The following is a 56917-nucleotide window of genomic DNA, read 5'->3' as shown; positions in this document are numbered from 1 at the left end:
TCGCTTGGTACGGTGGCGCGTTGGCTCCGATAAGGAATGCCGTGACCAGGCTCGACAGACGCGAATTTCTCCTCGGCAGCGCCGCAGCACTCGCGGCAGCCGCATCGGCGTCCGCAGCGCCGGCGTCGAAACTCGCCCAGCGCTATCAGGGATTTGGTGCCGCGGCCACGCTCTGGGATCTGCAAGCGGATCCCAGGCTCGGCGAAGCCATCAGCACCTACTGCACACAAGTCGTGCCGGTGCTCGAGCTGAAATGGCCGATGCTGCGTCCGGACGCGCACACCTTTGCCTTCGAACGCGCCGACGCGATCCTGGATTTCGCCCGGCAGAACGACCTGACGATGCGCGGCCACGCGCTCGCCTGGTATCACGACATTCCGGACTGGACCAAGCAGATCAAGGATACCAAGGGCGTCGAGCGCGCCTATGTCGACCACATCGGCACCGTCGTCTCCTATTACAAGGACAAGCTGACGTCGTGGGACGTCGTCAACGAGCCGATCCCGGACAATCCGCACAGCCCGAAAGACCGACGCGAGTCGTTCTGGACGCAGCATCTGGGCAACCGCTGGATTCCGCTGGCGTTCCGCACGGCGGCCGCGGCCGATCCCTTCGTCAAGCTCGCGATCAACGAATACGACATCGAGTCGGCCAAGGACACGTTCGTCGCGAAGCGCGCTGCCTACCGCCATCTCATCATGGAGCTGCTCGACCAGGGCGTGCCGTTGCACGCCGTGGGACTGCAAGCGCATCTGCATGCCGAGCTCGAGATCGACACCCATGGGCTTGCCGAATTCGTCACCGAGCTGCGCGCCTGGGGCCTCGAGGTGCTCGTCACCGAGCTCGATGTCGACGACCAGAAGCTGACGGGGACGCCGGCGGAGCGCGATGCCATCGTCGCCAAGCGCGTCGATGATCTCTTGACCGCGATCTCGACCAGCGGACCGGTGCGCTCGATCCTGACCTGGGGCCTCTCGGACCGCTACAGCTGGATCAACGGCACCTTTGCCCGCGCCGACAAGCAGCCGAACCGTCCTTTGCCGCTCGACGGCGAGTTCAAGCCGAAGCCGTTCATGAACGTGATCAGCAAGTTCACGAGAGACGTGTAAGGTCTAGCGAGCTTTCGGCACTTCGAACTGAGCCTCGTCGCCCATGTGCTCGGGCGAAAGACTCGGACCGCGACGGTCGCGCGAGCTGAGGCGGAACACGTCGCGGATGTCGTCGATCGAGGTCGACGAATAGGACTGGATGCACAGCGCGACCTGGTCGGGCGAAGCGGCGCGCATCATCGCTTCGATGGCGGGACGGTCGAGGCGGGTGTCGTCCCAATGCGAGACCGCGATGCTGTCCTCGGTGACCCGATGAGTGGCCAGATGCGCGGGCGCGTTCGCGACGAAATGGCCGTACATGAGATATTCCGAGAACTTCTTCTTCCGGCACAGTGCCAGAACCCAGTTCAATCCCGTTGCCGACTTGATCGAATCGGTCATCGCGCGCGCGGTGTCCTTGTCCCAGACCAGCGCGTTGCCGACATAGTCGTCCGCGGGGAAGGACCGGTCCTTGATGCCAAGGAGCTGATCGACGGTGCGGAGCCACAGGACATGCAAGGGGTGGGCGGCGTCGATCCCGTTGCGCGTGACGAACAGCGGGGTCTTCTCGGCGCCGGCATACTCACCGACGTCGAATTCGCGGAAGAACAGATTGTCCGAATCCAGGATGCAAACGCGCTGCTCTGGCGCGTTGAGGACGCCGGCGATCTTGAGGATCTGCTGAATGTGCCAGCCATGAACAGGTGACGACAGCAGCGACAGCCAGACGCGCCGTTTGCTGATGAACTGCAGAGCCGGCGGCAACGCCCACAGCCATTTCGGCAAATAGCGCGAGGCCGGAACGATGACGCGTTTGTCGGAAGCGAACCGCGCGAACAGCGGCAGATCCTCATCGTTAACGAGAACATAATGCCGTGTGTAGCCCGTCAACCAGGTGTCGATGCTCTCGCTGAGCAGCGAAAAGCGCTCGATATCCTTGGCGTAGCTGGCGGTCAGCAGGGCAACGGAATGCATGGCGCGCGCTCGTATGGCGATCAGGCCGCAGTCATAGCGGCGCCGAGACGCGTTGGATACTTACATTCCCAATCAAGGTAAAATGAAACGAAGCATTAGCCATCCGACGGCAACCCCTGCGCGATGCCGCGAAAGCGCAGCGGCGCCAGCGCGGAGGCGCGCTGCCACCAGTCGGCGACGCGGTCGTCGAGCGCGGTCAGACCGCGGCCTTGGCCGGGAAATATCCGGATCTGCTGCACCGCCTCGGCTTCGAACCCCCTGCCCTTGCGGGTGATCTTGAGGGCGGCGCCTTCGCGGTCCCGCTGGGTCAGCGGCACCAGAAGCCGGCCGCGCGGACGAAGCGACCGAAGCCAGAGCGGATGCGGCTGCGAGAAGCCGGCATGAACGATGATCACGTCGGCGGGTTCGCCGATGTCCTCGCATCCGTCGCCATGGACGACCGCGACGTTGCGATAGGCGCCAAGATAGGTTGCGGCGCGCGCCGCAAGCCGCTCGTCGCATTCGATTGCCTGCACCCTGCCCTTGGGCCCCACGATCTTCGACAGCACGGCTGAGAAATAGCCGAGCCCGCAGCCGATCTGGACCACACGGTCTTTTTCCCCGACGTCGAGCAAATCGATGAAATGCGCCCACAGGCTCGGAAGTCCGGTATCAAGCTTGCGGCGCGCATCGATCGCGACCAGCACATTGTCCTGGAGATGAACGGGATCAGCATCCGGCGTCAGCCGATAGTTGCGCGCCGCCTCGGTCTTGATGCGCCACGGCCCCTTCGCCAGAAACTTTTCGCGCGGAACAGTGCCGAGGGCTTCGAGCAGGCGCGTTGAAGAGATCCGCTCGCGTTTTGAGATCAGCTCCACGTAACGCGCACGCGCGGCGGCAAGATCGCTCATCTCACGGAATCGGCCTGTTTACGAACAAGCGCGTCCACGCCGAGCTCGTCGATCAGTTGCATCGCCTGTTTCAGGTCCGGCGTGGAAAAGCCCTCGCTGAACTTGGCCACAATCGGTACGAGCAGGAGACGAGCGTGCTCGCGCTTGCCGGCTTGGTGCGACAGGCGCGCGAGGCTGACGGCGGTGCGAAGCTCCCAGGACAGAGCGCCCTGCTTACGCGCGATCTCCAGCGACAGGTTGAACAGGTCCTCGGCCTCCTGCACCGAGGCCGGATTCTCATCCGACAGGGTGATCTCGCCTTGCAGGCGGTAGACTTCGGCGAGGTAGGAGTGGTCGCCGGTCCGTCTTGCGGTCGCGAGCGCACCGTCCAGCGCGCGCAAGGCGGCATCGCGCATTCCGACCTTGGCGTAGGCCTCCGCGAGCAGGCAGCGGAACCAGCAGCCGGCGAGCCAGGAATCCATCGCTTCGTATTCGTCGAGGCCGAACCGCATCTGGCTGAGGCCTTCGTCGGCCTCGCCGAGCTGCGCCAGCGCCCAGCCGCGCAGGATCGCCGCCTGCTGCTTCCAGTGCAGGAAATTGTGCTCCGTGGCGATGATCATGGCGCGGTTGGCATGGTCGCGCGTGCCCTCAACATCGCGCAAATGCTGGCAGAGATAGGCGCCGAACACGAGCGCGAAGGCGAGCGTGAATGGGTGGCGGATCTTCTCGGCGTTCGCGATCGCCTGTTCGCTGTGCTGGCGCGCCGCGTCGGGCCGGCCGAGGAACCACAGGAGGTAGCCGAGATAGGACAGCGAGACGACACCGGGATCGGTGCCGTGCCGCTCCATCAGATCGGAGTGCAGGTCGGGGCTGTAGAGGTTGATGCAGCGGTGCAGATGATGCTGGGACGCGGCAAAGCGCCCGCGATAGAGCATAGTCATCGCGATCGAGCGATGCGCCTCGATCAGATAGCCGGTCTGCTGCGCCGGTTGCGTCCCCTCGTTCAGCCGCTCGCGCTTGGCGAACTTCAACAGCTCGACGCTGAGATCGTGCGCGCGGGTCAGATCGGCGCGGATGAAATGACAGACCCAGAGCCCGCGCGTGGCGGCGAAGGCCTTTTCGTCGTCGTCGAGCTGCTGGCCGAGTTCGAGGGCGCGGACGTAGTTCTCCTCGACCTCCTGCACGGCATAGCCCTTGGCGGCGATCAGCGCGTTGCCGAGCGCGATGCGCAATTCGAGCTCCATCTCATCGGCGCCCTGCATGCGCGCATTGGCCTGCACGACGCCGAGGCCGCGGCCCAGATGCCCGATCGCCTCTAGATTGGCGCCACTCTTGGCCGCCTGCTTACCGGCCTTAAGCCAGAAGCTGGCGGCGCTCTCGCTCTGGCCGGATTCGGTCATATGATGGGCGAGCAGTTCCGGTTCGCGCTCGGTCTTCTCGGGATACATCTCGGCCAGCACCTGGGCGATCCGGGAATGCAGCTTGCGCCGCTCGCTGTGCAGCAAGCTCGCATGCGCGGCGTTCTGAATCATCACGTGCTTGAAGGAGTAGAGCGCGTCGGGCGGATGGCCGCGGCGCATGATCAGTCCGGCCTCCTCCAAATGATTGAGCGCGGCCTCGATCTGTTCGGCGGGTGTGTTGGCGACCGCGTGCAGAGTCTCGTAGGAGAATTCGCGGCCGATGGTGGCACCGATTTGCGCGATCCGCTTGAACGGCCCCATCCGGTCCAGCCGCGCCATCAGCGAGTCCGTCAGCGTCGCCGGGATCGCAAGCTGCCGCCACGGACCCGACAGCACGTAGCGCCCGTGCCGTTCGGTCAGGAGGTTGGATTCGAGAACCGTCTTGGTCAGCTCCTCCAGGAACAGCGGCACGCCGTCGGTCTTGACGATGATCTCCTCGATGACCTCCTTGGGAAGCTCGCGTCCCGCCACGCGCTCGACCAGCGTCGCGCGCAACTGCCGGCTCAACCGGTTCAGCACCAGGGTCGTGATATGCGAATGGGCGTTCCAGCTCGGCTGGAATTCGGTGCGCGCGGTGATGATGACCAGGATTGCCCGGTTCTGTGCCCGGTCGACCAGGAGATCGATCACCTCACGGGACGTCGGGTCGATCCAGTGCAGATCCTCGAATGCGATCACCAGCGGCTGCTCGCGCGCAAGGCCGAGGAAATGATTGACCAGCGCAGCGACGGTCGCATCCTTTTGCTGCTGCGGCGACAGCTCGAGCGGCGGATAGCGGTCGCCGGTCGGAATGGACAACAGCACGGCAAACAGCGGCGCAACCTGCTCGATGTCGCCATGAGCGGCGGCGATCGCGGTCTCCAGGCTCGCCAGCGACTGAACGGACGCATCCTCGCGATCGAGACCGAGAGAGAATTTGAGCTGCTCGGCGAACGGATAGAACGCCGTGGAGGTGTAATAGGGCGAGCACTGGAACGAGACCTGTCCATGGCGATCGCCCGCGATCCGGTCGAAGATCTCCTGGATGATGCGCGACTTGCCGATGCCGGGCTCGCCGAACTTGACCACGACCTGGCCCTCGCCCTCCTTGGCCTGCTGCCAGCGCCCCATCAGCAGCGCAATCTCCTCCTCCCGGTTGACGAGCGGGGTCAGCCGCGTGCCCATGGCGGCGGCGAAGCGGGTCTCCACCCGCGAGGCGCGCATCACGTGCCAGGCCTGGGCTTTCTCCGAGATTCCCTTGAGCACGTGGACGCCGAGATCGCGGTAGTCGAACTTCCCCTTCAGCAGCGACTGGGTCGACGTGGAAATCACCACACCGTTGGGCGGCGCCAGGCCCTGCAGGCGCGCGGCGAGATTGACGGTTTCTCCGACCGCGGAGTCGCGCTCTTCGGTGCCCTGTCCGACTAGGTCGCCAACCACGACGAGACCGGTTGCGATGCCGATGCGGACGGCGGGTGAGTGGCTGAGCGCGCCACGCGGCTCGATCGCGCGAGCGGTCGACAGCACCCGGACGATTTCCAGCCCCGCACGCACGGCGCGCTCGGCGTCGTCCTCATGTGCGGTCGGATAGCCGAAATAGACCAAAATACCGTCTCCGACGAAGCGGGCAGCAAAACCTTCGTAATGCTTCACGACGCGGACACAGGTTTCGCGGAAGCTCGCGATCATGTCGCGCACGTCTTCCGGATCGAACTGCACCGAGAGCGAGGTGGAATCCACCATGTCGCAGAACATGGTGGTGAGCTGACGCCGCTCGGCGCCGACCTCCGTCCGGATTTGCGGGCGCGCCGTCGCGTCGGCCTTCTCCGCGGTTTCGGCCCGGAATAACGCGGTCATGGCGCGCTGGAGCCGCTTCCGATCGCCGAGCGGCAATCCGAGCTCGACCAGATCGGATTCGGTCAGGTCCGGCATGACGTCGAGATCGAGACGGTGCTGCGCGAAGAGATCGGTATAGTGGCTAAGACCGATACCCTCGAGCCAGCGCTTCAGCCCGCCTTCCGCTCCCGTGCCCGGCTCATTCTCCAGCATGGTGATTCCGCCCGACCAATCACTCCGTCGAAGGGCTTAGGGCCCCGCAACCACAGATTTTGGGGCCAAAACTTCACCTCAGACTGGACGCGTTTCCTAACTTCTTGGAAGAATAGCCCAATCGGATCAAAAGGGAACGGAATTGTCGGACGCCACACGCCCAGCCCCGCGGGAAGCGAGTACGACGGCCGAAGCGAAGATATTCGAGGATATCGGCGGTCTTCTCGATTTCCATGCCCGCAAGATGCCGGTGGCCCCCGCCCTCCTCGCCCCCGGCCGGCCGGTCCTCAACTACGGCGGGATTGGCGTGCGGACGCAGGATCTCGTCCGCACGCTGCGCGGGCTTGGCATCGCTTCTACCGACCGCATCGCGGTTGCGCTGCCGCGCGGTGCCGACAGCGCACTGGCCCTGATCGCGGTAGCCTCGAGCTGCGCTTGCGTTCCCGTCAATCCCGATCTGACGGCGGACGAGCTGCAACGCTATTTCAGCGAATTGAAGCTGACGGCGCTCGTCACCCGGGCCGACACGAACTCGGCGGCCCGCGATGTCGCCAAGGCGCTCGATATTGCGGTGATCGATTTCGTGCCGGGGCCGCAAGACGATCTCGGCGGCTGCGCGTTGGTCGGGCCGGCGGTCGGACCGGCGAGCAGCAGCGGCGCCTCGCGCGGCGACGACGACGCGTTCATCCTGCTGACCTCGGGCACGGCGGCGCGACCGAAGATGGTGCCGCTGACGCATCGCAATGTGTGCCTCTCCGCCTACAATGCCGGCCGCGTGCTCTCGCTCGCGTCCCACGATCGTCTGCTCAACGTCCTGCCGCTGTTTCACGCCCATGGTTTGATTTCCGGCCTGCTGACGGCGCTGGCCGCGGGCTCCAGCGTAGTCTGTACCGAGGGTTTCGACGCAGCCTCCTTCTTCGGCTGGATGCGGCAGCTGCGACCGACCTGGTACACGGCAGTGCCGACCATCCATCGCGCGCTGCTGACGGCGGCGGAAGCCAACCCGGATCTTGCCCGATCGTCGTCGCTGCGCGTGATCCGCTCCGCCTCGGCCTCGCTTACGCCTGCGATCCTCGACGGGTTGGAGGCGACGTTCGGCGTTCCCGTGCTCGAAACCTACGGCATGACGGAGGCGGCCTCGCAGATCGCGGCCAACCCGTTCGAGCTGCGCAAGGTCGGATCGGTCGGCCGCGCCGCGGGCCCCGAGATCACAATCATGGACGAGACGGGCCGCGCGCTCGCCAGCGGCCAGCACGGCGAGATCATGCTGCGCGGACCCAACATGAGCCGCGGCTACTATAATGACGAGGCGGCGACGCAGGCTGCCTTCCGCGACGGTTGGTTCCGGACCGGCGATCTCGGCTATCTCGATGCCGACGGCTATCTCTTCATCGTCGGCCGCATCAAGGACGTCATCAACCGCGGCGGGCAGAAGATCTCGCCTCTGGAGGTGGAAGAGGTTCTGCTCAGCCATCCGGCGGTGCTGGAGGCCGGCGTGTTTGCCGTCCCGCACCCGAAGCTCGGCGAGAACGTCGCCGCAATCGTGGTGCTGCGGCCGAATTCCGAGGCGACTTCGGACCAGTTGCGCCAGTTCGCCCGCAAACGGCTCGCGGCCTACAAGGTGCCGAGCCTGATCCGCAGCGTCGCGACGCTGCCGAAAGGCGCCAGCGGCAAGGTCAAGCGCAATGCGCTCGCCGAATTGATTGCAACGGGCGGCGGCGAGGAGGAGGCCCGTCTGCCGCGCAACGCGCTGGAGACCGAGCTCGCCGGGATCTGGGCCAATCTGCTGGAGCTGCCGCAGGTCGGGGGCGATCAGGACGTCTTTGCGCTCGGTGCCGACTCGCTCGCGGTGACGCAGATGCGTTCGCGCCTGCGCGAACACTTCAATGTCGATTTCTCGTTCGAGGACGTTTTTGATTGCGCCACGGCCGCCGCGCTTGCGGCCCGGATCGAGACCGCCGCAATCCATCGCGAAACGATGCTACCGGCCTGGCGCCAGGCCGGGGAAGCAGACGCGCCGCTGTCGTTCCAGCAGCAGCGGATGTACGTGCTCTCGCGGCTCGACCCCACGCGCTACAATTATAACGTCGTCGAAGTCGCGCTCCTCAAGGGTGGGCTCGACGTCGCCGCACTTTCTGCGAGCCTCACCGCCGTATCGGCGCGCCAAGAGGCGTTGCGGTCGGTCATCGTCGAACGCGAGGGCGAGCCGGTGCAGCTTGTGCTGCAATCGCCACCGCGGTTCGAGCGGATCAAGCTCAAGCCCTGCCCCGCGAACAAGCGGGTCGCTGTTGTCAGGCGCGAAGCACTCCGGCTCGCGCAACATCCGTTCGACCTTGCGAACGAGGCACCGCTGAAGGTCACGCTGCTCTCGTTCGACAAGAGCAGCCATGTGCTGGTGGTCAACGTCCACCACCTCGTCACCGACGGCTGGTCGCAGCGGCTGTTCTGGGAAGAACTCGCCGCCCATTATTCGGCAGCGCGCAAGAACGACGTGGCGGCACTGCCTTCGCCCGCCTTCCAGTATCGCGACTTTGCGCTCTGGCAGCAGAGCTGGGCGCAGACGCCGGCGGCCAAGGAGCAGCTCGATTACTGGCGGGTGCAACTGGACGGCGTCACCACGCTGCCGCTGCGAACCGACCGCCCAAGGCCGGAGGTCTGGAGCGGCCACGGTGCCCGTCACTATCTCGAATTCTCCAAAACCCTGTCGGCCGACCTGCGCGCGCTGAGCCAGAACCAGGGCGTCACGCCCTTCATGACCCTGCTCGCCGTGTTCCAGTGCCTGCTGTTCCGTCACACCGGACACGAAGATGTCGCGACCGGATCGCTGATCGCCAACCGCAATCAGATCGAGAGCGAGCGCCTGATCGGACTGTTCGCCAACACCCTGATCCTGCGCAATGATTTTGGCGGCGATCCGAGCTTCGGCGACATGTTGCGCCGGGTACGGCAGGTCACGCTAGATGCCTATCGCAATCAGGATCTCCCGATCGAGGAAGTCCTGCGCTCGCTTCAGATCGCACGAAGGACGGACGGCAATCCGCTGTTCCGGATCATGTTCATCCTCCAGAATGCCTCGATCGAGGCGGCACGATTCTCCGGTCTGTCGACGCGGCGGATCGAGATCGATCCAAAAGTGGCGCGATTCGACATCACGCTCGAACTGGTCGAGGCCGACGGCCGTTTCACCGGCTTCTTCGAATACGCCACCGATCTGTTCGACGCGGCGACGATCGAGGGCATGGCCGCTCAGTTCAAAACCCTGCTCAAATCCGTCATCGCCGATCCGGAGCAGCGCATCTCCCGCCTGGCACTCCTGACTGAGGCCGAACGCCGGCAGCTGCTGGCGCAGGGCCGGGGCGTGCCGGCCAATTTCGTCGCGCGCGGCAATTTGAGCGAAGGTTTCGATCGCCAGGTCAAGAAGACGCCGAACGCGATCGCGGTGTCGGACGGCCGCACATCCCTGAGCTACCGCGAGCTGGCGCGCCGCAGCCAAGCGGCTGCGCGCTGGCTCACTCTCGAAGGCGTCGGCGCCGAGGCCGTGGTCGCCTTGCTTGCAGATCGCGGGCCCGACCTGCTCGCCGCGATGATCGCCGTACAACGCGTGGGCGCCGCCTTCCTCAATCTCGATCCCGACCAGCCGCGGGAACGGCTCGCAACCATCCTCGGATCGAGCGGGGCCCGCATGCTGCTGATCGAACGGGCGCAGTCATCCATGGCGGAGGCGCTGCTCGAACCGCTGGTCGAGCGCATCCAAATGGCCGAGCTCGAGGACGCGATCGCGCCAGCGTCGGCCAAGCCGGCCCCCGCAAAGCGGCGCGCGGCGTCGAGCCTTGCCTATCTCATCTACACCTCCGGGTCCTCCGGCGCGCCCAAGGGCGTCATGATCGAGCAGCGCGGGCTGTCAAACCATCTGGCGTCGCTCATCTCCGAGCTGAACCTCTCGTCCCGGGACGTGATCGCGCAGACCGCGCCACAGAGTTTTGTCATCTCGGTGTGGCAGTTCCTCGCGGGGCCCATGGTCGGCGCGCGCGTCCACATCTGCGGGACCGCGATCGTGCAGGACCCGATTTTGCTCGCGCGCGAGATCGAGCGCGAGGGCATCACGGTGCTCGAGATCGTCCCATCGCTGCTGCGCGTGATCCTCGATCGCATGGACGAGGCACAAATCCGACGCGCCTTTGCGAGGCTGCGCCTTCTGATCTCGACGGGCGAACCGCTGCCCGTCGATCTGTGCAAGGCCTGGTTCGCCCGCTGTCCGAAAGTGCCGCTGATCAACGCCTATGGTGCCTCGGAATGTTCCGACGACGTCTCGCTGCATCGCCTGACCAGGGCGCCCACGACCACGACGGGCAACGTCCCGGTCGGCGCGCCGCTGCCGAATACCCAGCTCTACGTGCTCGACGCAAGCCTGCAGCCGCAGCCGGTCGGCGTAACCGGCGAGCTCTGCATCGGCGGCGCCGGCGTCGGCCGCGGCTATGTCAACGATCCCGCGCAGAACCGGCAGCGCTTCCTGCCCGATCCGTTCTCGCGCAAAGCTAGCCGCCGGCTGTACCGGACCGGCGACCTCGCCCGTCGCCGTGCCGACGGCACGATCGAATGCCTCGGTCGCGCCGACCATCAGGTCAAGGTCCGCGGCTACCGTATCGAGCTCAAGGAGATCGAGAACGCGCTTGCCGACCATCCCAGTGTGTGCGCCGGCATCGTCGAGCCGCGTCGCGAAGCAAGCGGCGATATCAGGCTGATTGCCCATATCGTCGCGAGATCCGGCAGCCGGAGCAGCGCCAGCGAGCTGCGCGATTTCCTGAAGAGCCGGCTGCCGGGCCATGCCATCCCGTCCGCGTTCCTGTTCCTGGGTCAGGTGCCGCTCAATGCCCATGGCAAAATCGATCGGGCCGCGCTGCTGGCGTCGGCGCAGCAGGAAACGTCCGGACCGGATGCGGCCGTGCCGGCGCGGCGCTTTACCGAAAAGGTGCTATCCGACATCTGGATCGACCTGCTGAAGGTCGAAAGCCTCGGCGTCACCGACAATTTCTTCGACCTCGGCGGCCATTCGCTGCTGGCGGGCCAGGTCATGGCGCGCGTCGCTCGGGCGCTCGGCGTGTCGCTGCCGATCAAGACCATCTTCGAGGCACCGACGATCGACGAGCTTGCCCGGCGGGTCGACGAGGCCGTGGCGGCAAAGCCGCGCAAGCCGGCCCCAAGTGTAGCGAGGTTGGCTAGTGCGAGCCTGGCCGAAGGCAGCCCTCTCTCGATCGCGCAGGACCAGATGCTGCGGATCGAGCAGAATCTTCACGGACTGCCGCTGTTCAATCTGCCTTTCGCTTTCCGTCTCCAGGGGCCGCTGAATCCGGCCGCCCTGGCGCAGGCGATCGACGACATCGTGCGCCGGCACGAATCGCTGCGGACCCATTTCGGCTGGAGCGGCGGGGAGCCCGTCAGCCGCATCGCCGCGCCCGGCGCCCTCGGCCGTGTCCTGAGTGTCGAGACGATCGGCGACGGTCAGCCCCACAATAACAAGCGGCGCAAGGCGCTGGAACTCCGCAAGATCAATCTCCTGATCGAACAGGAGACCTATGTCCCGATCGACACCACGCGCGCGCCGCTGCTGCGCGCCCGGCTGTTGCGGCTCCACGATGGCGATCACGTGTTGCTGCTGACGCTGCATCACGCCGTCGTCGATGGCTGGTCGATCGGCGTGATGTTCGAGGAATTATCCAACCGTTATGCGGCGCTGGCCGGCTATCGGTCGGTGCCGCTGCCGAAACCGCCGCCGGCCTTTGCGGACGTGGCGCGCTGGCAGCGCTGGTGGTGCGGCACCGATGCCGCCCGCCGTCAGGCGGCCGACTGGACCGAGAATTTGCGCGGGGCGCCTCCCCTCTTCGAGGGCGAATCAAGGCCGGGCCCGTCCAGGGGGCACCATCCGGTCAGTCTCAAGCGTGAGCTGATCGGCCGGCTCGCGGCTTTCGCCGGCCAGGACAATTGCACGCTGTTCATGTGCCTGCTGGCCGGCTTGAAAGCCGTGCTGCTGGCGCGGACCGGCCGCGACGACATCTCTATCGCCACCGCCATGGCCAATCGCGGCCAGCCGGACACCGACCGGATCGTCGGTCCGTTCGAGAACACGGTGATTGTTCGTACCAAAATCACGCCGGAGCTGTCGTTCGCGCAGGCCGTAGTCCGGGTCCGCCAGAGCGTGCTTGACGCGCATGCGCGCCAGGAGCTGCCTTTCAACATCCTGGCCGATCATTTGGAGCAGGAGGGGGTCAATCCAGCCTCGCTGCTCCAGGTCTATTTCACCCTGCAAAATCCGCTGCGCCAGCCGCTCGATCTGCCTGATCTCACGACAGGATCGATCGGCAACATCGCCCGCGAAGGCCAGCCGGTGCTGCCGATCGACCAGACATGGCTGTCGCTGATGCTCAAGGAGCGGCCGACGGGGATCACCGGTTCGTGCAATTACAAGAGCGAGCTGCTCGACGGCGCTACGGTCGGCCAGTGGATGGAGGATCTCCTCGCGCTGCTCGCGGCCGCCCTCGCCCAACCCAACACACCGCTCGGCCGATTGCTCAATCGCAGGGCGGCATGACCGGCCGTACATCACGGACGAATACGGGGTCACTCGTCAAAGCTGTGAATGACCAAGTTGCATCTTGATTATTTGGCGCCATCGCGCAAGATTATTCTCGCGTTTTGATTTGGACGAGTATTTTCAACCGGGGAGTTCGTTATGGGTTTCATCAAATTTACCAAGGGCACCTCGTTGAGCGACAAGGACCGCAAGGCCCTGCAGAAGTTGCTCGGCGCCGAGAAGAAGAAGCTGCAGTCCGCGCTGAAGGACGTCGACGCCAGCATTTCGATGTTGGGCGGCTCCAAGAAGTCCAAGAAGAAGAAGAAGACGTAAGACTCGTCGGCCGGGACGCCGCACGAATCTTCAGGCTTCAGTTTTCGGGCTTCATTTTTCACATTTGGCCGCTCGCGTGTCGAGTTGGGGTCTCGCACAAGCTTGCGCCCGTAAACCGGCCAGCAATCGACAAGGATTCGCCCGAGTGGACCGCTAGAAGCGGTCCGCTTAGTTGATTCTTGCTCAGTTGATTCTTCCGTCATGGCAGGGGATTTGGCCCCGGCCTGGCGCCATGGGCCCAATTGATGGCAGACGACAGAATTGAACTGTTTGTCGGATTGATCGAGAATTTTGACACGCCAGGTGCGATCGATACGTGCCGGCGCCTGCTCTCGGTCGACGAACGGGTACGAGCCGACCACTTCGTGTTCGAGCGGCACCAGCGACAGTATATTTTCGCGCACGCGATGTTGCGCCTTGCGCTCTCGCACGTCGCACCTGAGGTCGCACCGACCGACTGGTCATTTGCGGCCGGGCGTTACGGGCGGCCGTTTGTCGCATCACCCAGGACATCGAGCACGCTGCATTTCAGCCTGTCGCACGCCGACGGCTGCGTCGCCTGCGTCGTGTCGGGGCATGAGACCGTCGGCGTCGATGTCGAGACCGTGTCGCGTCGGGTGGCGCCGCTGTCGACCGCGCTTCGGTTCTTCGCGCCGGAAGAGGTCGAAACGCTGCGCAGGCTGCCGGAGCCCGCCGCGACCGAGCGCTTCTTCGACTACTGGACGCTGAAAGAAGCCTATCTGAAGGCCAGGGGTTTCGGCCTCAATTTGCCGCTCGACGCCTTCGCGATGCAGGTATCGCGCGAGGCCATCGAGATCAGCTTCAAGCCCGATATCCCCGACGATCCGCAAGGCTGGCGATTCCAGCTGATCTCGCCGTCGCCCTCGCATCGTCTCGCGATCGCGGACGGCTCCCGCGCCACCGGCGGCCTTCCCATCACCCGCAATGGATGGCCGCTACAGGAGGCGGCTGAATGACGCCGCGGCGGCTGCGCGTCTTTCCCGCGATTTCGCGCAACCGCGACCCCAAGAAATATGTCGACGAGCTGATGCGGGTGGCGCAGTTCGCCGATCGCAACGGCTTCGAAGGCATCCTGCTATTCGAAGGCAACGACGTGTTCGTCGAGCCCTGGGCGATGGCCCAGCACATCATCGGCGAGACGACCCGATCCTCGCCGCTGATCGCGGTCAATCCGGTCTACATGCACCCGTTCACGGCGGCAAAATTCGTCTCGTCCTTTGCGCAGCTCCACGGCCGCAAGGTCTATCTCAACATGATCACGGGGACGGCGGTCAGCGATCTGCAGGGGCTCGGCGACGAGCAGTCGCACGCCGATCGCTATGTCCGGCTCGGCGAATTCGTTGCGCTGATGCGCCAGCTGCTGGCAAGCCCGCGTCCGACGACTTTCGAGGGCCGGTTCTACCGCGCCAGCAACCTGCAACTTCGGCCGCGCCTGCCGCCGGAGCTGATGCCGGAATTTCTGGTCGCAGGCCAGTCCGAGCCGGCACAGCGCGTCGCAAAGGAGACCGGCTGCATCAAGATGCAGATGTTGCCGCCGGATCTCGACCGCGGCCTCGATGCGCCGGGCGTGAATTTTGGAATTTTCGCCCGCGAGGGACGCGACGAGGCGCGGCAAGCGGCAAAGGCGCGTTTCCGCGATAATGCCGACGATCGCGAGCTGCTCGCGCTCACCGTGGAGAACAGCGATTCCGTGTGGAAACGGCGCCTCTACGAGAGCCAGAGCGGCGAGCTCGCGGACAATGGCTATTGGCTGCTGCCGTTCCTGACCTTCCAGGCCGACGGCCCCTACCTCGTCGGCAGCTACGCGGAGATCGGCGCGAAGCTGAAGGAGTTTGCCGCGAAGGGGCTGACCACGATCATGCTCGACATGGTCGCGGACGAGACCGAGATGCAGCACGTCTGCAAGGCGCTCGCGGCAAGCGGGATGTTTTGAGTTGTGGATGAAGTCGACCTAACCATCCACATCGTCATTGCGAGCGTAGCGAAGCAATCCAGAGTCCCTCCGCGGAAAGATTCTGGATTGCTTCGCTACCCTCGCAATGACGGAGAATGATGGGCTACTCAGCGAGAATCAGCGCGCCTCTTCGAAGCCGGCCAGCACCGAGGTCAGGTTCGCGCCGAGGATGTCCGAGAGGTAGCCGCCCTCCTGCACGAACACGGTCGGCAGGCCCATCTTCGCGATGGCCTGTCCGATGCGGCGGAAGCCCGGCGTGGTGACGGCGAGACCCTTGAGCGGATCGTGCTCGGAGGCGTCGAGGCCGAGCGCGATGACGAGGGCGCCGGGCGCAAAGGACTCGATCGCCTTGCGCGCGACGTCCATCGCCTGGATGTAGCCGTCATCGCCGGTGCCGATCGCCAGGGGAATGTTGAGATTTGTGCCAAGGCCGGGACCTTCGCCGCGCTCATGCGCATAGCCCCACACGTAAGGATAATACGCGACGGGATCGGCATGGATCGAGACCGTGTAGACATCCGGCCGCGCGTAGAAGATTCCTTGCGTGCCGTTGCCGTGATGGACGTCGACGTCGAGGATCACGACACGCTCGTGCCTCTGCCGCAGATGCGCCGCCGCGATCCCGCTGTTGTTGAGGAAGCAGAAGCCGCCGGCCATGTCGCGATAGGCGTGATGGCCGGGCGGCCGGCAGAGCGCATAGGTCGCATCCTCGCCGTCGATCACCATCTGTGCCGCGGTGACCGCGACGTCGGTCGCAGCGCAGGCCGCAGCCCAGGTGCCCGGGCCGATCGGCGCCGCGGTGTCGGCGGTGTGCCAGCCGAGCTTGCCGGTGATATGGGTGGGATAAGTCGCGGCATGGCGCACCGGATGGATATTGCCGATCATCTCCGGGCCGGAATCGCCGAGCGCGGTCCAGGCCTCCCAGGCCTCGCTCAGGAACGACAGATATTCCGGACTGTGGATGCGCGCACGCGGTCCCTGCCCGAATGTGGTCGGCTCGACCAGTTGATGCTTGCCGTCCTTGAGCCCTTTGAGCAGGCGGTCGGCACGTTCGGGCTGCTCGGTGGTGCGCTTGACCACACCGCGAACCAGGAAGAATTGCGGATCGTGGCTGCGATGCAGCTCGGTATGGACGGCTTTCACTCGAACACTCCGTGGTCGCTTTGAGGGTGCCACAGATGTCTAAATCCCCGCGGCGGCGAGATGCAAGCAAGAAGAATGCCGCCCCTGTCGCACCGCCCTGCGCCGGAAGCAGATCCCTCGTGAAGCTCAGCAGCGCCCGCGCTGAAGGCAGTGCTCGCGGCCCTGCTGGTCGGTGCGGAAGGACTCGACGAAGCCGCCCTGACGCTGAGTGACGAAGATCGTCTTGCCGTCGTGGCCTCCGAAGGCGAGGTTGGTCGGCTCCTTGGCTCTCAGCGTGATCTCCCGCTCCACCGCGCCATTGGCCTTCATCAACGTGATCGTGCCCTTGAGGATGCGCGCAACATACAGGCGGCCAGCGATGTCGGTGCGCAGGCCGTCGACAGTGTCGGGCTGAAATGCCTTGACGAGTCTTGGACTGGTGAGCTCGTTGCCGGCGACCGTATAGGACCAGATCTGACCGCTGCTGGATTCCCCGACATAGAGCGTCTTGTCATCAGGGCTGAGATCTATGCCGTTGGTCGTGCCCATCGCGCGCGGCGCCGACATCAGCTGTCCCTGCACCGTTCCGTCGGCTCCCTTCGCGATGCGCCAGATGTGGCCTTCGCGACCTTTCCAGTTCGGATCGCTCGCGTAGATCGTGCCGTCGCGGGCGATGGTGATGTCGTTGGGCTGGTTCATCTCGTCGGAGTGAAACCAGATGGCGGGCTCGGTCGATCCCTTCGGGATCGCGAAGATGTTGTGCTTCTTGTAGTCGGCGATGAACATGGTGCCGTCGCGCGCGAAGCGGATGGCATTGCCGACGCTGCCCTCGGGCAGCGCCGTGAACGGCTCGGACGCCGTGCCGCCGACGGGCAGCTTGCCGATGGTGCCGGGCTTGCCGAAATTGACGACGAAGAGATTGCCGTCGAGATCGGCGGCCGGCCCTTCGATGCCGAACGTGTATTCGCCTGATGGCGTCACCTGCACGCTTTCGAACAGTTTCGTTTCCGCTCGGGCCGGTGCCGTCGCAAGGACGAGAACAACGCTACTGCACAGGCACCAGAAATTCCTGCCGGATGTAATAGCCATCGCCGTCGCTGCACTCGCCATTCAGATAGGCATCGGCCGGTCGGAAGAAGCGGCTGAAACCGGGTTTGTCTACAGCGTTCCTTTGTGTCACGACGACGACCTTGGCAGCCGGTATTTCGCCGCATTCCTTGTTCGTTTTGCCAAAGAACTTGCGCTGCGGCGGGCCGGACTTGATCCGCATCCGGATGCCTGGAACCATTCTTGACACCAGCAGATCCGCCGTGTCGAGCAGGCGCGTGTAACCGGGTTCGGCCTTCGGCAGGCCGTCGCCACCCGGCGGCATCAGTTTCTCCGCGCCCAACCCACGAAGCCGCGTGCGCAACTTTCCGGAATCGGGATCACCAGGATAGATCCAGCCATCCTGCGACAGCATGAAGCGAAGCACCGTCGCGTCCTTCTGAGCGTCCGATAGGCCCGGCTTCAGGCCGAAATCCGAGTGACAGCCGACGCAGTGCTTTTCGACGAGGCCCTTGCGCAAATTGGTGAGCCGGACGCTGTTCTGCGCGTCCCTGGCCACGAAGACCGCCAGTTGCTCGATCAGCGCCTGGCTACGCACGTCGCAGGGCAGCGGCGACGGCGCATCGCCCGCGGCGCGGTCGATCCGGATCACGGTCTGGTTCTTGTCCTCGACCAGCCAGATTGCGCCGTCCTCCGCGACCGTCATGCCGACCGGCGCACCTTGCGGCCGCGCGCCGTTGACGCGGTGCCAGCCTGCGATCAGCTCCTCGAACGGCGCGGCGGCGACGGCGCCGGCCTCGGTCTGAAAGCTGTGGGTCGGATCGGCCGCGCAACTGACATGATAGCGTACCGGCGCCGGGGCGGGCTTCGGGAAGCCGTGATCGTCGACGTCATAGACGATGACGCGGCTGCCGGTCGGGCGATAGCCATGCAGGCCGACCAGCAGCTTGCCCTCGAGCTCCGGAAATTTCGCGCCGCGATAATAGAGCATCGCGAGCGGCGCGCCGTGCGGCGGCAGCAGCGAGAACGGCGCCTTGTAGAGAGCGTTGGCGGTGCACAGCGATTTGTAGACCCCCGACCGCAATACGATCCTGAATTCGAGGCTCGGCGTCGACAAATCGTAGCAATAGGGCCAGCCGTAATGCCTGCCCTGCTCGATCGCGTTGATCTCCTCGTTCGGCTTGAAAATGTCAGGCAGGTCGCGGCCGTTCTCGCCTTGCAGGAAGGCATAGCCCGCATCAGGGAAGTTCGGATGCAGCGCCAGCGCCATCGAGTTGCGCAGGCCGCGCGCATAGACACCGTGCGGCGGGTCGGGTTCGCCAGGCTTCAACGCCGGGAAGATACCGCCCGGGGGCGGCGTGAACAGCCAGATCGACGCCATTGCGGAAACGCCCTCGGCCGCCGCGCAAGGTCTCGTGATCGGCGCCGGCGTGATGCAGTCGTCGCTGTGCGAGCCGACATTGACGAACAGCCGGCCGTTCTTATCAAAGACAAACTGCTTGAATGGATGCGCGCTCTCGTCGAGCTTTTTGCCGTCGGGCAATGTGATCCGGCGGCCGGGCATGTGACGGACGACGGTCTCGACCGTGTCGCGCGGATTGTCGGCGAGCGGATCGAACCGGAAGATCGTCTCCGCGCTCGAGGCATAGAGCTTCTTGTCCGGGCCGATCGCGAGGCCGAACGGATATTCGATTGCAGTCAGCAACTCCTTGAACCGCTGTCCCTGGGGTGCCCGCGGGTCGAGCAACAGCAGCCGGCCATCGGTATGGCCCCAGCCCGCCATGTCGGCGACCACGAACAGGTCACGACCGGGCACCTGGATGATCGAGCGCGGGAATTTCAGCCGATCCTCCTCGCTGGCGACGAGGCCAGCGCAAAATCCCGCCTTCATGTCGATCTGGATTCTGGGAAAGGCGAGATCGGCGCTGCCGCAGGTCTCCGTGCCGATCGCATAGCCGCTCTTGCGGACCGGTTCTGATGAGCCTACCGAGGCGAGGGTCAGGAGGACCACCAAGGCGCCCGTGCATGCGCGCAGGCTTCGGCTTTCACGCCAAAATGTGAGGTGGTTCACGGCGCCTCCCGGACGTTCCGTCCAGGGTTGTTCCATGCCGCGGGAACGCCGTCCAGTTGATCAACACCCCCTTGTGATCAAACCAGCAGGGGGCTTGGCGCCGACCAATCTCCGTAGATTCCCTTACCGGGCTCGACCCGAATGTTTCGCGAAGGCTTGGAATGGTATCGGTTTGCCGTCCCAATCGCTCCCAATAGGAGACGCATATGGTCCAGGTCTATTTTCACTGCTCCAACTTGGACGGCACGCTGATCGATCGCAGCGGCACAGCCGTGACCAACCTGACCGAGGCGCGCGACCGTGCCGCCCAGATCATGAACGCGATGATCCTGACGCCCGGCGCTGAGGATTGGCGCGACTGGGTAATCCATGTCAGCGGCTCCGACGGCGAGGAGATCTTCGACCTCCCCTTCACTGCCATGCTCGGCAAGCCGCACTGAGGTGATGCCATGTTGCTCGCGTCACTGACCCTGCTCCGCCAGCCCCTGAACTTCATCGCCAGCAAATGGCTGACGCTGATCCGGATCGCGGGCAATCCCTACCGCCCCGAGCTCCACTACATGCGCGGGCCTGGCCCGAAATGGCACGCCAGGTATCAGGCCAGCCGGCTGGATCGCGCGCGCTGAGCCCTGCGGCTTCCGCTTCCCACTGATCGGTCTCATAACTCGTCATGCCCGGGCCTGTCCCGGGCTTTCTCGTCTTGGCATCTACGTCTTGCCGACTGCGCCACCCCCGCTGTTACACACCAGCCATGCCGCGTCGCCCTTTCGATGTTCTCGATGGGGGCGATGTGCCATTCTTCGCGGAGCTCAGCGCAACGAAGCCAAACCGAAGACAGCACACAGACATCATCATGCCGCACCAGTTCAGCCACACCCAAACCGTCCGCAAGCCCGCCGTCACATCCAAAGGCGGCATCGTCGCCGCGCAATCGCGGCGGGCGGCCGAAGTGGGGGCGCAAGTGCTGGCGGCGGGCGGCGACTGTGTGGACGCGATCGTCGCCACCACCTTCGCGCTTAACGTGCTGGAGCCCTGGAACAGCGGCATGGGCGGCGGCGGCGCGATGGTGCTCTACCGTGCCGCGGAAAATCTCTACGAGGTGATCGACTACGGCATGTGCGCGCCGCAAAGCCTGCGCGCCGCCGACTATCCGCTCAGCGGCGAAGGCGCGGCTTCCGACCTGTTTCCCTGGCAGCGGGTGAAGGACGACCGCAACATCCACGGCCCCGGCTCGATCGCCGTGCCCGGCGTCGTCGCCGGCATGGAGGAGGCGCATCGCCGTCACGCCAGGCTGCCGTGGAACGATCTGGTCGCGCCGGCCGTCGCCCTCGCCGGCGAAGGCCTGCTGGTCGATTGGTGGACCACGCTGACGATCGCGGCATCGGCGTCCGATCTTCGGCGCTATCCCGCGAGCGCGACAACGTTCCTGAAGGACGGCCTCCCGCCGAGCGCGCCGTGGGGCATCAAGTCCGAGACGCGGCTGCCGCTGGACACGCTGAAGGCGACACTGGCGCACCTCGCCGACGCCGGTCCGCGCGATTTCTACCAGGGCGACCTCGCCAGGAGCATCGCGTCCGACATCAAGGCTGACGGCGGCGCGCTATCGGTGGAGGACCTCGCCGCGTTCCGAGCCCATCTGCGCGATCCGCTGGCGATCCCCTATCGCGGCGGCAAGGTGTTTGCGACACCGGAGCTGACGGCCGGACCGACCATGGCGCATGCGCTGCGCCTGTTGCAGCAGAACCTGAAGCCGGGAAGCGCGCCCGATGCGGGCGCCTATGCCGAATATGCCGCCGCGCTGCAATCGGCCTATCGCGAGCGGCTCAAGGATATGGGCGATGCCGACGGCAAGCGCTCGCTCGGCGCGGACTATCTGGCGCCCGCCTGCACCACGCACTTCTCCGTGGTCGACCGCCACGGCAACATCGCGGCGGTGACGCAGACGCTGCTGTCGTCCTTCGGCTCGAAATACGTCACGCCGCACACCGGCATCGCCATGAACAACGGCATCATGTGGTTCGACCCGAAGCCAGGCACCACCAACTCGCTCGCCTCTGGCAAGCGCTGTCTCACCAACTACACGCCCGTCATCGCCGAGGCCAAGGACGGCAGACGGCTCGCGGTCGGCGCCTCCGGCGGTCGCCGCATCCTCCCGTCGGTGATGCAGATCGTGTCGTTTGCGATGGATTTCGGCATGGATCTCGATGCCGCGATCCACCAACCGCGCATCGACGCCAGCGAAGGCGCCATCGTGATCGGCGATACCAGGCTGCCGGCGGACACACGCGAGGCGCTCGCGGCGCGATTCGACTATGAGGAAGCGCGGGTGCAGTCCTTGCCGCAGAAGTTCGCCTGCCCGAGCGTCGTGATGCGCGACGGTGACACCAATTCCGGCGCGGTCGAGATCTTCCAGCCCTGGGCCGACGCGGTGGCGGAGGGCTGAGCCTAGATCCCCAACCGGTCGCGCAGGCGACCAGCGATCACTGCCGTCGTCACGCCGACCGGCCAGAAGGCATGCATCGGGATCGGCTTGATGCCGGTGACGGGCATGTCGAGCTCGGCCTTGGCGCCGCCGATCAGACGCCTCGCGAGCTGCGCGCCCATCGCGGTCGAGAGCGCGACGCCGCGACCGTTGCAGCCGAGCGAGATCAGGATGTTGTCCGCGGGCTCGTGCACATGCGGGTAATGATCCGCGGTGATGGCAAGCCGGCTGTTCCAGCCATGGGTCCAGGCCACGCCCTTGAGCTGCGGCCATAGCCGTTCGGCGTATCGCATGAGATAGGCGACGTCGCGCGGCGAACTGATCCAGCGCATCGGGCCGCGGCCCCCCATCAAGAGGCGGTTCTGCTGATCGATGCGGTAATAGACGGTGATGTGGCCGCTCTCGTAAAGGATGGGACGCGTCGGCATGATCGAACGGGCCACGTCGTCAGAGAGCGGGGCCGTGGCCGCGATCGAGGAAAACACCGGCACGATGGTGCGGCGAAGCGCCGGCCAGAGATCGTCGGTAAAACCGTTGGTCGCGAGCAGCACCTTGTCGGCATGCACCACCGCGCGCGGCGTCTCGATGCGCCAGCGGCTGCCCTCGCGACGGAGTGATAGTGCGGGTGTTTCGCCATACACCTTCGCGCCCGCGGAGATCGCGGCGCGCGCGAGGCCGCGGGCATAGCTGAGCGGATGCAGATCGCCGCCGCGGATATCGAGCATGGCGCCGATGTAGCGATCCGTGCCCGTCATCTCGCGCAATTGCTCGCGATTGAGGTACGACACCGGCATGCCACGGGCGATGCACTGCTGTGCGGTTGTCTCGATCGCGGCGGCGCTGGCCTCGTTATAGGCCGCGCGCAGCGTGCCGTTCTGCCGTGCTTCGCACGGGATCTGGTAGCGGCGGATCAAATCGTGGGTGAAGTTCGTCGTGCCGTAGGAGAACGCGACCATGCGGCGGCCGAGCTCAGCGCCGAAATCCGCCTCGATCTGATCGGGATCGTGCTTCAGTCCGGGATTGGTGTGACCGCCATTATTGCCGGATGCGCCCCAGCCCGGCTCCTGCGCCTCCAGCACCAGTGCCTCGACACCCTGCTCCGCCAGATGCAACGCGGTGGACAGGCCGGTGTAGCCACCGCCGATAATGGCGACCGAGACCGTCTTGTCGGTTTCGAGCGGCGGCGTGGCCACCGGCGCAACGGCGGTGTCGGCATAGAGAGACGGCGGCAGAGGCAGGCGCGTGGTCATGGCGAAGACCGGTCAGAGCGGATGCAGCACGCGGCGCAAAAAGTCCTGCGTGCGCGGATGCTGGGGTTGATTGAGCAGCGACTTGGCCGGCCCCTGCTCGACGATGACGCCGCCGTCGATGAACAGCACGCGGTCGGCGACGTCGCGGGCAAAGCCCATCTCATGGGTGACGACGACCATGGTCATGCCGTCGTCGGCGAGCTTGCGCATCACGCCGAGAACGTCGCCGACCAATTCAGGATCGAGCGCCGAGGTCGGTTCGTCGAACAGGATGGCCTTGGGCTGCATCGCCAGCGCCCGTGCGATCGCGACGCGCTGCTGCTGGCCGCCGGAGAGCTGGGGCGGATGCTCGTTGGCTTTCTCGGCAAGGCCCACCTGGGCGAGCAGCGCGCGGCCACGCTCGAATGCGGCAGCGCGTGGCTCCTGCTTCACATAGAGCGGACCTTCAACCACGTTCTCCAGCACCGTCCGGTGCGGAAACAGATTGAAGCGCTGGAACACCATCGAGACCTGGGTGCGGACTTTCACGATCGACGGCGCGTCGCGGTCGACCTTCAATCCCTCGACGCTGATCTCGCCGCGGTCGTAGCTTTCGAGACCGTTGATACAGCGCAAGATGGTGGACTTGCCGGAGCCGGAGGGGCCGACGATGCAGATCACCTCGCCCTTCTGGACGGACGCCGTGATGCCCTTGAGCACCTCGTTCGCACCGAAGCTCTTGTGGACGTCGGTCAACTCGATCATTTCTTGCCGGCCCGCTTCTCGAAGTGACGGACCAGCAGGATCAGCGGAATGCTCATGGTGAGATACATCAGCGCGACAAGCGTGAACACGTTGGTGTTCTTGAAGGTCGAGGACGCGATCAGCTTGCCCTGAAGGGCGAGCTCGGCGACCGTGATGGTCGAGGCCTGCGAAGAGTCCTTCAGCATCATGATCATGACGTTGCCGTAGGGCGGCAGCACGATCCGCACCGCCTGCGGCAGCACGACCCGGCGCATGGTCAGCCACCAGCCCATGCCGATCGATTGCGCCGCCTCGATCTGCCCTTTGTCGATGGCCTCGATGCCGGCGCGGAAATTCTCCGCCTGATAGGCCGAGTAGGCGATGCCGAGCCCGAGGATCGCGGCCTGCAACGCGGACAGGGTAACGCCGAGATCGGGCATCACGAAATAGAGGTAGAACAACAGCACGATGATCGGAATGCCGCGGATCACGTTGATCAGGCTGGCGCTGAGCAGCGACAGGACGCGGATGCCGGAGACCCGCATCATCGCCCAGACGAGGCCAAGAACCGTCGAAAGCAGCAGCGAGCCGATGGTGACGACGATCGTCAGCGCGACGCCGCTCATCAGGATCGGGAAGAATTCGGCCGCGTCGTGCCAGAAGCCTTTCATCGATCAGCTTTCATCGATGGCCTCTGCCGATCAACCCTGTGCCTTCAGACCCCATTTATCGAGGATCTTGTCGATGGTGCCGTTGGCCTTCAGCTTGGCGAGCGAAGCGTTGATCTTGCCGAGCAGCGCGGCCTCGCCCTTGCGCACGCCGATGCCCACCGAACCGACGGTGACGGGCTTGTAGCCATCGACCAGGCGCACCTCGGGGAAGCCGCCCTGCTTCAGATTGTAGGCGAGGATCGGATAGTCGGCGTAACCGGCCTTGAGGCGGCCGGTGTTCACGTCGCGCAGGATGTCGGGGATGGTGTCGTAGGCCTTGACATCGGCGAACAGGCCGGACTTCTTCAGCGCGTCGACGAAGGCGGTGCCGACCTGAGCGCCGACCGTCTCGCCCTTCAGATCGTCCTGGGTGGCGTAGGCCTTGGTGTCGCTCTTGGGGACCACGAGGCCTTCGCCATAGGTGTAGATCGGGTCGGAGAAGTCGACGACCTCCTTGCGCGGCGCTGTGATGAACATCGCGGCCGCGATGATGTCGATCTTGCTTGATGTCAGCGACGGGATCAGGGCCGAGAACTGCATCGGCTCGATCTGCACGTTGAAGCCGGCATCCTTGCCCACTTCAGTGACGAGATCGACCATGATGCCCTGGATGCTATTGGTCTTGGTGTCGAGGAAGGTGAAGGGAATGCCTGTCGGCGTCGAGCCGACCTTCAGCACTTGCTGCGCCGAGGCCGGCGCTGCTGCGGCAATCGCGAGTGCCGCGAGCGCGGCCAGACCAAAACGCTTCATCGCATCCCCCTTGGGCCCGACCGATGGCGGCGCTCGCAAACCTCGTCATCGCAGACGTTGCGAGCAAAGCCGTTTCGGCCTATTTTCACCAATATGAAAATTTGGTCACACTTCTGCGGCCGATGCAAGTGGTTTTCATGCACATGAAGGAAGCGGTTTGACGTGAGCGGTGGCAAGAGAATGCACAGGCCGGCCGCCGCAAAGCCGGTGAAGAAGGTGAAGGTGAAAGCCTCCGCCCGGGCTATCGCCAAAGCGGCCGAGCCGGCGATGGATGTTGCGGTCGGCCGCCGCATCCGCGATCTCAGGCGCATCAGGCAATTCTCGCTCGAGACGGTTGCCTCGCGCACGGAGCTGTCGATCGGTTTCCTCAGCCAGATCGAGCGCGGACTGTCGTCGCCGTCGCTGCGCGTGCTGGCCACGCTCGCCGACGTGCTCGGCGTCGGCATCGCCGCGCTGTTCGGCGCGAGCCCGAACGCCGACGGTGCACCAGATCAGGTGGTCACGCGCGGACTGCAGCGGCCCGAGCTGAAGCTCTGGCGCACCGGCGTGTCCAAGCAGTTGCTGAGCCCCGCCAGCCCCGACAACCGGCTCAACCTGTTCCTGGTGCATCTGGAGCCGGGCGGCTCCACCGGTGACGAGCTCTACACCCATGACGGCGAGGAAGCCGGCCTCGTTCTCGAAGGCGAGATGATGCTGACGGTGGACAGCGAGACGTGGTCGCTGAAGACGGGCGACAGTTTTCGGTTTGCAAGCCGTCGGCCCCACCGGTTTTCAAATCCAGCCAATGACGCGAAGGCGGTGGTGCTGTGGGTGAATTGCGTGACGGGGACGGCGTAGCGCAGCCGTCATTGCCAGCGAAGCGAAGCAATCCACATTCTCACCGCAGAGACACTCTGGATTGCTTCGTCGCGAGAGCTCCTCGCAATGACGGGAGGATAGAGTCTTAGCCAAACCGGTACTTGTACCGGTCCACTGTCAGCGCACTCACATCAATGTCCGGCTTTTTGCCTGACAGCATGTCGGCGAGCACGCGGCCGGAGCCGCAGGACATGGTCCAGCCTAGCGTGCCATGGCCGGTGTTGAGGTGAAGGTTGGCGTATTGCGTCGGGCCGATCACGGGCGGGCCGTCCGGCGTCATCGGGCGCAGGCCGCTCCAGAACGTCGCCTTGGAGAGATCGCCGCCTCGCGGGAACAGATCGGTCAGCGAGTGATCGAGCGTGGCGCGCCGCGCACCATAGAGCTGGCTCGAGAAGCCGGAGATTTCGGCGGTGCCGCCGACGCGGATGCGATTGCCGAGGCGCGTGATGGCGACTTTATAGCTCTCGTCCATCACCGTCGATTCCGGCGCGCCGGAAGCGTCCTTGATCGGTACCGTGATCGAATAACCCTTCACGGGATAGACCGGCAGCGAAATATCGAGCGGCGCGACCAGCCGCGACGACCAGCTTCCGAGCGCGAGCACGTAAGCGTCTGCCTGCAACATCCCAGCGCTGGTCGCGACGCCGCTGACGCGCGCCCCCTCGGTGACGATGCGGTCGATGCCGGTATTGAACATGAAGCGCACGCCGAGCGCTTCGGCATGCTTGGCCAGTGCCTGCGTGAACATGTGGCAGTCGCCGGTCTCGTCCTGCGGCAAGCGTAGTCCGCCCGCGACCTTCTCTTTCACGCCCGCCAGAGCCGGCTCGGCCGCGATGCAGCCCTCGCGGCTCAACACCTCGAACGGCACGCCGTATTGCTTGAGCACGGCGATGTCCTCACCGGTGCCGTCGAGCTGGGCCTGGTAGCGAAACAGCTGCAGCGTGCCCTGCGAGCGCTCGTCATACTGGATGCCGATGTCGCGGCGCAGGTCGCGCAGGCAATCGCGGCTGTATTCCGCGATCGGAATCATCCGGCTCTTGTTGATCGCGTAGCGTTCGCTGGTGCAGTTGCGCAGCATCTTGAGCAGCCAGACCCACATCCCGGGATCGAGCTTCGGCCGGATCACCAGCGGGCCGTGCTTCATCAGCAGCCATTTGACCGCCTTCACCGGCACGCCGGGACCGGCCCAGGGCGAGGAATAGCCGGGCGACACTTCGCCGGCATTGGCAAAGGAGGTCTCGAGCGCCGGTTCGGGCTGACGGTCGACGACCGTCACCTCATGGCCGGCACGCGCGAGGTAGTAGGCAGAGGTGACACCGATGACACCGCTGCCGAGGATCAGAACTTTCACGCTTGGTCAAACTCCTGCGGCATCACGCTCGCCGCTGCAAGAGGGAACTCCGCAACGGCGAGAGCAATTATCAGGCCACCCGCTTGATGGCATCGCCGAGGATCGACACGATATCGTCGATGTGGCTCTTCTCGACGATGAGCGGAGGCGACAGCGCAAAGCTATCGCCGCTCATGCGGAAGTACAGCCCGCGATTGAAGCAGTCGACCATGACGTCGTAGCCACGCACGCCGACCGTACCGTCACGCGGCGACAACTCGACCGCGCCCATCAGGCCGCAATTGCGGATATCGACGACGTTAGGCAGGCCCTTCAGCGAATGCAGCGCGTCGCGCCAATATTCGGAGATCGAAGCACCGCGCGTCAGCAGGCCTTCATCCTTGTAGATGTCGAGCGTCGCGATGCCCGCGGCGCAGGCGACCGGGTGCGCCGAATAGGTGTAGCCGTGGAACAGCTCCATCGCGTTCTCCGGGCCGACCATCAGGCCGTCGTGAACCTTGCGGCTCGCAAACACGGCGCCGCAGGGAACGGTGCCGTTAGTGATGCCCTTGGCCGTCGTCATCATGTCAGGCGTGACGCCGAAGAAGTTGGCGGCGAACGGCGTGCCGAGGCGGCCGAAGCCGGTGATGACCTCGTCGAAGATCAGGAGAATACCGTGCTTATCGCAGATGTCGCGCAGGCGCTGGAGATAGCCCTTCGGCGGCGGCAACACCGCGGTCGATCCGGGCACTGGCTCGACGATGACGGCGGCGATGGTCTCGGCGCCATGCAGGGCCACCAACCGCTCGAGATCATCGGCGAGCTCGGCGCCATGCTCGGGCTGATCCTTGGCGAAGGCGTTGCGGGTGAGATCGTGGGTGTGGCGGATGTGGTCGACGCCCGGCAGCAGGGTCGCGAAGGCGCGGCGGTTGGCGACCATGCCGCCGACCGAGGTGCCGCCGAAGCCGACGCCGTGATAGCCGCGCTCGCGGCCGATCAAACGGGTGCGGCTCGCCTGGCCGTTGGCGCGGTGATAGGCGAGCGCGATCTTCAGCGCGGTGTCGACCGACTCGGAGCCGGAATTGGTGAAGAAGATGCGATCGAGGCCCTTCGGCGCGATCTCGGCCAGACGCTCGGCGAAGTCGAATGCCAGCGGATGGCCCATCTGGAACGACGGTGCGAAATCCAGCGTCATCAGCTGGCGCTCGACGGCGGCGGCGATCTGCTTGCGGCCGTGGCCGGCATTGACGCACCAGAGGCCGGCGGAGGCGTCGATCACCTTGCGGCCGTCGACGGTGGTGTAGTGCATGCCCTCGGCCGAGGAGAACAGGCGCGGCGCCTTCTTGAATTGCCGGTTGGCCGTGAACGGCATCCAGAACGAGTCGGTCTTGATGGTGTTCGGAATCTGATGAAGGGTCACGGGCCACGCTCCTTTGCTGACCTGCTACCAGAGGCACGGCTTGAAAAGCGCAACAAGTCCTTTTCTGAGAGGCTGCAAGCCATTGATTTGACTGGGGCTGCCGGTCCATATTTGCGCGATCCGCAACACCTGCAACACGGGACAGGGACATGAGCGTCGATATCGGTGGACGGCTGCGATTCATCCGGGCGCGCCAGAAGCTGTCGCAGCGCGAACTCGCCAAGCGCGCCGGCGTCACCAATTCGACGATCTCGCTGATCGAATCCAACCAGATGAACCCGTCGGTCGGCGCCCTCAAGCGCATCCTCGACGGCATTCCGATGGGGCTCGCCGAATTCTTCGCGCTGGAGCCGGAGAGCCGGCGCAAGATATTTTACCGCGGCGAAGAGCTGACCGAGGTCGGCAAGAAGCCGATCTCCTATCGGCAGATCGGCGACAATCTGTTCGGTCGCAGCCTGCAGATCCTGAAGGAGCGCTACGAGCCCGGCAGCGACACCGGGCGCGTTCACCTCGTCCATGACGGGGAGGAAGGCGGCATCGTGATCTCGGGAAAGCTCGAAGTCACCGTCGAGGACGAGCGCCGCATCCTCAATCCGGGCGATGCCTATTACTTCGAGAGCCGGCGTCCGCATCGCTTCCGCTGCGTCGGCGGCAAGCCGTGCGAGGTGATCTCGGCCTGCACACCGCCGACATTTTAAAGTTATCCGCGATCCTACGGAGCCACCGGTATCTTACGGAGCTTGAGCCATCTCAATTTCCGCAGCCTGATCCTCTATATATTTCGAGCCATAGCCAAGCAGCCTCCGCTTTCCGGAGCCGCTTCGTAACAGGGCTCGCTATGAAGATCACGCTCGCAAATGCAGAGGCCGCACTCGATGAAGTGCAGCGCGACAACGACAAGCTCCATTCGGAGGAGCTGCGCAAGGCCATCGCGAACTACATCGAGTCGCAGCGAGAAGCGCTCAAGGCTCTTCGCAAGAAGCTGCACTAGCAGGCGGAGAGCGAGACAGCCTCGCCGGCCCGCGGCCTCAGGCTACGTCAGCAACTCCTCGATCCGGATCGGAAAACGGCGGACACGCACCCCAGTCGCATGCCACACCGCGTTGGCGACCGCGCCCGCACTGCCGGTGATGCCGATCTCGCCGACACCCTTGATACCGAGCGCGTTCACGTGCGGGTCGTGCTCATCGACCGTGATCACGTCGAGCGGCGGCACGTCGGCATTCACCGGGATATGGTACTCGCCGAGATTGGCGTTCATGATCCGGCCCGTGCGGCGGTCGGTGATGGCTTCCTCGTGCAACGCAAAGGACAGGCCCCAGATCATGCCACCGAACAGCTGGCTCTGCACCATACGCGGGTTGACGATGCGTCCCGCGGCGAAAGCGCCGACCATGCGGGTGACGCGGACCTGGCCGAGCTCGGGATCGACCTTCACCTCCGCGAACACCGCGCCGTGGGCGTGCATCGCATACTCCTCCATCGCCGCCGGATTCGGCGCGCCCGTGCCGCGCGCCTCGAGCTCGGCGACGCCGGCGCGCGCGAGAATCTCGGAATAGCTTTCGCCGCGGCTCTCGTCGTCGCGCCGGATCAACCTGCCATCGCGCGCGATCACGCCGGCATTGCCGGCGCCAAACAGCGGCGAGCGCTCATCGTTGGTGGCGAGATCGGCGAGTTTTGCAATCACGGCCGCGCCTGCGCTGTGGATCGCGGCACCCGCGGTTGCCGTGTGTGCCGAGCCGCCGGCGATGCCGGCATCGGGCAGGTCGGATGAACCCGCCTTGAACTCGACGCGGTCGATATCAAGCCCCAGTTCGTCGGCCGCAATCTGCGCCAGCGCCGTCCAGGCGCCCTGCCCCATGTCATGCGCGCCGATTTCCATGGCGCCGGAGCCGTCGCGGCGAAGCACTGCGCGTGCCTCGGCCTGGAACATCAGCGCCGGGAACGTCGCGGTGCCCATGCCCCAGCCGACCAGAAGGCCATCGTCGTCGCGCATCTGCCGCGGCTGGAGCGATCGCTTCGCCCAGCCGAAGCGCGCCGCTCCCTGCTCGTAGCAGGCGCGCAATGCCTTGGACGAGAACGGCTTGCCGGTGATGGGCTCGACCTCGGCATAGTTCTTCAGACGAAAGGCGAGCGGATCGATGCCGCAAGCCCACGCCATCTCGTCGATCGCGCTCTCTAGCGCGATCGAGCCGGTGGCCTCGCCCGGCGCGCGCATGAACAACGGCGTGCCAGTGTTGACGCGCACGGCATCATGCGAGGTGCGGATTGCGGGCGCCGCATAGAGCGTGTGCGAGGCATCAGCCGCGGGTTCGTAGAAATCGTCGAACGTGCTCGACACGGTCCTCGCATGGTGATCGAGCGCGGTCAGGCGCCCCTCGCCATCTGTGCCGATGCGCAGCCGCTGCCGCGTCGGCGCGCGATGGCCGACCGGGCCGTACATCTGCTCACGGCGCAGCACCAGCTTGACCGGTTTGCCGACGAGCTTTGCCGCCATGATGCCGAGCACCGGAGGGCCGGCCATGAGCCCCTTCGAGCCGAAGCCGCCGCCGAGGAACGGGCTGCGGATGTGGATCTTGTCGTGCGCGATGCCGAATAATTCGGCAACGCGCGCCAGCGACAGCATGAGACCCTGGGTCGGCATGTCGATCTGCAGACTGTCGCCGTCCCAGGCAGCCACGATCGCATGCGGCTCCATCGCATTGTGATATTGCGGCGGCGTCTCGTAGATCGCGTCGATCCGCTTGTCGGCGGAGGCAAGCCCCGCCTCGACATCGCCGCGGTGATTTTCCGTGGGGTTGCCGACACCGACGACCGGCGGCACGAAGCTTTCACCCGCATCGAGGCCGATGAGCGCGGGCAGCGTCTCGTAGCGCGGCGCCAGCAGCGCCGCGCCTTCGGTCGCAGCCTCCAGCGTCTCGGCGATCACGACGGCGATCGGCTGGTTGGCGTAGCGGACCTCATTGCTCTGCAACACCTCCATCCGGAACACGAAGGGATTGGTCTTGATCTCGGGATCGATCGCGAGCCCAGGCTTGTGGTCTGGCGTCATGACATCGACGACGCCGGGGTGGCGCTTGGCGGCGCTGACGTCGAGCGAAGTCACGCGGCCGTGCGCGATGCTGGAAACGGCCATCACTGCAAACAGCATACCGGGCGGATGATTGTCAGCGGCGTAGGTCGCCTGGCCTTTGACCTTAAGCACGCCGTCGCGGCGGGTCAGCGGCTGGCCGATGTTCGAGCCGTGGCGCAGATGAGCGGGCGCGCTGGTGAGATTAACCTCAGGCATGAATGGCTCCGGACGTCGAGGCAAAGGGAGAGGCCGGCAGCGCGGGGATGCGCGCAGGCGTACCGGCAGCGGCGAGGCTCAGCGCGCGCACGACGATGCGGCGCGCGAGCTCGATCTTGAAGGCGTTGTCGCCGGACGGTTTTGCGTCGGCGAGCGCGCGCGAGGCGGCTTCCTGGAAAGCGTGCACCGTGGGCGCGACGTTCCTGAGCATGTCCTCCGCAGCGCGGGCGCGCCAGGGCTTTGCGGCGACGCCGCCGAGCGCAAGCCGCGCCTCCGCGATCTTGCCGTTCTCGATCCGCAGCGCAGCCGCAGCCGAGACGACGGCGAACGCGTAGGACGTTCTATCGCGGACCTTGAGATAGCGCGCATGAGCGGCAAAGCCGCGCGCCGCGGGCGGCAGACGCACCGCGACGATGAGATCCCCCGGTTCGAGCGCCGATTCACGCTCAGGCGTATCGCCGGGCAGGCGATGCAGTTCGTCGAGCGCGATCTCGCGCCGCCCGTTCCTGCCTTCGATCTCGACGATGGCGTCGAGCGCGACCAGCGGCACGCAGAAATCGGACGGATGCGTGGCGATGCAGTTTTCGCTCCAGCCGAGCACGGCGTGGGTGCGGTTCTCGCCGTCGCGGGCGTCGCAGCCGCTGCCGGCCTCGCGCTTGTTGCAGCGGCTTGCGGTGTCGTAGAAATACGCGCAGCGCGTCCGCTGCAGCAGATTGCCGCCGACGGTCGCGGCATTGCGCAGTTGCGCCGATGCGCCGGAGAGCAGCGCTTCGGCGACGGCCGGATAGGCCTTGGCAAAGTCTGCGTCATGCGCAAGATCGGCGTTGCTCACCAGTGCGCCGATGCGGATACCACCGTCGGCGAGGCGCTCGACCCGATCGAGTCCGTCGAGATGGGTAACGTCGACCAGACGATCCGGACGGCTGACGCCGCCCTTCATCAGATCGAGCAGATTGGTGCCGGCGGCGAGATAGACCGCGCCCGGCTGCGTCGCGGCCGCGACGGCTTCGGCGACCGTGGCCGGCCTGACGTAATCAAATTGCTTCATGCGGAGCGCCTCTGATTGGATTCGTCCATGCCGGCCTGCGCGTCGAGCACGGCATCGACGATACCGGCATAGGCGCCGCAGCGGCACAGATTGCCGCTCATGCATTCGCGAATGCGCTCGGGATCGTTGCCGGCCTGCGCCTCGCTCATCATGCCGATCGCGCTCATGATCTGGCCGGGCGTGCAGAAGCCGCACTGAAATCCATCATGGGCGATGAAGGCAGCCTGCACGGGGTGAAGCTGGTCGCCGCGCGCGATGCCTTCGATTGTGAGGACGTCGGCGCCGTCATGACTGATCGCGAGCGCGAGGCAGGAGTTGATGCGCTTGCCGTCGACGAGAATGGTGCAGGCGCCGCATTGGCCGCGGTCGCATCCCTTCTTGGTTCCGGTCAGATGGAGGCGCTCACGCAGGAGATCGAGCAGCGTGACGCGCGGATCGTCGAGGACGAAGTCGCGCCGCGCACCGTTCACGGTGAGGCTGATGGAGTGGTTCATACAAGGCTCCGATCAGATATGGACATGAGTCGTCGCGCAGCGCGCCACCGCCGTGGCCGCCGTCGACATGCGCCCCCCGAACATCATCCGGGGCAACGACTTCAGCGAAGATACGGAGGCAGCCTCCGCTTAACAAGGGCCGGCGGGAAATATTTGGAATTCGTCAAAAGCCCGTGCGCATCAACGCGATGCAGCCCCGTAAGGGTTCAATCTAACCAATTCGTGATCTACATTGCGTGGATGGACGACCACACCACCGACCAGACCCGCAAGCCCCGTGCCGATGCCGTGCGCAATCGCGAGCGCGTGCTCGAGGCGGCCAAGGCCGTGTTCAACGCGGGTGGTCCGGAGGCGAGCCTGGAGGCGGTGGCAAAACGCGCCGGCGTTGGCATCGGCACGCTCTATCGGCATTTCCCGACCCGCGAGGATTTGTTCGAGGCGGTGTACCGGCGCGAGGTCGAGCAGCTCAGCGAGCTCGCCGAGCAGTTGAAGAACGCCAGTGACCCGGTCGACGCGCTCAGGCGCTGGCTGCGCTCAGGAGTCGAATTCGTTGCCACCAAGAAGGGCATGGTGGCAGCCTTGGCACTCGCGGTGCAGAGCGGGTCGGAGTTGCATGCCTTTTCCTTTGAGCGCCTGACCAAGGCGATCGGCTCGCTGCTCGATCGCGCAGCCGCGGCCGGCGCGATGCGCGCGGACGTCAGTCCCGAGGACTTGCTGCGCGCGTTCTTTGGCATGTGCTACATGCACGACCAGCCCGGCTGGCAATGCTCGGTGCTGCGGATGCTCGACGTGTTCGTTGACGGTTTGCGGGTGCAGCCTGCCATGAAAGCCAAGGTCCGCGCGTCCGCCAAGCCCGCGAAGCCGGCTGCAAAGCGGAAGCGATAGCCCTCGAGATGTGCTAGGATCCGCGCCGCCGGGATTTCAACGCGGAGCTTGTCATGCGCATCGCCGCCTTGCTGGTCTTTCTCAGTGTCGCCTTCGGTCCCATCTCAGCGCGCGCCGACGATGTCGCGACGGCACAGAGTATCATCCGCGCCCAGGAGCAGGCATTCGGCCGCGACGACGCGCGCGGGGCCTATTCCTACGCCGCTCCTGCGATCCAGGAGATCTTCCCCGCGCCCGACATCTTCATGTCCATGGTGCAAAACGGCTACCCGCCGGTGTACCGGCACAAGAGCTTTGAATTTGGCGACAGCAAGAGCGAGGGCAGCCGGATTGCCCAGCACGTCCATATCATCGATGCCAATGGCGAGGCCTGGGAAGCGCTCTACACGCTCGAGCAGCAACCGGACGGCAGCTACAAGATCACGGGTTGTTCGCTGCTGAAGGTGGGACAGGCAGTCTAGGTCGCAAAACCCGGACCGGTCCTGACTGCATTGATCCGCGAGCGGATCAGCAGCGTCAAGACGATGCCGATATTGAGCGCGTTCCACGCCACGCCGTTGGCGAACGCCGCGGCGTAGGAACCTGTCGCATCGAAGATGACGCCCGAGACCCAGCCGCCGAAGGACATGCCGAACACGGAGGCGAAGATCACGATGCCGACGCGGGTTGCGGCCTCGCTCGCCGGCATCGCCTCGCGCACGATGATGGCATAGCTCGGCACGATGCCGCCCTGGAACAGGCCGAACATCGCGGAGATCAAATAGAGCGAGGTCAGGCCGTCGAAGAACAGATAGAACACGAGTGCAAAGCCTTGCGCCACCGCACCGATCAGCAGTGTGGGGATGCCGCCGATCTTGTCGGCGAGGTAGCCGGAGCCGATCCGGCTGACGATGCCGCAGGCCATCATCAGCGACAGCATCTCGGCGCCGCGCGCCACGCCATATCCGAGATCGCCGCAATAGGCGACGATATGCACCTGCGGCATTGCCATGGCGACGCAGCAGGAAATGCTGGCGATCGAGAGCAGCACCGTCAGCGTGTTGGTCGAGAGCTTGAGGTCGACCCGCGGCGGCGCTGCATTGGCATGATCGTGAACCTTGTCGTCGCCCATCTGCGCGCGCAGGACCAGCACCAGGATGGTCATCAGGCTGACGCAGACGAGGCCGATGCCGATATGAGTGAAGCGCCAGCCGATCGTCTGCATGCCCGTGCTCACGAGCGGCGGCCACATCGTGCCGGCGACATAATTGCCGCTGGCGACGATCGTCACGGCCAGGCCGCGATAGCGCTCGAACCAGTGCGAGGCCTCCGCCATCAGCGGCGCAAAGGTCGCCGACGTGCCGAGCCCGATCAGGAAATACGCCGCCACGAACTGCCAGAGCTGGGTCGACAGACCCGCCAGCACATTGGCGACCCCGAGGAAGGCAATGCTGATCGCCATAGCCGCCACGATGCCGAAGCGGTCGGTGATCCTGCCGGCGATGACGCCGCCAAGCCCGAAACCGAACATCATCAGGGTGAAAGCCAGCGACACCGCGCCGCGCGTGGCGGAGAATTCGGCCTGCACCGCGGGAATCATGACGACGATCGCCCACATGCCGACGCCGCCGATCGAGCCGATCAGAAGCGCAATGACGAGGCGCATCCAGGCCTGACGCGAATCAGGGGTGAATGCTTCGGGTGTTTGTCCTGACTGATTTGGTGCGTGCACGGGCGGGACCATGGCCCGCGGATCACCACAGGGTCAACCATTGTGGCGCGATATTGGGCATGCACGGTGCACTGCGGTAAGATGGAGCTTGGCGAACGCGCGTTTTGTCATTATTTTGCAAATCAGCGCATGCAACACGGCGGCGCGGAGAGCATGTCGGCGGAATGTTGCTGCGATTGACACGATCGATGCGGATCAAGGTGGGGCGCTTCATAGCCTTCGCCTATCTGTTCTGCGTGATCGCGCCGGCCGCAAGCCTCGCCTGGGGTAGCGCTCCAGCTCCGTGCCTCGACGACGCGCTTCTCGCCGACCGCGTGCCGGTGCATCACCAGATGCAGGCCGGCCACACGCATGACGGCGCCTCGCATGACCACGCCAGGCCGCATGCGCATCATCAGGGCGCCGCGCAGGACGCGCCCCCCACCCCTCATCATCACGGCGGCAAGGGTACGGCGGGACCGTGCTGCGCGATGATGTGCGTGAGCGCGCTGCCGGCCGACCTGCCCAGCGTCGCAAAGTCGCTTCAGCCGGTTTCCGCCTGCTCGCCCGAGATCGTGGCCAGCCTGCACAGCGCGGCGCCGCCCCTGCACTACCGCCCTCCGATCGCCTGATCTGACGCGCGACGACGTCAGGCCGAGCGCGCATCCGCGCGCGCGCACCTGTGGTCTCCAGACAGATCAGGGATGACTCATGCTTACGCTTTCCGGGGCGAAGTCCGCCGCTGCATCCGCGGCGCGGGGACGACACTTTCGATTCAATTGGCCGCTGCTGGCCGCGACGGCCTTGGCGTTGTCCGGCTGCATGCCGGCAACGATACAAGTCGCTGGCGCTGATCCTGCCGATCCCGCGGCCAAGATCGCGCGCGCCGGCTATCGTTCGACGATTGCGCCCTACACCAGCCTGCGGCCCGCGACGCCGGCACCATGGCGCGAGCGCAACGAGAGCGTCGCGCCGCAGCTCAAGCAAGACCGGTAGGAGCGCGCCATGACACATCGTCTCGCGCTAAGCCTGCTCGGTCTCACCTCGTTTGGACTTGCAGGCTGCGCCGCCTTCTCGCCCGACAGCGGCATGAAGGCCGTCTCGGAACTGACGAGCCAGACCATCAACAAGGATGTCGCCTTTGTGCGAACAACCGAAGGAGCCGGCGCGGTCGACGCGCGCGTTCGCCAGCTGCTGTCGCGAACACTCAGCATCGAGACCGCCGTGCAGATCGCACTGCTCAACAACAAGGGGCTTCAGGCCGCTTATAACGAGCTGGCGCTGGCCGAGACCGATCTCGTCGAGCAGAGCCTGCCGCCCAATCCCGTGTTCTCGGTCTCCCGGATCTCGGGCAACGGCGCCAGCGAAATCGAGCGTCAAATTGTCGGCGACATCCTCGCGCTCGCCACCCTGCCGTTCCGCTCGGAAATCGCCCGCGACCGTTTCCGCCAGGCGCAATTGCGCGCAAGCCTGGCGACGTTGCGGCTTGCCGCCGATGTCCGCCGCGCTTATTGGCGCGCCGTTGGCGGCAACGAGATGGTGGCGTTGCTGACGGATGCGAAGGCGACGGCGGAATCAACCGCGCAGCTCGCGGTCAAGCTCGGCGAAACTGGCTCGATCAACAAGCTCGATCAGGCCCGAGAACAGGTGTTTTACGCCGAAACCACCGCCGACCTCGCCACCGCGCGACAGACGGCGACGAGCGCGCGCGAAAAGCTGGCGCGCCTGATGGGGCTGTGGGACGGCGGGCTCGACTTCCGGCTGCCCAATCAACTGCCGCCGCTGCCGCGCCGGCCGCAGGCTTTGCCGTCGATCGAAGCCGACGCGGTCGCCCATCGCATCGACCTGCAGATCGCGCGGCTCGAGCTGAGCGCGCTCGCAAAGTCGCTGAACCTCACGGAGGCGACGCGCTTCGTGACACTGCTCGATCTCGCCGGCATCTCCCGCCGCACCCGGGATCCGGAAGGCGCGCCGTTCCGCGAGCGCGGCTTCGACGTGCAGTTTCAGATCCCGATCTTCGACGGCGGAGAAGTGCGGGTGCGGCAGGCGGCGGAGACCTACAATTTCGCCTTCAACCGGCTGACCGAACGCGCCGTGAATGTACGCTCCGAGGCGCGCGATGCTTATCGGGTCTATCGCTCCGGCTACGACATCGCCAGCCACTATCAGCGCGAGATCATCCCCTTGCGAAAAATCATCACCGAGGAGATGCAGCTCCGCTTCTCCAGCATGCAGGTCGATATCTTCGCGCTGCTCACCGAGGCGCGGCAGCGGCTCGCGTCGCTGCGCGGTGCAATCGATGCCAGGCAAAGATTTTTCCTTGCCCAATCCGACTTGCAGACCGCCGTCAATGGCGGCGGCGCGCCTGCTGACGGCGACAATTCAACCACTCTCGCCGCGGCAGCGCCTGCCGATGGCGGTCACTGACATGGAGGCCAACATGTTTTCCCGCCGAGGATTTTTGGGTAGCGCCGCGCTCGCCGGCGCATCCGTCGTCAGCGGCCGCGCCCAGGCCGCCTCGATTCCGGAAGCCCCGCACATGGACAAGGTCGTGATGCAGCCGCCGCTGCACCCCGTCAGCGGGCCGGACTATCGACCCGTCGTCACGCTGAACGGCTGGTCGCTGCCGTTCCGGATGAACGGCGACTGGAAGGAATTCCATCTCGTTGCCGAGCCCGTGGTGCGCGAATTCGCCGAGGGCATGAAGGTGAATTTGTGGGGCTATAACGGCCAGTCACCGGGCCCGACGATCGAGGCCGTCGAGGGCGACAAGGTCCGCATCTTCGTGACCAACAGGCTGCCCGAATACACCACCGTGCACTGGCACGGCATGATCATTCCCAGCGGCATGGACGGTGTCGGCGGACTTACCCAGCCGCACATCCAGCCGGGAAAAACCTTCGTCTACGAGTTCGAGATGAGGAAGAGCGGGACCTTCATGTACCATCCGCATTCGGACGAGATGGTGCAGATGGCGATGGGCATGATGGGCATGGTCGTCGTGCATCCGCGCGACCCGAGCTTTCGGGCCGTGGACCGCGACTTCGTCTTCGTCATGAGCACCTATCGCGTCGATCCCGGCACTTATCTGCCGAAGGTCAACGAGATGACCGACTTCAACATGTGGACCTGGAATGCGCGGGTGTTTCCCGGCATCGATCCGCTGCCGGTCAGGCTCGGCGACAAGGTGCGCGTGCGCATCGGCAATCTCAGCATGACCAACCATCCGATCCATTTGCACGGCCACAGCTTTGCGGTGACCTGCACCGACGGCGGCTGGATTCCGGAGAGCGCGCAATATCCGGAGACGACGACGGACGTACCGGTCGGCGCTGTCAGGGTGTTCGACGTGCTCGCCGACAACCCCGGCGACTGGGCGTTCCACTGCCACAAGTCGCATCACACCATGAATGCGATGGGACACGACATGCGCAACATGATCGGGGTGTCGCGCAAGGATCTCGCCAAAGCCGTCGGCAAGCTCGCGCCTGACGGCATGGCGATGGGCTCGACCGGCATGGCGATGGGCAACATGGAGATGCCCGCGCCCGACAACACGCTGCCGATGATGACCGGCACCGGTCAGTTCGGCCCGATCGAAATGGGCGGCATGTTCACGGTGATGAAGATCCGCGAGGGCCTCGCGCGCGACGATTACCGCGATCCCGGCCCCTACCAATTCCCGCAGGGCACCGTCGCCTACGAGGTCACGCCGCCGGCCCCGGAGCCCGTGCGGCAACAACCAGGCGGACCGCCGATGAAGAACATGAAGATGTGAGCGTTTCGATGAACCACCACCAACTGGAGCTACCAATGAAGCCGACGATCAAGCTCGGTCTCGCGCTGGCCGCGCTTTCCACCGCGCCGGCCTTTGCCCACGACCAGCACGGGCACGGCACCTTTTCGGCCGGCGAGCCCGGCGATCCCAAAAAGCCCGCGCGCACCATCGAGATCCTGCTGAACGAGATGGACTACGCACCCGCCAGGATCGAGGTCAAACGCGGCGAGCAGATCCGCTTCGTGCTGCGCAACGTCGGTAAGGAGGACCATGAATTCCTGCTCGCCACCACAAAGGAGAATCTCGCGCATGCGGTGGAGATGAAGAAGCACCCGCACATGGAGCATGACGATCCCAACGGGGTCAGGCTCGCGCCGAGCAAGACAGCCGAGATCCTCTGGAAGTTCAGCAAGGCCGGCACGTTCGAATTTTCCTGCCTGATTCCCGACCACCGCGACTGTGGCATGGTCGGCCACGTCACCGTGAAGTAACGCAAGGGAGGCTCCCATGAACCGCATCATCCGTATCGCCGCCGCGCTGGCGCTGGCCGTCGGGCTTGCCACAGGTGCCCGGGCAGCCCAGGGCGCCGCGATCAGCGGCGAGGTCAAGAAGATCGACGAGGGCGCCGGCAAGATCACGCTCAAGCACGGGCCCGCGAAAAACCTCGGCATGGATGAACCCATGACCATGGTCTACCGCGTCAAGGACCCGGCCGTGCTCAAGCAGGTGAAGGTCGGCGACAAGGTGACTTTCGAAGCCGAGGAGGCGGCTTCGGGCTATACGGTGACCCGGATGGAGAAGGCGAAGTAGGGCCACTTCCTCCGTCCGTCGATATCGGCCCCAGACGCTTCCACAACGTCATGGCCGGGCTTGTCCCGGCCATCCACGCCTTCGGCGGGACAAGCCCGGGCATGACGGCTGCTTGCCTGCCAGACGGCCGAAATACCCCGGTCAGCCCCCATGCCGCACCCTTTATTAACCCTTTGCTAACCATACACCCGGCAAGAATTGCCCAGTGGAGTCGAGTGTCGTCAGCCGCGTAGAACGGGAGCTCCCGTGGACGCCAGTGCGGTGCCTCACTTTCGGAACGGCGGCCCCTCGGCCGCCGCGCAGACATTTGGGGCGCGCGGACGGCAGTCGCGCGGAGGGGCAGCTACCATGGTCGACGTCACCGCAGGACAGGGCGTAGGCAGCACGAACGCCGGTTTCCCGACCCTTGCCGAAGTCGGCAACATCCTCAAGCGCGGCGATATCGCGCTCGCGCTCGGCGTTCTCACCATCCTGGTGGTGCTGATCCTTCCGCTGCCTGCGATCGTGCTGGACCTGTTCCTGGCGATTTCGATCACACTCTCGATCCTGATCCTGATGACGTCGCTGTTCATCCAGGCGCCGCTGGAATTCTCCGCTTTTCCGACCGTTCTGCTGATCTCGACCATGCTGCGGCTGTCGCTCAACATGGCCTCGACCCGCCTGATCCTGTCGCACGGGCACGAGGGCACGGATGCCGCCGGTCACGTCATCGAAGCCTTCGGCAGCTTCGTGATGGGCGGCAATTTCGTCATCGGCATCATCGTCTTCGCCATCCTGATCATCGTCAACTTCGTCGTCATCACCAAGGGTTCGGGCCGTATCGCCGAAGTCGCGGCACGCTTCCACCTCGACGCCATGCCCGGCAAGCAGATGGCGATCGACGCCGACCTCTCCGCCGGCCTGATCGACGAGACGGTCGCCAAGCAGCGGCGCAAGGATTTGGAGGACGAGAGCGGCTTCTTCGGCGCCATGGACGGTGCCTCCAAATTCGTCCGCGGCGATGCCATCGCCGGCCTCCTGATCGTCTTCATCAACGTCGTCGGCGGCATGATCATCGGCGTGGCGCAGCAGGGTCTGTCCTTTGCCGATGCCGGCCGCAGCTACACGCTGCTGACCGTCGGTGACGGCCTCGTCACCCAGGTGCCGGCGCTGATCGTTTCGACCGCGGCCGGCCTGCTCGTCTCCAAGGCCGGCGTGTCCGGCGCCGCCGACAAGGCGTTGATGAAGCAGTTCTCCGGATATCCGCAGGCGCTCGCGATGTCCGCGGCGGTCATGCTGGTGCTGGCGGCCCTGCCGGGCATCCCGACCCTTCCCTTCCTGGCGCTCGGCTCCGGCGCCGGTGCCCTCGCCTGGCACGCCCGCAACCGCAACCGGGCGACTGCCAGGGCTGAGGAAGTCGCGAAGACCGCACCTGCGCCGGGAACGCCGGGCGCAGCCGGCTCCGCTGCGGCGGAGGAGCCGATCTCCGCGGCGTTGAAGATCGACGATCTCAAGATCGAGCTCGGCTATGCCCTGCTGCCGCTGGTCAACGGCCCCGACGGCACCGATCGCCTCACCGAGCAGATCAAGGCGCTGCGCCGCTCGCTCGCGATCGAGATGGGTTTTGTGATGCCCGCCGTGCGCATCCTCGACAACGTCCAGCTCGAAGCCAACACCTACATCATCAAGATCAAGGAGGTCGACGCCGGCACCGGCAAGATCTGGCCGAACCAGTTCATGGTCATGGACCCCGGCGGCAGCCAGGTGCAGGTGCCCGGCATCCACACCACCGAGCCGACCTTCGGCCTGCCCGCGACCTGGGTCGATGCCAGCCTCAAGGAGGAGGCCTCGCTCAAGGGCTATACCGTCGTCGACGCCGCGACCGTGCTCTCGACCCACCTCACCGAGCTGCTCAAGGCCAACATGTCGGACCTGCTCTCCTATGGCGAGGTGCAGAAGCTGCTCAAGGAGCTGCCGAAGGAGCAGGGCGAGCTGGTCAAGGACATCGTGCCCGGACAGGTCACCGTCTCCGGCATCCAGCGCGTGCTGCAGCTGCTGCTCGCCGAGCGCATCTCGATCCGCGACCTCTCGACCATCCTCGAAGGCATCGCCGACTCGCTCGCCTTCTCGCGCAATCCGGCCACCATGGTCGAGCACGTCCGCGCCCGCCTGGCGCGGCAGATCTGTGCGCAGAACACCTCTTACAGCGGCTACCTGCCGCTGATCGCGCTGTCGGCCCGTTGGGAACAAGCCTTCGCCGAATCCATTATCGGCCAGGGCGAGGAGCGCAGCCTCGCGATGCAGCCCTCGAAGCTGTCGGAGTTCATGACCGGCGTGCGCGACGCCTTCGAGCGCGCGGCGCGTGAAGGCGAGGCCCCGGTGCTGGTCACCTCTGCGGCAATTCGTCCCTTCGTGCGTTCCCTGGTCGAGCGGTTCCGGGCCCAGACGACCGTGCTGTCGCAGGCTGAAATCCACCCCAGGGCGAGGTTGAAAACGGTCGGAAGCATCTGATTTGCCTTAAGAAGCCGTGTGTTTTTTGGCCACAGGCAAATGGTTTTTCAGGTTTTGGCGCCTTGCCGATCGACGGCGGGCAAGGCGCTTGGCAGACACATTACAGCTTTGAAATAATTGCTAAATTGCACGATCAAGGGTCGTTTCTGATCGCGGCTTCTCACGTCCTGTCACGCCCTTGTGATCGCCTCTTGGGAACGAATCCCCCCAGTACTAGGTTGTTGGGCACCGGAAGCATGAACCTGCCCAAGCACGCAGGCGACTACTTCGGGTAGATGGCGGCAGGAGCCTTCCATGAACCACTCGATTTACAGCGCAGATCGCTCGACCCACCTCAAGATCGTGGTTGTCGCGCTCGTTGCCGGCATCACGGTGGCGGGTCTCGGGATCACCGCGCGTACGAGTTCAGATGAAGGCCTGACCCAGACCGCTCGCGTCATGAAGGCGGGCAAGCCGATCGCTATCACCAGCTCGAACGTTTCCCTCGTTCGCTAAGGAGATTTGAGTTTCAGGAATTCACGCGGCTCTTTATCAGCCCCCCAAAGTCGCCACGTGGATATGTAGACGACCCCAACCCCAAGTCGACTACAGAAAGCGCCCGCCCCCCACGGGCGCTTTCTCATGTCTGGGGTATGTCGTCACCGTGAGCGCACGCGCGTCCAGCTCCGTCATTGCGAGGAGCTCTTGCGACGAAGCAATCCAGAACCCATCCGCAGAGACATTCTGGATTTGCTTCGCTACGCTCGCAATGACAAAGAAAAACGTACCGCCGTCATCCCGCAACGGCACCGATACTACCGCGTCCCATAAGTCGGCGGCGGCGCCTGCACGGTTGGCGCAGCAGCCGCGAACAGCTCGTCCTTGCGTCCCGAGAGCGGCGGATAGATGCGCTTGCGATTGATGGTCTGCTTGGTTGCCTTCGCGGCCGCGCCGGTGGCGCGGACTTCGCGGTCCCACCCTTCCGTATAGAGCGCGCCCCAGCCGCCGAGATCGAGCACGGTCACGTACCAGTCTATCCGCATCGGCAGCATCGGCAGGCCCGCGAGATCGGCGACCACATTGTGGCCGGCGAAGCGGCCCATCGGACGCGCGAACTGGCAGGACATCACGGTCGGATGCAAGCCGTCGACCACGCTCGAGGCGACGTCGCCGGCCGCGAACACGCCGCCGGCATCCGCAACCCGCATCATGGGATCGACCAGAAGACGCCCGAGGCGATCGCGTGCGTCCGGAAAGCTTGCGGCCAAGGGGCTCGCGCGCATCCCGGCACACCAGATCACCGTCCGCGTCGGAATGAACTCGCCCGAGCTCAGACGCAGTCCGGCGGCCTCGACGGAGACGACGCGCACGCCGAGCCGCGTCTCGACGTCAAGCGAGGCCAACGCCGTCGCGATGACGGGACGCGCATGCGCGCCGATCGTGGCGCCCACCGCCGGATTGGGATCGACCAGGATGATGCGGCGGCTGCCGGTGATGCCGGCGCGCGCCAGCCTGTCGGGCATCTCGGCCGCGACCTCGATACCGGTGAAGCCGGCGCCGACCACGACGATCGTCGAGCGCCCCGGCGCGGGCACGCTGCGTCCAAGCGAGGTGAGATGATCCTCGAGGTGGAGCGCCGCTGCATAAGTGTCGACGTCGAAAGCATGCTCGGCAAGGCCGGGAATGTCGGGACGCATCACTTCGCTACCGAGCGCCAGCACCAGCCGGTCATAAGCCAGCGTCTCGTCGCCGCCTCCCGTGACCAGAGAAATCTCCCGCCGTGCCGGATCGATGGCTTCGACCTCGCCGATCCCGTGACTGACGCCGATCGGATCGAGTAGCTGCGGCAGCGGAAGCGCGACCTCGCTGAGATCGGCCTCGTAATTGCGGACGCGGATGTTGTGGTAGGGATTGCGATCGATGACACGGATCTCGATGTCACGGCCGGCCGCGCCGATCTCCTCGCGCTTGCGTGCGGCACCGATGGCCGCCCACAGACCTGCAAACCCGGCGCCGAGCACGACGATACGCGCCATGTCCGTTGACTGCATTTCCCAAGAGAGCGACGACGAAGCGACGAACGATCAAGCTGTCTGACCGCGCAGACAAATATAGCTCATCCTGCCGGATGGACCAACTGCGGTGGTACCGGCGCGCCGCACAAATTCTCGGTCGGCTCAGGCCTCGCGCAGTTCCGACGGCGTCGCGGCAAAGCGCTTGCGGAAGGCGCGGTTGAAATAGGACAGATCGGAGAAGCCAGACGAATGCGCGATGTCGCTGATCTTGCGGGTCCTGGCGCGGGGATCGCTGAGCAGCTTGCGCGCCTGCAGCAGGCGCTGCTCCAACACGAATTCGGTGAAGGTCGTTCCGGCCTGCTCGAACAGGCGCTGTGCCTGACGCGGGCTCAGGCCGGAGCGCGTAGCAATCTCGGACAGGCAGAGATCGTTGCGGCCAAGCGCAGCCATCACGTCGGCGCGCATGAGATCGAGACGGGCCGCCGCATGACCTCGCCCGCGCGCGAGACTTGCATGTTCGGCGTCGGTGCCGAGCAGCAGGCCGACGAGATCGACCATGTGCTGCGCGGTGAGGCGCTGGCCGACGGCATCGAGATGCGGCGCATGATGGGCGGCAAGGGAGTGGTAGCGCAAGATCGTCTCGGCGAGTGCGCCGTCCGAGAGCACTTGCGACAGCTTGTCCTCGGCGCGCGGATGGATCTCGAGCAGCGCGCGGCGCGGCATGCGGATGGTGGTGAAGCGATCTTCCTCGGTGTGGCCGACGGTGCCGGTGATGCCCATGTCGACGAGCACCATTTGCGCGGGCGCAAGCTCCACGGCATGGCCGTTCTGCCCGACGCGGACGAGGCCCGCATGCGCGGCGATCAGGACGAGATCGTCGCTGCCGTCGGCAAGATGGCTCTGGGTGCGTGAATATTGCGCGGAGGCGCCTTCGGGAATGGCGAGCGCGATATTGTCGACCACGCTGACCTGGAGCCGGCAATCGATGCTATCGCCTCGGCTCGGCCCGATATCGAGGCCGCAGGCCCCGAAAGTCCGCTCGCGCCAATGCTCGAAGGCCGGGCCGTGTGGCAGCCCCGCATATTGGTGAATGAAGATGCCCGATGTTTTCGCTGCATCCATCTGATTTCTCGCCCCTCTCCGGCACCATGATTGGGGGGCGCCGACTGCAAATTCCGGGCATTTGACGCCGCGAAGCGCGGAGAGGTTCAAATCGAGGGCGGATTCGGCGGAATTTGTCGGAAGACGACGGCGGGACGGACCGTGGCGACAGAACCGATCAGGGATTGCCACCACGATGTTGAAGCGTCCAATGCCCCCGGTGTCGTCCTGGACAAGCGAACAGAGCGAGCGCCGATCCAGGACCCATTACCCCGAGATTGAGTGGTTGCTCACCCGTGTTGCCAGCGCTCACTCTTGCAACAAGCTCTTGGGGCAATGGGTCCTGGCTTTCGCCAGGACGACAATGGAAACCTACTTCTTCGCGGGCGCCTGCGGCTGTGACGGCGGCACGGTTTCGATCAGCTTGCCGGAAAACACCGGCGCCGAGGTCGGCTGGCCGTTGGGCGAACCGCCCGCCTGCTCGAGCGTGACGGCGTAGGTCGCGCCGTTGACGACGTCGGCATCGTACGAGCCGAGCACCGGTCGTGCGGTGAAATCGCCGGCGCCGATCACACCCAGCGAACGCGGACGCTGCAGCTTGTCGGACATCAGCCAGAGCTCGAAACTCTTGCCGGGCTCCGGTGTCGCGCCCACTTTACGCACCGTAAAGTTCTTGGTCGCACCGTCGATGGTGAGGATGAAGGCGGGACCCCCGCCCTGGCCCTGCAACAGGGCGACATATTGCGACGACGCCGGGAGCGGCGCCGGTGTCTTCACCTCGACGGTCTGGATGCGCGGTGCCGGTCGCAGGCCGCCCGGCAGCGCGTCGGGCAGGAAGATCTGAAGCGACAGCGTCACGAGCAGCGCGGCCGCGAGCGCGCCGACGGCGGATGCGATGGTGCGCCAGCGCTTCACGCGGCCCTCCAGCCGGATCACGTTGCTGTTGTCGGCAACCGGCGGCGATGGCGCTCGCGCGACCTCCGGGTCCGGCGCGTGGACCTGCGGCATGAAGATCGGCACGACGTCGGGTATCGCATCGGACTCAAGTCGCGCCGGGGCAGGCTGCTCCGCTTCGGGAGGCGGCGGCGGTTGCTGCATATTCTCCGACGGCACCTGCGGAGGCACGGTGTCGGGCGAGGAATATTCCGGCATAGGTGGCGGCGGCGCTGCGTCCGGCAGTGCTGGCGGATCCTGCGCAAAGCCCGTCCGCGCGAGCTCGGACCTGATGTTCTCCCACACGATCGGACGCGGCTCGATCGAGCCGACCATCTGGTTGAGGACGCCGAGCCGGAATGCCCACGCCTGCACGACATCGGCGAACGCCTTGTCCACCGCCATCATTGTCTCGACCTGCGCGCGCTCGCCGGCGTCGAGCGTGCCGAGCGCATATTCCGCGGCGAGCGCGATATGGTCCTCCGTATAGGCCATCACTTGCGGTCCAGACCCACCCTCACCGTATGAGCTCCCGTAGCCCGAATCTCATAGCCCGAGACATTCGCGAATATCCATCATGCTGCGCCGAAGCCACGTCTTCACCGTGTTGACGGGCGCCGCGAATTTCTCCGCCAATTGCTCGCGGCTCCAGCCGTTGTAATAGGCGAGAAGCACGAGCCTCTGACGGTCCGGCTCGAGCCGGCCGATACATTCCAGCAGCCGCTTCAATTCCTCGGTCATCTCCCTCCGCGCCAGCGGATCGGGGCTGTCGCTTGCGACTTCCATCGCCTGGGGCTCTTCCTCGATGGAGACTTCCGTCTTCTTGCGCACGATGTCGATGGCGCGGTTGCGCGCGATCGACGCCATCCATGTGATCGGCGACGCGAGAGCGGGATTGAACTGGCCGGCGCTGTTCCAGATCTTGACGTAGGTCTCCTGAATGACCTCCTCTGCGAGATCCTGTCGGCGCAAGATACGGAGCACGACGCCATAGAGTTTCGCGCGCGTGGCGACGTAGAGGCGCTCGAACGCGGCCTGATCGCCCTGCGCCATCGCCCCAATCAGCCCAACCAGCTCTGCTGGCGTCAGCATTCAGCCCCCCAATGCGCGGCCCGTCGCATTCCGCGCAGGCGCTGGCACTCCGCCACCATAGCGCGCAACAAAGCCGACCACCAAGGGGGCGCGGCGCCACACTGTGGACAGGGCATGCGAAAACCCGGACCTTGGGGTCCGGGTTCTGCAAATTCTCGCAGGTCTGGCGGCTAGCGTCTCAGGCGACGGCGCCCATGCGGGCACGCATCAGGCCGATGCTGTCGAGATCGGCCTGCTCGCGGGCGTTTTCCTCGGCGCGTTCGCGGGCCTGATCGCGCTCGTCAAGGAGCTCGACCTTCTTCAGCTCCTCGAAGGCTTCGGCCAGCGCAGCCTTGGCTTCGTCGAGCTGGCCCTTCAGCTCGTCGGCCGAGCGGGTCAGGTTCTCGCGACGCTGGATGGCAGCCTTGGCGTAGGTCGGATAGGCGAAGTGCGAGGGATCGTTGATCCCGGCGCGCTCCTGCTCGGTCGAGATCTCGCGTTCAAGATCGGTCGACATCCGCTGGAAGTCGGCGATCATGGTCTCGATCTGGGTGACCCGGCGGCGCTTCTCGTCGACCTGAAATTTCTTCAGGCGGATGAGTGTATCACGTGACTTCATCGACTCGTACTCCCCAGAAGTCCCTTGGCTGCACGTGGGACAACACCGGTCTCCCCACAGGCCCGACGGGGGCCAAGACCGGCTCTACTACTCTGTGGGATGGGATGATGACGGGACAAAGTTAGCGTTCCGTTTCCAAATCACCAAGGATTTGCGCCAACTGGCGGTAGCCGTCCGCCAGCGATGCATTTTCGTCCTTGCGCTGGCGCAGGAAGGCCTCCAGCGGCTCGTGCAGGCGGATCGCCTCGTCGACCTCGGGGCTGGAGCCGGCGCGGTAGGCGCCCAGACGGATCAATTCTTCCATGTCGGCATAGGTCGCCATCACCGCCCGCGCCTTCTGGATGGTCGGCCAGAACTGCGGGTCGGCCGATTTCGGCATGGTGCGGGAGACGGATTTGAGGATGTTGATGGCGGGGTAGCGGCCGCGCTCGGCGATCGAGCGCTGCATCACGATGTGGCCGTCGAGGATGCCGCGGACGGCATCCGCAATCGGCTCGTTGTGGTCGTCGCCATCGACCAGCACCGTGAAGATGGCGGTGATGGCGCCCTCTCCGAGGCCCGGACCCGCGCGCTCCAGTAGCTTCGGCAGCTCAGTGAACACGGTCGGCGTGTAGCCCTTGGCGGTCGGCGGCTCGCCCGCGGACAGGCCGATCTCGCGCTGGGCCATGGCAAAGCGCGTCACCGAATCCATCAGGCAAAGGACGTCCTGCTCCTCGTCGCGAAAATATTCGGCGATCGCAAGCGTCAGATACGCGGCCTGGCGGCGCATCAGCGCCGGCTCGTCGGAGGTCGCGACCACGACCACGGAACGGGCCAGGCCCTCCTCCCCGAGGTCGTCCTGCAAGAATTCCTGCACCTCGCGGCCGCGTTCGCCGATCAGCCCGATGACGCTGACGGCGGCATCGACGTTGCGCGCAAGCATCGACAGCAGCACCGACTTGCCGACGCCGGAGCCTGCGAAGATGCCCATGCGCTGGCCGCGGCAACAGGTCAGAAAGGTGTTCATCGCGCGCACGCCGAGATCGAGCGGCGCGCCGACGCGCTTGCGCGAGTGCGCCGGCGGCGGCGAATTGCGGTACGGCATCGGCGCCGGGCCCTGCGGCAGCGGCCCCTTGCCGTCGATCGGCTCCCCCAGCGCATTGACGACGCGGCCGAGCCAGGCCGCGCAAGGCCGCACCTGATTTGCGGCATTGGCGATGACGGCCTTGCAGCCGCGCCGTACGCCGTCGAGACCGGCGAACGGCATCACGACGGCGTTGTTGCCGGAGAAGCCGATCACCTCGCAGGGGATGGAACGGTTGCCGCCGGTCTCGATCACGAGCCGCGCGCCGACCGACATCGCATGGATCGGACCGGCGACCTCGACCATCAGGCCGCGCACGCCGACCACACGGCCATAAATATTGATGCCGTCAATGTCGCCGATCTGTTCGGCAAGAGCCTTCACAAGAGGGCCTTCATGAGGTGATCGCCTTCATAATCCGGGGTTTCGTGGCGAGAACCTTAAGTTTCGCCATATTTCTGAACGGCGCTTAACTTCGTGTTTACCCGCATCGTTAATCATTGCGTCACTGTCTTTGTGACTGAGCGTGGCTCCCCTTCAGAAGAAGGCTGAGTCGCGGGAGTCGGTTAGGCCCGTCTCTTAAAGTGGAACTTGAACGCAACCGGATAACGAAAGCTGCTTCGCACACAAGACCTTAGGGCGATTCGACGAAAATTGCATCTACAGGGCTTGCGTTCCAGAATCAGAATTTGTTAACCATCTGTTGTCAGGATCCGAATCAGTTGTTCAAAGGCGTTTTGTTGTGTGCCGCGAATGCGGCCGACCTGACGCCCAGGAGCGGCGACTATGGGGAACTGGCATGCGCGTTTTGCTGATTGAAGATGACAGCGCCGTCGCGCAGTCGATCGAGCTGATGTTGAAGTCTGAGAGCTTCAATGTCTACACGACCGATTTGGGGGAAGAAGGCGTCGATCTCGGTAAATTATACGATTACGACATTATCCTTCTCGACCTCAACCTGCCCGACATGTCCGGCTACGACGTGCTCAAGCAGCTTCGGGTCTCCAAGATCAAGACACCCATTCTGATCCTCTCCGGCCTCGCCGGCATCGAGGACAAGGTCAAGGGTCTCGGCGTCGGCGCCGACGACTACATGACCAAGCCCTTCCACAAGGACGAGCTGGTTGCCCGCATCCACGCCATCGTGCGCCGCTCCAAGGGTCATGCCCAATCGGTGATCCAGACCGGCGACCTCGTCGTCAACCTCGACACCAAGACCGTGGAAGTCGGCGGCCAGCGCGTGCATCTGACCGGCAAGGAATACCAGATGCTGGAGCTGCTCTCGCTCCGCAAGGGCACGACCCTCACCAAGGAAATGTTCCTCAACCACCTCTATGGCGGCATGGACGAGCCCGAGCTGAAGATCATCGACGTCTTCATCTGCAAGCTCCGCAAGAAGCTCGCGAATGCCTCCGAAGGCCGCAACTTCATCGAGACCGTGTGGGGCCGCGGCTACGTGCTGCGCGAGCCGCACGAGGTCGAAGAGCGCATCCCCGCCTGATCCTGGGTTTTACCCGCGAGCCCTTCGGGGCTTGCTCCTCCCAGCCTGGACCCCGCCGCAAATGGCGGGGTTTTGTTTTTTGGGGACGCGAACGGGGCCTCATCGTCCTTGCGCCGTTGAACCGCTATCCTTCCCCCGCCGACGAATGGTCGCTGCACGATGGGGGAACGATGATCCTGCAATCACTGGCCGGCCTGCCCGCCTTCCTGGTCTATTTCTGCACCGGGCTGATCGCGATCGTGGCGTACCTGTTCGCCTATACCCGCATCACGGCCCACAACGAATTCCAGCTGATCCGCGACAATGATCCGGCTGCGGCGATCGCACTCGGCCTCAGCCTGCTCGGCTTCGTGGCGCCGCTGGTCAGCGCGATCGCGCATTCGGCCAATGTGCTGGACTGCCTGATCTGGGCGATGATCGCGCTGATCGTCCAGATCGTCGTGTTCTTCCTGGTGAGAGTGCCGGTGCCGAACCTGTCGGCGCGGATTGCCGTCGGCGAACTTGCAGCTGCCATCTGGCTCGGGCTGTCCTCGCTCGCCGCAGGCCTGCTCAACGCCGCCTGCATGATCTACTGACATGGCCGGCAAGCCCTCCAAAAAGGAGTTCGGCAAGCGCCGGCCGGCGGCCGGACCGCCGCCTGCACAACAGCCGGTGAAGCGCTCCGGCCATGTCGCGCTGCTGGTGATGGGCACGATCGCGGTCGGCACCACCGCCTACACACTGATGCCGCGGCAGAATTGCGAGCCCTCCCCTGCCGGCACGGACCCGGCGGTGCAAGCGAGCACCTCGTGCAGCAGCAGCCGCAGCTCCTCCAGCGGCGGCGGCAGTTCGTCGCGATCGAGTTTCTTCAGCAGCGACTCCTCGAGCCATTCCTCGTCCGGAACGTCGTCCGATTCAGGCTCCGGCGGCGTGAGCCGCGGCGGCTTCGGCTCGTTTGGCCATGGCTTCTCCGGCGGCGGCTGACCCATGCAACGCATCGTCTGCCCCGAGCGCGACGACTGGCGGCAGACCGCCGAACAATGCGGCTTCGCCTTCCACACCATCGACGGTGAGCGCTATTGGGACGAGCGCGCCTATTACGCCTTCACGCTCGACGAGATCGAGCGTGGCATCGAGGCGCCGACCGGCGAGATCGACGCGATGTGCCTGGAGCTCGCCGGCCGCGTGATCGGCGACGAGCGCCATCTGCAGCGCTTGAAGATACCGGAGGCGTTCTGGAGCCTGATCGCCGAGAGCTGGGCACGAGACGACCGCAGCCTCTATGGCCGGCTCGATCTGAAATTCGACGGCAAGGGACCGGCAAAGCTGCTCGAATACAACGCGGATACGCCGACCTCGATTTTCGAAGCCGCGGTCTTTCAATGGACCTGGCTCGAACAGGCGATCGAACGGCGCATCATCCCGTCGCGGGCCGACCAGTTCAACTCCATCCACGAACGATTGATCGAAGCCTGGAAACAGATTGCCGCTAGCCGCCACGTCCATCTCACCGGCACCACGGGCAATGAGGAGGACGCCGGCACGCTCGCTTATCTCGAAGATACCGCGCGCCAGGCGGGCCTGACGACCACGCTATTCGACATCGAGGCGATCGGCTGGCGCAATGATACCGGCGGCTTCGTCGATCTCGGCGACCGCGACATCACGCTCGCCTTCAAGCTCTATCCCTGGGAATGGATGTTCCACGACGCCTTTGGCGCAAAGCTCAAGGATGCACAGACACGCTGGATCGAACCGCCGTGGAAGGCGGTGCTCTCCAACAAGGGCATCCTGCCGCTGCTCTGGGAGATGTTTCCGAACCATCCCAATCTGCTACCGGCGTTCTTCGAGGACGATCCGCGGGCAGCCGAGCTCGGCAGCTCCTATGTGCGCAAGCCGCTGCTGTCGCGCGAAGGGGCCAATGTCACGCTGGTGTCTGGTGGAATGCCGCTCGACGAGCAGGCAGGCCCCTACGGCGCCGAAGGATTCGTGCGGCAGGCGCTCGCGCCGCTGCCGAATTTTTCCGGCTTCTATCCCGTGATCGGAAGCTGGCTGGTGGATCACGAACCCTGCGGCCTGTCGATCCGCGAGGACGAAAGCCCGATCACCGGCAACGGCTCGCGGTTTCTGCCGCATGCGATCTTGTGAGGTGCGCTCTTCATTCCTTCTCCCCTTGTGGGAGAAGGTGGCGCGAAGCGCCGGATGAGGGGTTCTATCCGCGAGTTCAAGTGTCGGTGGGCTCGCGGATAGAACCCCTCACCCGTCTCGCCGCTACGCGGCGAGCCACCCTCTTCCGCAAGGGGAGAGGGGAAGAACGCATCTCACCGCGCCGCTGCTACCTTCAATGACGGCGGCATCAATCCACCCATCGGGCGCCCGGAGCGCGTCGGATTGAGCTGATAGAGGCCACGACGATCGGCGATCGGGCGGAACGCGTCGGTAATTCCGACGACGGATTCGGCGGCGCCCAACAGCAGCGTGCCGTCGGCTTCCAAAACCTTCGCCATGCGCTCGAAGATCACGGCCTTGGTGTCCTGGTCGAAATAGATCAGCACATTGCGGCAGAAGATCACGTCGAACGTGCCGAGATGGGAGAAGTCCTGCAACAGATTGAGCTGGCGGAACTGCACCATCGCGCGAATGTCGGCATTGAGCTGCCAGACTTCGCCCGCTTGCGTGAAGTATTTCATCAGGTGCTGGATCGGCAGGCCGCGCTGCACCTCGAACTGGCTGTAAACGCCGGCCTTGGATTTCTCCAGTACCTCCTGCGACAGATCGGTGGCCACGATCTCGATGCGCCAGCCGGCGAAGGCTGCGCCCATCTCCTTCACGCACATCGCGATCGAATAGGGTTCCTGTCCCGTCGACGACGCCGCCGACCAGATGCGCAGCGACTTGCGCGCCGCGCGCGCCCGAAGCAGCCCCGGCAGGATCGTTTCGCGCAAGTGATCGAACGGGATCTTGTCGCGGTAGAAGAAGGTCTCGTTGGTGGTCATCGCTTCGACCACGTCGCTTGCAAGCCGCCCGTCGCCGTTCCTGATCTTCAGCACGAGATCGGGGATCCCGGCGAGGCTCGCCTTGCGGGCCAGCGGCAGCAGCCGGCTCTCGACCAGATACTGCTTGTCCGGCGAGAGATCGAGGCCGGAGCGCTCTTTCAGGAACTTGCGTAGATAGTCGTAGTCAACAGGCGTCACGAACGGTCTCCCGCAAACAGGCGATTGACCCTGGCGCCGATCTGGTTGAGCGGCAGGATCGCCGCGCAGATGCCGGCATTGGCGGCTGCGCCCGGCATGCCCCAGACCACGCTGGAGGCTTCGTCCTGCGCGATCACGCTGCCGCCGGCGGCGACGATGTCCTTGCCGCCGCGCATGCCGTCCGAGCCCATGCCCGTCAGGATCACGGACAGGATGGCGCCATGCCAGATGTCGATGGCGGACGTGAACAGCGGATCGACCGCGGGCTTGCAGAAATTGACGGCGGGACCGTCGTCGAGCGCGATCGCCACGTCGGCGCCGCTACGCACGACGCGCATGTGCTTGCCGCCCGGCGCAAGATAGATGCGGCCCGGCTTCACCGGCTCGCCGTCGACCGCCTCCGCCGCCGGCTTCCGGCTCGTGCGTGCCAGATGCTCCGCGAGAATGGTGGTGAAGGTCGGCGGCATGTGCTGGGTGATCAGCACCGGGACACGGTCGATCACGGGACCGAGCTCGGCGACGAGCGCCATCAGCGCCTGAGGACCGCCGGTCGATGAGCCGATCAGCAGCACCTTCGGGGCCTGGGTCGAAAACGGACGCGTGGACAGCACCGAGGACGACGACGGCGCATGGACGGCCGGAGCGGCCGCGGACGCGGCAGGCCGCGCGACAACCGGCCCACGTGTCGCCGGAGCCGGGCTTGCGGGCGCGAGCGGCGGGCTCGCAACCGCGGCCTTGCGGCGCAGCCGTGCGCCGAGGTGGCGGATTTTCTGGATCAGGTCGTGATGAAAGATGTCCGCAGCCGAAGCCTCGCGCGTCGATTCCGGCTTCGGAATGTAGTCGGCGGCGCCGAGCGACAACGCCTTGAAGCTGATCTCCGCGTTGCGGCGGGTCAGCGTCGAGGCCATGATGATGACGAGATCGCGCTTCTTCGCCAGGAGTTGCGGCAGCGCCGAGATGCCGTCGAGCTCGGGCATTTCGATATCGAGCACGGCAACATCGGGATTGATGCGTTCGATCTGGTTGACCGCCTCGAGCCCGGTGCGCAGCGAGGCCGCGACCTCCATGTCGTGCTCGGCGCCGATCCAGCGCGAGATCAGACCGCGGATGACGACGGAGTCATCGACGACCATCACCCGCAACGGTCCGGCTTCCCGCGACGAGCCCGGGGTCGAATTACCTGCGAACGCAACACTCATTACTCACCAACTCAGACTGAAACGGTCAGTTGAAAACAAACGCCGAAGGAGCCGTTCAGCCTCCAGGGCGGTCGCTCAGATAAGGCCGACTTCCTGGAATTTCGCCGTCACGATGTCCTTGTCGAAGGGCTTCATGATGTACTCGTTGGCGCCAGCGTGCAGCGCGCGCGCGATATGCGCGACGTCGTTCTCGGTGGTGCAGAACACCACCTTGGGCTGGTCGCCGCCGGGCATGCGCCGGAGATGGCCGAGGAACTCATAGCCGTCCATCACCGGCATGTTCCAGTCCAGCAGCACCGCATCGGGCAAGCCGCGCTTGCAGGCCTCCAGCGCCTTCTCACCGTCCTCGGCTTCGAGGATCTGGAAGTCGAGGCCCTCCAGGATCCGGCGCGCAACCTTGCGGATGACGCTGGAATCATCAACGACGAGACAAGTTCGCATGTGAACCTCTGCTTCCCCCCTTTTGCGGGGGCACTTCCAATTGCAGGTACGTCGGCGGATGTGCCGGCGTATCAGGCCGCCATCATATCGGGCGCGAGCTCGAGGACGCGATCGACGTCGAGGACGACCATGAGCTGGCCGTCGAGACGGTGGACACCGCCGGCGAGCTTGGCCATGCGGGGGTCGAGATTGACGGGGTTTTCTTCCATGCCGTCCTCGGCGAGCCGCAGCACTTCGCCGATCTGGTCGATCAGCAGGCCGTAGGATTCACCGCGCAGA

51 protein-coding genes are annotated in these 56917 nt (G+C 65.1%); 25 read left to right on the top strand and 26 right to left on the bottom strand.

The features are described from left to right. Window positions 1-41 precede the first annotated feature (41 nt). Window positions 42-1109 (top strand): endo-1,4-beta-xylanase, encoded by a 1068-nt coding sequence (locus ACFQX9_RS17750; RefSeq protein WP_018455679.1) that lies wholly within the window; start codon window positions 42-44, stop codon window positions 1107-1109. A 3-nt stretch (window positions 1110-1112) separates the two neighbouring features. Here ACFQX9_RS17750 and ACFQX9_RS17745 read toward each other — a convergent pair whose 3' ends face one another. From ACFQX9_RS17745 to ACFQX9_RS17735, 3 genes are all read right to left on the bottom strand, one after another. Further along, on the bottom strand, window positions 1113-2063 hold the full coding sequence (locus ACFQX9_RS17745) for a DUF6492 family protein (protein ID WP_018455680.1): 951 nt from the start codon (window positions 2061-2063) through the stop codon (window positions 1113-1115). A 95-nt stretch (window positions 2064-2158) separates the two neighbouring features. After that, complete coding sequence (locus ACFQX9_RS17740) at window positions 2159-2953, bottom strand: protein-L-isoaspartate O-methyltransferase (RefSeq protein WP_018455681.1); 795 nt, start codon at window positions 2951-2953, stop codon at window positions 2159-2161. Then, a complete protein-coding gene (locus ACFQX9_RS17735; protein WP_377789859.1) occupies window positions 2950-6420 on the bottom strand; it encodes an ATP-binding protein in 3471 nt (1156 codons plus the stop codon). The genes ACFQX9_RS17740 and ACFQX9_RS17735 overlap by 4 nt, the downstream gene beginning before the upstream one ends. A gap of 142 nt (window positions 6421-6562) precedes the next feature. Here ACFQX9_RS17735 and ACFQX9_RS17730 point away from each other — a divergent pair, with 142 nt between their 5' ends. The 4 genes from ACFQX9_RS17730 (at window position 6563) to ACFQX9_RS17715 (ending at window position 15275) form a co-directional block, all read left to right on the top strand. Beyond that, window positions 6563-13006 (top strand): amino acid adenylation domain-containing protein, encoded by a 6444-nt coding sequence (locus tag ACFQX9_RS17730; protein ID WP_377789857.1) that lies wholly within the window; start codon window positions 6563-6565, stop codon window positions 13004-13006. A gap of 141 nt (window positions 13007-13147) precedes the next feature. Beyond that, the gene (locus tag ACFQX9_RS17725) at window positions 13148-13321 is read left to right on the top strand and encodes a hypothetical protein (RefSeq protein ID WP_007600599.1); all 174 of its coding nucleotides are present in this window, start codon (window positions 13148-13150) and stop codon (window positions 13319-13321) included. 245 nt (window positions 13322-13566) lie between these two features. Beyond that, on the top strand, window positions 13567-14298 hold the full coding sequence (locus ACFQX9_RS17720; protein WP_018455684.1) for a 4'-phosphopantetheinyl transferase superfamily protein: 732 nt from the start codon (window positions 13567-13569) through the stop codon (window positions 14296-14298). After that, the gene (locus tag ACFQX9_RS17715; protein WP_377789854.1) at window positions 14295-15275 is read left to right on the top strand and encodes an LLM class flavin-dependent oxidoreductase; all 981 of its coding nucleotides are present in this window, start codon (window positions 14295-14297) and stop codon (window positions 15273-15275) included. Before ACFQX9_RS17720 ends, ACFQX9_RS17715 begins: the two co-directional genes overlap by 4 nt. A gap of 138 nt (window positions 15276-15413) precedes the next feature. Here the strand turns inward: ACFQX9_RS17715 and ACFQX9_RS17710 are convergent, their stop codons facing one another. The 3 genes from ACFQX9_RS17710 to ACFQX9_RS17700 form a co-directional block, all read right to left on the bottom strand. Further along, complete coding sequence (locus ACFQX9_RS17710) at window positions 15414-16439, bottom strand: histone deacetylase family protein (RefSeq protein ID WP_377789852.1); 1026 nt, start codon at window positions 16437-16439, stop codon at window positions 15414-15416. 126 nt (window positions 16440-16565) lie between these two features. Next, on the bottom strand, window positions 16566-17507 hold the full coding sequence (locus tag ACFQX9_RS17705; RefSeq protein WP_026233001.1) for an SMP-30/gluconolactonase/LRE family protein: 942 nt from the start codon (window positions 17505-17507) through the stop codon (window positions 16566-16568). Then, window positions 17464-19536 (bottom strand): sorbosone dehydrogenase family protein, encoded by a 2073-nt coding sequence (locus ACFQX9_RS17700; protein WP_085350474.1) that lies wholly within the window; start codon window positions 19534-19536, stop codon window positions 17464-17466. Before ACFQX9_RS17700 ends, ACFQX9_RS17705 begins: the two co-directional genes overlap by 44 nt. 206 nt (window positions 19537-19742) lie before the next feature. Here ACFQX9_RS17700 and ACFQX9_RS17695 point away from each other — a divergent pair, with 206 nt between their 5' ends. The 3 genes from ACFQX9_RS17695 (at window position 19743) to ACFQX9_RS17685 (ending at window position 21979) form a co-directional block, all read left to right on the top strand. Next, window positions 19743-19976: a DUF6894 family protein gene (locus ACFQX9_RS17695; RefSeq protein WP_007606355.1), complete on the top strand. Its 234-nt coding sequence runs from the start codon at window positions 19743-19745 to the stop codon at window positions 19974-19976. Window positions 19977-19985: 9 nt separating this feature from the next. Further along, complete coding sequence (locus ACFQX9_RS17690) at window positions 19986-20162, top strand: hypothetical protein (protein WP_018455689.1); 177 nt, start codon at window positions 19986-19988, stop codon at window positions 20160-20162. Between the two features lie 227 nt (window positions 20163-20389). Further along, window positions 20390-21979 (top strand): gamma-glutamyltransferase family protein, encoded by a 1590-nt coding sequence (locus tag ACFQX9_RS17685; protein ID WP_377789849.1) that lies wholly within the window; start codon window positions 20390-20392, stop codon window positions 21977-21979. Between the two features lie 2 nt (window positions 21980-21981). Here the strand turns inward: ACFQX9_RS17685 and ACFQX9_RS17680 are convergent, their stop codons facing one another. From ACFQX9_RS17680 to ACFQX9_RS17665, 4 genes are read right to left on the bottom strand one after another with little or no spacing between them, the layout of a single operon-like run. Continuing rightward, window positions 21982-23268 carry an NAD(P)/FAD-dependent oxidoreductase gene (locus ACFQX9_RS17680; protein ID WP_377789847.1) on the bottom strand — a complete coding sequence of 429 codons (1287 nt, stop codon included), beginning with the start codon at window positions 23266-23268 and terminating at the stop codon, window positions 21982-21984. Window positions 23269-23280: 12 nt separating this feature from the next. Further along, window positions 23281-24012, bottom strand: coding sequence for an amino acid ABC transporter ATP-binding protein (locus ACFQX9_RS17675; protein WP_377789846.1), 732 nt, complete (start codon window positions 24010-24012; stop codon window positions 23281-23283). Then, a complete protein-coding gene (locus tag ACFQX9_RS17670; RefSeq protein WP_018455693.1) occupies window positions 24009-24662 on the bottom strand; it encodes an amino acid ABC transporter permease in 654 nt (217 codons plus the stop codon). Before ACFQX9_RS17670 ends, ACFQX9_RS17675 begins: the two co-directional genes overlap by 4 nt. A 30-nt stretch (window positions 24663-24692) precedes the next feature. Beyond that, a complete protein-coding gene (locus ACFQX9_RS17665; protein ID WP_018455694.1) occupies window positions 24693-25451 on the bottom strand; it encodes an ABC transporter substrate-binding protein in 759 nt (252 codons plus the stop codon). A gap of 180 nt (window positions 25452-25631) precedes the next feature. Between ACFQX9_RS17665 and ACFQX9_RS17660 the strand changes: the two genes are divergently transcribed. Then, window positions 25632-26288 carry a helix-turn-helix domain-containing protein gene (locus tag ACFQX9_RS17660; RefSeq protein WP_018455696.1) on the top strand — a complete coding sequence of 219 codons (657 nt, stop codon included), beginning with the start codon at window positions 25632-25634 and terminating at the stop codon, window positions 26286-26288. Between the two features lie 106 nt (window positions 26289-26394). Here the strand turns inward: ACFQX9_RS17660 and ACFQX9_RS17655 are convergent, their stop codons facing one another. After that, on the bottom strand, window positions 26395-27660 hold the full coding sequence (locus ACFQX9_RS17655; RefSeq protein ID WP_018455697.1) for a D-amino acid dehydrogenase: 1266 nt from the start codon (window positions 27658-27660) through the stop codon (window positions 26395-26397). Window positions 27661-27730: 70 nt separating this feature from the next. Next, the gene (locus ACFQX9_RS17650) at window positions 27731-29059 is read right to left on the bottom strand and encodes an aspartate aminotransferase family protein (RefSeq protein ID WP_085350327.1); all 1329 of its coding nucleotides are present in this window, start codon (window positions 29057-29059) and stop codon (window positions 27731-27733) included. Between the two features lie 149 nt (window positions 29060-29208). Between ACFQX9_RS17650 and ACFQX9_RS17645 the strand changes: the two genes are divergently transcribed. Both ACFQX9_RS17645 and ACFQX9_RS17640 read left to right on the top strand, forming a co-directional pair. After that, window positions 29209-29757 carry a cupin domain-containing protein gene (locus ACFQX9_RS17645; RefSeq protein ID WP_007600574.1) on the top strand — a complete coding sequence of 183 codons (549 nt, stop codon included), beginning with the start codon at window positions 29209-29211 and terminating at the stop codon, window positions 29755-29757. Between the two features lie 140 nt (window positions 29758-29897). After that, entirely contained in the window at window positions 29898-30050 is a 153-nt protein-coding gene (locus ACFQX9_RS17640) for a hypothetical protein (RefSeq protein WP_018455699.1), read from the top strand. A 42-nt stretch (window positions 30051-30092) separates the two neighbouring features. Here the strand turns inward: ACFQX9_RS17640 and ACFQX9_RS17635 are convergent, their stop codons facing one another. From ACFQX9_RS17635 to ACFQX9_RS17625, 3 genes are read right to left on the bottom strand one after another with little or no spacing between them, the layout of a single operon-like run. Then, entirely contained in the window at window positions 30093-32348 is a 2256-nt protein-coding gene (locus ACFQX9_RS17635; protein WP_018455700.1) for a xanthine dehydrogenase family protein molybdopterin-binding subunit, read from the bottom strand. Beyond that, window positions 32341-33396, bottom strand: coding sequence for a xanthine dehydrogenase family protein subunit M (locus ACFQX9_RS17630; RefSeq protein WP_247294681.1), 1056 nt, complete (start codon window positions 33394-33396; stop codon window positions 32341-32343). Before ACFQX9_RS17630 ends, ACFQX9_RS17635 begins: the two co-directional genes overlap by 8 nt. Further along, window positions 33393-33890 carry a (2Fe-2S)-binding protein gene (locus ACFQX9_RS17625; protein WP_247410369.1) on the bottom strand — a complete coding sequence of 166 codons (498 nt, stop codon included), beginning with the start codon at window positions 33888-33890 and terminating at the stop codon, window positions 33393-33395. The genes ACFQX9_RS17630 and ACFQX9_RS17625 overlap by 4 nt, the downstream gene beginning before the upstream one ends. A gap of 240 nt (window positions 33891-34130) precedes the next feature. Here ACFQX9_RS17625 and ACFQX9_RS17620 point away from each other — a divergent pair, with 240 nt between their 5' ends. Both ACFQX9_RS17620 and ACFQX9_RS17615 read left to right on the top strand, forming a co-directional pair. Then, window positions 34131-34775, top strand: a complete 645-nt coding sequence (locus ACFQX9_RS17620) for a TetR/AcrR family transcriptional regulator (RefSeq protein WP_247489702.1) — start codon at window positions 34131-34133, stop codon at window positions 34773-34775. Between the two features lie 53 nt (window positions 34776-34828). Continuing rightward, window positions 34829-35236 carry a DUF4864 domain-containing protein gene (locus tag ACFQX9_RS17615; RefSeq protein ID WP_377789843.1) on the top strand — a complete coding sequence of 136 codons (408 nt, stop codon included), beginning with the start codon at window positions 34829-34831 and terminating at the stop codon, window positions 35234-35236. Here ACFQX9_RS17615 and ACFQX9_RS17610 read toward each other — a convergent pair. After that, window positions 35233-36498 (bottom strand): MFS transporter, encoded by a 1266-nt coding sequence (locus ACFQX9_RS17610; RefSeq protein ID WP_026233006.1) that lies wholly within the window; start codon window positions 36496-36498, stop codon window positions 35233-35235. The two genes, ACFQX9_RS17615 and ACFQX9_RS17610, sit on opposite strands and share 4 nt — an antisense overlap. Window positions 36499-36674: 176 nt before the next feature. Between ACFQX9_RS17610 and ACFQX9_RS17605 the strand changes: the two genes are divergently transcribed. The 8 genes from ACFQX9_RS17605 to ACFQX9_RS17570 all read left to right on the top strand — a co-directional run bounded on the left by ACFQX9_RS17605 (window position 36675) and on the right by ACFQX9_RS17570 (window position 44038). After that, window positions 36675-37097 carry a hypothetical protein gene (locus ACFQX9_RS17605; protein WP_018455707.1) on the top strand — a complete coding sequence of 141 codons (423 nt, stop codon included), beginning with the start codon at window positions 36675-36677 and terminating at the stop codon, window positions 37095-37097. Between the two features lie 79 nt (window positions 37098-37176). Next, window positions 37177-37461 (top strand): hypothetical protein, encoded by a 285-nt coding sequence (locus ACFQX9_RS17600; RefSeq protein ID WP_018455708.1) that lies wholly within the window; start codon window positions 37177-37179, stop codon window positions 37459-37461. Between the two features lie 9 nt (window positions 37462-37470). Further along, window positions 37471-38892, top strand: coding sequence for a TolC family protein (locus ACFQX9_RS17595; protein WP_247489678.1), 1422 nt, complete (start codon window positions 37471-37473; stop codon window positions 38890-38892). A gap of 13 nt (window positions 38893-38905) precedes the next feature. Further along, window positions 38906-40243 (top strand): copper oxidase, encoded by a 1338-nt coding sequence (locus ACFQX9_RS17590; protein ID WP_085357890.1) that lies wholly within the window; start codon window positions 38906-38908, stop codon window positions 40241-40243. Window positions 40244-40278: 35 nt separating this feature from the next. After that, a complete protein-coding gene (locus tag ACFQX9_RS17585) occupies window positions 40279-40734 on the top strand; it encodes a plastocyanin/azurin family copper-binding protein (protein ID WP_377789838.1) in 456 nt (151 codons plus the stop codon). Window positions 40735-40750: 16 nt separating this feature from the next. Further along, entirely contained in the window at window positions 40751-41053 is a 303-nt protein-coding gene (locus tag ACFQX9_RS17580; protein WP_377789836.1) for a copper-binding protein, read from the top strand. A gap of 348 nt (window positions 41054-41401) precedes the next feature. Beyond that, window positions 41402-43543 carry a flagellar biosynthesis protein FlhA gene (flhA, locus tag ACFQX9_RS17575; RefSeq protein WP_085383680.1) on the top strand — a complete coding sequence of 714 codons (2142 nt, stop codon included), beginning with the start codon at window positions 41402-41404 and terminating at the stop codon, window positions 43541-43543. A gap of 294 nt (window positions 43544-43837) precedes the next feature. After that, window positions 43838-44038: a hypothetical protein gene (locus ACFQX9_RS17570; protein ID WP_018455714.1), complete on the top strand. Its 201-nt coding sequence runs from the start codon at window positions 43838-43840 to the stop codon at window positions 44036-44038. A gap of 299 nt (window positions 44039-44337) precedes the next feature. Here ACFQX9_RS17570 and ACFQX9_RS17565 read toward each other — a convergent pair whose 3' ends face one another. From ACFQX9_RS17565 to fliI, 6 genes are all read right to left on the bottom strand, one after another. Continuing rightward, on the bottom strand, window positions 44338-45558 hold the full coding sequence (locus ACFQX9_RS17565; RefSeq protein WP_377789833.1) for an NAD(P)/FAD-dependent oxidoreductase: 1221 nt from the start codon (window positions 45556-45558) through the stop codon (window positions 44338-44340). Window positions 45559-45699: 141 nt separating this feature from the next. After that, entirely contained in the window at window positions 45700-46659 is a 960-nt protein-coding gene (locus ACFQX9_RS17560; RefSeq protein ID WP_247294694.1) for an AraC family transcriptional regulator, read from the bottom strand. Between the two features lie 351 nt (window positions 46660-47010). Next, on the bottom strand, window positions 47011-48066 hold the full coding sequence (locus tag ACFQX9_RS17555; protein ID WP_377789831.1) for an anti-sigma factor domain-containing protein: 1056 nt from the start codon (window positions 48064-48066) through the stop codon (window positions 47011-47013). Between the two features lie 51 nt (window positions 48067-48117). After that, the gene (locus ACFQX9_RS17550) at window positions 48118-48663 is read right to left on the bottom strand and encodes a sigma-70 family RNA polymerase sigma factor (RefSeq protein ID WP_018455718.1); all 546 of its coding nucleotides are present in this window, start codon (window positions 48661-48663) and stop codon (window positions 48118-48120) included. A gap of 178 nt (window positions 48664-48841) precedes the next feature. Then, on the bottom strand, window positions 48842-49261 hold the full coding sequence (gene fliJ, locus ACFQX9_RS17545) for a flagellar export protein FliJ (RefSeq protein ID WP_007606301.1): 420 nt from the start codon (window positions 49259-49261) through the stop codon (window positions 48842-48844). Between the two features lie 121 nt (window positions 49262-49382). Continuing rightward, window positions 49383-50708, bottom strand: a complete 1326-nt coding sequence (gene fliI / locus ACFQX9_RS17540) for a flagellar protein export ATPase FliI (RefSeq protein WP_247489690.1) — start codon at window positions 50706-50708, stop codon at window positions 49383-49385. Window positions 50709-51123: 415 nt separating this feature from the next. Between fliI and ctrA the strand changes: the two genes are divergently transcribed. The 4 genes from ctrA to ACFQX9_RS17520 all read left to right on the top strand — a co-directional run bounded on the left by ctrA (window position 51124) and on the right by ACFQX9_RS17520 (window position 53952). Next, a complete protein-coding gene (ctrA, locus tag ACFQX9_RS17535; protein ID WP_007600544.1) occupies window positions 51124-51825 on the top strand; it encodes a response regulator transcription factor CtrA in 702 nt (233 codons plus the stop codon). A 170-nt stretch (window positions 51826-51995) separates the two neighbouring features. After that, window positions 51996-52400 (top strand): DUF350 domain-containing protein, encoded by a 405-nt coding sequence (locus ACFQX9_RS17530; RefSeq protein WP_377789828.1) that lies wholly within the window; start codon window positions 51996-51998, stop codon window positions 52398-52400. A gap of 1 nt (window position 52401) precedes the next feature. Next, on the top strand, window positions 52402-52788 hold the full coding sequence (locus ACFQX9_RS17525) for a hypothetical protein (protein ID WP_377789826.1): 387 nt from the start codon (window positions 52402-52404) through the stop codon (window positions 52786-52788). A gap of 3 nt (window positions 52789-52791) precedes the next feature. Further along, on the top strand, window positions 52792-53952 hold the full coding sequence (locus ACFQX9_RS17520) for a glutathionylspermidine synthase family protein (protein WP_018455722.1): 1161 nt from the start codon (window positions 52792-52794) through the stop codon (window positions 53950-53952). Window positions 53953-54125: 173 nt separating this feature from the next. On the opposite strand, the gene ACFQX9_RS17515 is transcribed toward ACFQX9_RS17520, so the two are convergent. From ACFQX9_RS17515 to ACFQX9_RS17500, 4 genes are all read right to left on the bottom strand, one after another. Next, window positions 54126-54998 (bottom strand): protein-glutamate O-methyltransferase CheR, encoded by an 873-nt coding sequence (locus ACFQX9_RS17515; RefSeq protein ID WP_085357855.1) that lies wholly within the window; start codon window positions 54996-54998, stop codon window positions 54126-54128. Further along, window positions 54995-56197: a chemotaxis response regulator protein-glutamate methylesterase gene (locus ACFQX9_RS17510; protein ID WP_085350315.1), complete on the bottom strand. Its 1203-nt coding sequence runs from the start codon at window positions 56195-56197 to the stop codon at window positions 54995-54997. Before ACFQX9_RS17510 ends, ACFQX9_RS17515 begins: the two co-directional genes overlap by 4 nt. Before the next feature lie 75 nt (window positions 56198-56272). Beyond that, on the bottom strand, window positions 56273-56638 hold the full coding sequence (locus ACFQX9_RS17505; RefSeq protein WP_007600538.1) for a PleD family two-component system response regulator: 366 nt from the start codon (window positions 56636-56638) through the stop codon (window positions 56273-56275). Between the two features lie 71 nt (window positions 56639-56709). Then, window positions 56710-56917 (bottom strand): chemotaxis protein CheW (locus ACFQX9_RS17500; RefSeq protein ID WP_377789820.1); only part of this gene is annotated, 208 nt, incomplete at its 5' end.

Source organism: Bradyrhizobium sp. GCM10028915, assembly GCF_042666195.1.
Taxonomy (GTDB): Bacteria; Pseudomonadota; Alphaproteobacteria; order Rhizobiales; family Xanthobacteraceae; genus Bradyrhizobium; species Bradyrhizobium canariense_D.
Note: the sequence above shows the minus strand (reverse complement) of the source record. Positions and strands in the feature narration are given on the sequence as shown.

Bases quoted from the DNA above. Each gene is read 5' to 3' on its own strand.
- ACFQX9_RS17620 (WP_247489702.1), top strand. From the start codon at position 34,131: ATGGACGACCACACCACCGACCAGACCCGCAAGCCCCGTGCCGATGCC.
- ACFQX9_RS17665 (WP_018455694.1), bottom strand. From the start codon at position 25,451: ATGAAGCGTTTTGGTCTGGCCGCGCTCGCGGCACTCGCGATTGCCGCA.
- ACFQX9_RS17725 (WP_007600599.1), top strand. From the start codon at position 13,148: ATGGGTTTCATCAAATTTACCAAGGGCACCTCGTTGAGCGACAAGGAC.
- ACFQX9_RS17630 (WP_247294681.1), bottom strand. From the start codon at position 33,396: ATGAAGCAATTTGATTACGTCAGGCCGGCCACGGTCGCCGAAGCCGTC.
- ACFQX9_RS17690 (WP_018455689.1), top strand. From the start codon at position 19,986: ATGTTGCTCGCGTCACTGACCCTGCTCCGCCAGCCCCTGAACTTCATC.
- flhA (WP_085383680.1), top strand. From the start codon at position 41,402: ATGGTCGACGTCACCGCAGGACAGGGCGTAGGCAGCACGAACGCCGGT.
- ACFQX9_RS17680 (WP_377789847.1), bottom strand. From the start codon at position 23,268: ATGACCACGCGCCTGCCTCTGCCGCCGTCTCTCTATGCCGACACCGCC.
- ACFQX9_RS17745 (WP_018455680.1), bottom strand. From the start codon at position 2,063: ATGCATTCCGTTGCCCTGCTGACCGCCAGCTACGCCAAGGATATCGAG.
- ACFQX9_RS17585 (WP_377789838.1), top strand. From the start codon at position 40,279: ATGAAGCCGACGATCAAGCTCGGTCTCGCGCTGGCCGCGCTTTCCACC.
- ACFQX9_RS17600 (WP_018455708.1), top strand. From the start codon at position 37,177: ATGCTTACGCTTTCCGGGGCGAAGTCCGCCGCTGCATCCGCGGCGCGG.
- ACFQX9_RS17555 (WP_377789831.1), bottom strand. From the start codon at position 48,066: ATGGCCTATACGGAGGACCATATCGCGCTCGCCGCGGAATATGCGCTC.
- ACFQX9_RS17525 (WP_377789826.1), top strand. From the start codon at position 52,402: ATGGCCGGCAAGCCCTCCAAAAAGGAGTTCGGCAAGCGCCGGCCGGCG.
- ACFQX9_RS17705 (WP_026233001.1), bottom strand. From the start codon at position 17,507: ATGGCTATTACATCCGGCAGGAATTTCTGGTGCCTGTGCAGTAGCGTT.
- ACFQX9_RS17625 (WP_247410369.1), bottom strand. From the start codon at position 33,890: ATGAACCACTCCATCAGCCTCACCGTGAACGGTGCGCGGCGCGACTTC.
- ACFQX9_RS17675 (WP_377789846.1), bottom strand. From the start codon at position 24,012: ATGATCGAGTTGACCGACGTCCACAAGAGCTTCGGTGCGAACGAGGTG.
- ACFQX9_RS17740 (WP_018455681.1), bottom strand. From the start codon at position 2,953: ATGAGCGATCTTGCCGCCGCGCGTGCGCGTTACGTGGAGCTGATCTCA.
- ACFQX9_RS17580 (WP_377789836.1), top strand. From the start codon at position 40,751: ATGAACCGCATCATCCGTATCGCCGCCGCGCTGGCGCTGGCCGTCGGG.
- ACFQX9_RS17670 (WP_018455693.1), bottom strand. From the start codon at position 24,662: ATGAAAGGCTTCTGGCACGACGCGGCCGAATTCTTCCCGATCCTGATG.
- ACFQX9_RS17605 (WP_018455707.1), top strand. From the start codon at position 36,675: ATGCGGATCAAGGTGGGGCGCTTCATAGCCTTCGCCTATCTGTTCTGC.
- ACFQX9_RS17660 (WP_018455696.1), top strand. From the start codon at position 25,632: ATGCACAGGCCGGCCGCCGCAAAGCCGGTGAAGAAGGTGAAGGTGAAA.
- ACFQX9_RS17615 (WP_377789843.1), top strand. From the start codon at position 34,829: ATGCGCATCGCCGCCTTGCTGGTCTTTCTCAGTGTCGCCTTCGGTCCC.
- ACFQX9_RS17645 (WP_007600574.1), top strand. From the start codon at position 29,209: ATGAGCGTCGATATCGGTGGACGGCTGCGATTCATCCGGGCGCGCCAG.
- ACFQX9_RS17715 (WP_377789854.1), top strand. From the start codon at position 14,295: ATGACGCCGCGGCGGCTGCGCGTCTTTCCCGCGATTTCGCGCAACCGC.
- ctrA (WP_007600544.1), top strand. From the start codon at position 51,124: ATGCGCGTTTTGCTGATTGAAGATGACAGCGCCGTCGCGCAGTCGATC.
- ACFQX9_RS17735 (WP_377789859.1), bottom strand. From the start codon at position 6,420: ATGCTGGAGAATGAGCCGGGCACGGGAGCGGAAGGCGGGCTGAAGCGC.
- ACFQX9_RS17565 (WP_377789833.1), bottom strand. From the start codon at position 45,558: ATGGCGCGTATCGTCGTGCTCGGCGCCGGGTTTGCAGGTCTGTGGGCG.
- ACFQX9_RS17635 (WP_018455700.1), bottom strand. From the start codon at position 32,348: ATGCCTGAGGTTAATCTCACCAGCGCGCCCGCTCATCTGCGCCACGGC.
- ACFQX9_RS17520 (WP_018455722.1), top strand. From the start codon at position 52,792: ATGCAACGCATCGTCTGCCCCGAGCGCGACGACTGGCGGCAGACCGCC.
- ACFQX9_RS17550 (WP_018455718.1), bottom strand. From the start codon at position 48,663: ATGCTGACGCCAGCAGAGCTGGTTGGGCTGATTGGGGCGATGGCGCAG.
- ACFQX9_RS17595 (WP_247489678.1), top strand. From the start codon at position 37,471: ATGACACATCGTCTCGCGCTAAGCCTGCTCGGTCTCACCTCGTTTGGA.
- ACFQX9_RS17570 (WP_018455714.1), top strand. From the start codon at position 43,838: ATGAACCACTCGATTTACAGCGCAGATCGCTCGACCCACCTCAAGATC.
- ACFQX9_RS17720 (WP_018455684.1), top strand. From the start codon at position 13,567: ATGGCAGACGACAGAATTGAACTGTTTGTCGGATTGATCGAGAATTTT.
- ACFQX9_RS17505 (WP_007600538.1), bottom strand. From the start codon at position 56,638: ATGCGAACTTGTCTCGTCGTTGATGATTCCAGCGTCATCCGCAAGGTT.
- ACFQX9_RS17695 (WP_007606355.1), top strand. From the start codon at position 19,743: ATGGTCCAGGTCTATTTTCACTGCTCCAACTTGGACGGCACGCTGATC.
- ACFQX9_RS17685 (WP_377789849.1), top strand. From the start codon at position 20,390: ATGCCGCACCAGTTCAGCCACACCCAAACCGTCCGCAAGCCCGCCGTC.
- ACFQX9_RS17640 (WP_018455699.1), top strand. From the start codon at position 29,898: ATGAAGATCACGCTCGCAAATGCAGAGGCCGCACTCGATGAAGTGCAG.
- ACFQX9_RS17610 (WP_026233006.1), bottom strand. From the start codon at position 36,498: ATGGTCCCGCCCGTGCACGCACCAAATCAGTCAGGACAAACACCCGAA.
- ACFQX9_RS17530 (WP_377789828.1), top strand. From the start codon at position 51,996: ATGATCCTGCAATCACTGGCCGGCCTGCCCGCCTTCCTGGTCTATTTC.
- ACFQX9_RS17590 (WP_085357890.1), top strand. From the start codon at position 38,906: ATGTTTTCCCGCCGAGGATTTTTGGGTAGCGCCGCGCTCGCCGGCGCA.
- ACFQX9_RS17510 (WP_085350315.1), bottom strand. From the start codon at position 56,197: ATGAGTGTTGCGTTCGCAGGTAATTCGACCCCGGGCTCGTCGCGGGAA.
- fliJ (WP_007606301.1), bottom strand. From the start codon at position 49,261: ATGAAGTCACGTGATACACTCATCCGCCTGAAGAAATTTCAGGTCGAC.
- ACFQX9_RS17560 (WP_247294694.1), bottom strand. From the start codon at position 46,659: ATGGATGCAGCGAAAACATCGGGCATCTTCATTCACCAATATGCGGGG.